Source organism: Microbacterium sp. MYb54 (genome assembly GCF_002979515.1).
Taxonomy (GTDB): Bacteria; Actinomycetota; Actinomycetes; order Actinomycetales; family Microbacteriaceae; genus Microbacterium.
Map to the genome: position 1 here is coordinate 112,212 of NZ_PCPA01000002.1, position 55,926 is coordinate 168,137.

Here is a 55,926-nt window from a genome sequence, read left to right on the forward strand (position 1 = left end):
CGGGCGGCGCGCGCGATTGCACCGTTGCTCGTCAACCCGTCGAACGGCTTCAAGCCCGATTCGCCGAACAACGCCTCGAACGCAAAGCTGTTGGCCGCCTTCTCTGCTTTCGTGTTCCGGGACTTCGCGGTCTTGAACTCGAAGTGTGTCTCGCCGCGGGGGTCGTTGAGAACATGCCCGAGCTCATGGAAGAACGTCCAGATGATGAAGCCGTCCTTCATGCGACGGCCCGACTGTTGGATCATAGGGACACGAGCGTCGATCCAGCGCGTCATGCCGTAAAGCGGAAAGCTCTTCGGCGGCTCGACCATGGCGAACACGACACCGACGGAGGCCAGCATCTCCGCCAGATCCCGCAACATCGCATTGTCCGGCGTGACTGCCCGCTCCCGTAAATGAGGAATGAGGTTGCGAAGGGACGATTGGTCGAAGGTGTACCTCAGCCCCCTTTCGTATGCTTCAGAAACCTCACCGGCTCGCAACCAAGTCGAACAGGCGACGAGGTCGAAAGCGGCTTTGCTCTCCGTGAGCGCAGCGAGGGCATACTCGCCCTCGTGGGCGTTGCTGACGGACTCCTCATATGCCTCCCATGTGCCGCAGGAGTGAAAGGACAAGAAGTCGGACACGAGTTTGCCTGGCGCTTTCAGCGACGCAGACGTTGCCCCCAGGGACCGAAGATACGTTGCGGTCGACGCCGGAATCTTCGACGCATGGGCGGCCAGCTCGGCTTCGTCCCTAAGGCGAGCGAGGTCAGTGCGGTATTGCATCTCGATGCGAAGCCAGGTCTCCGCATCGATGCCAGTGAGGCGACCAAGTTTGAATGCGGTCTCAGCCGTGATGGGGGCACGACCGTTCACTATCTCGTTGATCTGCTTTCGGCTAGCGCTGATGCGATCCGCTGCCTGTTGCTGGGTAGTACCCGTCTCCTCGAGCCATTCGGCTAGGTACTCACCAGGGGCGACGGCGTAGTTCGTGCGTGTGGACATCGGGCTCCCCTTTCGGTCAGTGGTAGTCGGCTATTTCGATGACGGTGACGACGACGGCATCTTTCGCTTCGCCGTCGCTTTCCGGGCTCACGATGAGTCGGTAGTTGGCACTCAGCTTTCCTGCCCAGGTCCCGACGCGATCCGCCGTGAGCGGATGCCAGTCGCCAAGCGGGTCCTCTGCCGGAAGATCTCCGAGGGTGGCTGCTCGCTCCAGCGCTTTGATCCGAAGCCGCAGCCGCGGGGCGATGTCAGCACGACGCCTCTTCATCTCCCGCTCGTCCGTACACAGCTTCTTCAGCTTCTGGTCCTCATATCGAACCTCCATGATGTCACCGACTTCGTTACACTGTAGCGCACGGATGTGCTCCGATATTCCCGTCCTGGGGACTATCTAAGCGGATCCAGAGGTACGGCTTGACCGCGACGGGCACCTGCCCGACACGAACCTGGGCACAGCCCGTTGAGTGATTGGGGAATCACATGAAGTTCGTAATGACAAACACGACCACCCGGAAGCCGACGTGGAAGCTCGTCGGCGCGAACGGCGAGATGGTGGCTTGGGCTGGAGAGTCGTTCTACGACCAGTCCGGTTCGCTCCGCGCAGCACGCGCCTTTAAGGTCGGCGCACTGACCGCCCGCTACGAGGTCTATGCGGATGCTTCCGGCCAGTACCGTTGGCGGGCCTGGCGCGGCAGCGATAAGGTCGCCGCCTCAGGCGAGGCCTTTGCTTCGAAGTCGAATGCAGAGCGTGCCGCGGAGAACGTCCGGCTCAACGCTGGTTCGGCGACGGGGGTCTAGCCTCCCGGATTGACCTCCGAGCCGTTGGTGCCAGACCTGCGCGGATCGATGCCGTCACGCCGAGTGATGTGACCGGGATCCGAACTGGGTCGTTTAGGCGCGGGATGCCGCGCTGGCTCTCGTCTCCGCATCGCCGACCACCCGGTCGATGTAGCGTCGGTCGTGCTGGCGCGGCTTGGGCGGTGGACTGTCGAGGCTGCGGTCCGCATGCCCTCTTCGTGAAGCATGTGCAAGAGGGGTCGTTCATCCGGCGAGGATAGCGAGTAGCAGAAGCGGAACCTCGTCAGAACAAGGTCAGCCTGCGGCGGCATGATCGACATGTTGACTTCCCGTTTGACCGAGAAGGACACTCAACCGGGCGCTGACCGCGTGGCGCCAGATGGAGCCGGATCGGGAGACCGAGCGCTGAGTGTGTTGGAAGTATATGTGGCTTCCTCGAAAGGAACGCCCGCAGCATCCCGCGTTGCGGAGGCGGCCCTGTACGAGCGCGAGCTGATTACCGCGCTCGCCTCAGTCAACGAGGTTGGCATTCAGATATTCCGGAATGCCACGTCGGACTTCGGCGCTGACGCGATAGTGGAGGTCGACGGGCGTCGACTTCTCCTGGTCATCAAGATTGCGGGTAGTCGAGTCAACACCCGCGGGCTTTTCACTCAATCAGTCGTCCGACTGCGCCGCGCGCTTGAGAACGACGACCCAATCATCGTCGTATCCCCCTCCCCTGCCGGCCTTTCGGAGGAGGCTGAGCAGACGTACCGGGCCAGAGCTGTTCAATGGCGCGACTCCGCCGATACTCCTGCACTCGTCGTAGCGCTTCGAGAGTCCGCGACGATGTGGCACTGACCCGCATCGTCCGCCCACAAGACGTTCTCAGTGCCCGACCCGTCAGATCGGCATGCCGCTTAGCCGTCGGTCCGCTTCGCACGCCACATTGTAATAGTGGGTTCCCTCGCCACGGATGTAGTCAGTGAGGGTAGCGACAATCTTCTCGGCGTCCGCACCGTCAACAAGCTGAGAGAAGGCGCGCAGTCGAACCTTCGGCTTCGGACTGCGTAGGAGCTTCTTCAGGGCTCGGACGGAGATCATCCGTTCCCTGGCTTGTAGTTCCACTAACGCCGCCACCGCAGTTGCCTCATCATTTGAATCCACAAGTCCGCGCAGACGTTTCAGCGTTGCCACCCGCATCAGGTTCGGCAACACCTCGCTGGTATTGCGAATCCACCACGACTCTGCAAGCAATCCCTCGATATCGCTGTCTTGGGGGATGGAGGCGAGCAGACGTTGCGCATCCCTCTGCGACAACGACTTCTCATCGTGAGCGATGCGTCGCGTCTCTCGGGCAAGGATCTCGTCACGCGCGGCGCCTTCGAGTCCCAACAAGTACTCAAGAGCGTGGACTTCGATGCGCTCTTTGACGAATTTGATGGTGCGCGGCGCCCACCCAGCACTTCTCAAGCCCGCAAAGAAGGCCACGAAGCTCTGGTTCTCGCCTCGGACGACCGAGTGCGCGAAGCTGCGATTCACGGGGTTGCCCGCGTTCCGCACGAATCGCCACCTCACCGCGTTTTCATCGAACTGAGGAGCCCGGTCAATAGCGGCCTGAAGAGCAGATGCTGATGCCTCGTCGTTGCGCGCGATTACCGCGAGAAGCTCGCCCGCTCGGCGACGGCCATCCGCGTCGTTCGGGCTCTGTTCCAGCTCTCGGAGAAGGTCGACGGTGTCAGCAGCCAACTGGGGACCGCTGGCTGTCGACTCCACTTCTCGAAGTGTGCGTGTCCACGTCGTGTCATCACTCGATGCGACCAGCTTCCGGAGAGCCTTGGCCGGAAGCTGGTCGCGAGAGACGATCTCCCGGATCACGGCCGCTCTGATCTCTAGCCCAAGGTAACCCTGGCTGATAAGACCAACGAGAGCTTCATCGGGCAGTGTCGACTCGGGCGACACCTCGCCGAATGCTTCACGAACCTGCGGATCCACGAGAAGGGTCTTGTCGACCTCCAGAAGCGGGCTCGCGTCGCGCTGCGAAGAGAGAAGTCCAACCAAAGCACGCCCAACGCTTCCGAGACCCTCACCCTGCGTTGCGAGATACCGCGCACGGTTGAGATCTCCCCGACGGTGAACCGTGATCCAGTAGCGCACCATCTCAGCCTTCGCCGATGAACCTGCCACCGCCTCCCACACCTCGCGAAGCTTTCCATCATCAGGCGCTTGGGCGGCGGCCGTTGGCCAAACCTCTCTGGGCCGCAACTTCAAGGCGTTCAGTAGCCTTAACGTTCCGAGGCGGAGTCGCTGATCATCGCTGGATAGATAGTCCTTCCCCTCCGTCGCCAGTAGTTTCGAGATCCAATCAGGATCGACGACCGACGCGAACGGAATGACTCGATCCGCCGACTCCGTCGAAGTGCCGTGATCTTGGATATAGCGACGAAACCAAGCACGAAGCTCGACCCCAATCAGGTCCAGATCGTCCCGCCGACTGAAGATCCGGTTCGCCAGATGGACTGGTACATCATCTGCATCCCGCGAGACAGACATCGCGAACAGCTCCAGCCGGTCGAAATCGAGCCCAACTTCGACTTCCCGCCCGGCCAGAACGTCAGCAAACGCTCCGACGATGCCGGCAAGCTCCGCTGACATCGGCTCACCCGCGGCGGGTTCTGGTGCCGCAGGAGCCACAGCAGTGTCTGATGTGGCACCTTCCCCTGCAGACGGCTCAGGTTCTCGGTTGAGGCGCGCGAGCTCTTCAGCAAGAAGCCTAGTTACGAGTGTCTCCAGCTCTGCCGGGGTCGAGAAGCGATTGTAGAAAGCGGTGTGCTCCCGCTCGATACTTCTCTGAAACTCGAGCACCTTGCTCAGCTGCGCACCTGGGTCTTCGATGCTCTCGCCATCTACGTCCTTAAAGAACAGCGCGATGCGTGGACGCTTCGTTTCCTTCCACCGACTGAGCGCGCGTGAGAATTCCTCGTGAAACCCGGAGTCATGTCCGTTACCGGTCGGGCTACCCCATCTTCGATGAAGGATGCCTACGAAGATGTCGGCGTCGTCCGCATGCACATTGATCTGGGACTGCGGATTCCCGGCGTCTCCGACCAACTGCTCGTAGCGGCGAGCGGAGACCATCACCTTGTGAATCTGGCCGAGACCCGTGTTAAGGCTGTTGACCGCCGCTTCAACGACGTTTCGTTCCGCATCGACTCCGCCGGGGGACGCGACAAACAGCGTCACAACCTTCATATCGTGTGGCATTGCGACTCCGCTCGACCGTGGCGATCACCTGTGCTCGGATCCGGCGTGACATTGTCGAGCACCTTGCCATTCTTGCGCGACGAGAGGCACGTGATGGGTATTCCTCAGTCCACGAGCAGTGCGGGCTCCTCGAGAACGGAGGCGACATCGGCGATGAAGCGGCTCATGCCGTCGCCGTCGATCACACGGTGGTCGAAGGACCCTGCCACCGTGGTCACCCAGCGAGGACGCACCTCGCCGTCGACGACCCACGGCTTCTGGCTGATGGTGCCCATCGCGACGATTCCGGCCTCGCCGGGGTTGATGATCGGGGTGCCGGCATCCATCCCGAACACACCGATGTTCGTGATCGTGATCGTGCCGCCCTGCTGATCGGCCGGCGGGGTCTTGCCCTCGCGCGCCGTGAGCGTCAGACGGTTCAGCGCCCGGGCCAGATCCTTCATGCCGAGGTCCTGGGCGTCCTTGATGTTCGGCACCAGCAGACCGCGCGGGGTGGCGGCGGCGATACCGAGGTTCACGTAGTGGCGCACGGCGATCTCGGCACCGGCTTCCGTCTCGATCCAGGCAGCGTTCACCATCGGGGTGCGGCGCGCAGCCCAGATCACGGCGCGGGCCATGATCAACAGCGGCGAGACCCGGATGTCGGCGTAGTCGGGCGAGGCCTTGAGGCGCTTCACGAGCTCCATCGTGCGGCTGGCGTCGATCTCCTTCCACACCGTCACGTGCGGGGCCGAGTACGCGCTCTGCACCATCGCCGAAGACGTGGCCTTGCGCACGCCCTTCACCGGGATCGACTCGGTGCGGTCGTCGCCGGCGGCAGAGGGCCGAGTCGCGGTGAGCCCTCGTGCGAGTCCTGCCGGAGCGGGCTGCGGCGCGGGCACCGTCTCCTCCCGCACGGTTCCCCACTCGGGCGTCTCGATGTTGCGGAAGACACTCGCCTGCGAGGCGTGCTTCATGACGTCGTCCCTCGTGACCTCGCCGTCGGCGCCGGTCGCTGCGACCGCCGTGAGGTCGACGCCGAGGTCGCGCGCGAGCTTGCGGATCGGGGGCTTCGCGATCACGCCGACCGAAGAACGGACCGGACGCTCGGCCGGGCGCTTGCGACGCGAGGTCGCACCGCCACCCGTGCCGTAGCCGACCAGCACCGAGCCGCCGCCCTCTTCCGCGGCGGGAGCAGCGGGAGCCGGAGCCGCCGGAGCACCCGCGGCGGGCTCCGTCACGAAAGTGATGATGGGCGTGCCGACCTCGACCGTCGCGCCCTCCTCGACGAGCAGCTCGCCCACCACACCGGCGTGCGGCGATGGCAGCTCGACGAGCGACTTGGCCGTCTCGATCTCGCAGACCACATCGTTGATCGCGACGGTGTCGCCGGGGGCGACCTTCCACGCGACGATCTCCGCCTCGGTCAACCCTTCTCCGACGTCGGGGAGGGTGAAGTTCTGCGTGCTCATGACGAGTCCTTTCGGCCGAGCGGGGATGTCAGTATGCCAGGGAGCGATCGACGGCCTCGAGGATGCGGTCCGCATCCGGGAGATAGGTGCCCTCGAGTTTCGCCGGCGGGAACGGGGTGTCGTAGCCCGAGACGCGCAGCACCGGAGCCTCGAGCGCGTAGAACGCACGCTCCATGACGGTCGCCGCGATCTCACCGCCGATGCTCCCGAAGCCCTGGGCCTCCTGCGCGTAGACCATGCGCCCGGTCTTGCGCACCGAGTCGAGGATGGGCTCGTAGTCGACCGGCGACAGCGAGCGAACGTCGACGACCTCACAGCTCGTGCCCTCGGCCTCGGCGAGCGCGGCGGCCTGCAGGAGCGTGGTGACCATCGCGCCGTGTCCGACGAGCGTCACGTCGCTGCCGGAGCGCACGACCCGTGAGGAGTGCAGCGGAACGGCGGACGCGTCGAGCTCGACCTCGCCCTTCTGCCAGTAGCGGCTCTTCGGCTCCATGAAGATCACGGGGTCGTTCGACGCGATCGCCTCCTGGATCATCCAGTACGCGTCGTTCGGTGTCGACGGCGAGACCACGCGCAGGCCGGGAGTGTGCGCGAAGTACGCCTCCGGACTCTCCTGGTGGTGCTCGACCGCGCCGATGTGTCCGCCATACGGGATGCGGATGACGATCGGCATGCTGATCGCGCCCTCGTGCCGGTTGGTGAGCTTCGCCAGCTGCGTGGTGATCTGGTCGAACGCCGGGAACACGAATCCGTCGAACTGCACCTCGATGACCGGGCGGAACCCGACCATCGCCATCCCGATCGCCGTGCCGACGATCCCGGACTCGGCGAGCGGTGTGTCGAGCACCCGGCGGTCGCCGAAGTCGCGCTGCAGGTGCTCGGTGACGCGGAAGACACCGCCGAGCTTGCCGATGTCCTCGCCCATGAGGAGGACCTTGGGGTCGTTCTCCATGGCCTTGCGCATGCCCGCGTTCAGCGCCTTGCTCAGCGGCATCGTCTCGAGAGTCACTGGGCTCCTCCTTCGAACGACGCTTCGTACTTCGCGCGCCAGGCTTTCTGCTCGTCGATCAGCGGATGCGGCTCGCTGTACACGTGGTCGAAGATCTTGTCGGCGCTGGGGGAGGTGAGCACGACGCTGCGAGCGCGCAGGTCCTCGGCGGCATCCGCAGCCTCGGCCTCCACGTCGGCGAAGAGCTCAGCCGAGGCTCCGCGCCCTTCGAGGAACGCCCGCATCCGGACGATCGGGTCGCGTCCGGCCCAGAGCTGTTCCTCGTCGCTGCCGCGGTACTTGGTTGGGTCATCGCTCGTGGTGTGCGCGCCGAGGCGGTAGGTGACGGCCTCGATCGCCTGCGGGCCCTTGCCGCTGCGGGCGTCGTCGAGAGCTGTGCGGGAGACCGCGTAGCTGGCCAGGACGTCGTTGCCGTCGACACGGACGCTCGGGATGCCGTAGCCGGCGCTGCGCTGCACGAGCGGCACCCGCGACTGCGTCGACACCGGCACCGAGATCGCCCACTGGTTGTTCTGGAGGAAGAAGACGGTCGGCGCCTGGTAGCTCGCGGCAAAGACCATCGCCTCGTGCACGTCGCCCTGGCTCGAAGCACCGTCGCCGTAGTAGGTGATGACGGCTTCGTCACGGTCGACGTCACCGGTCCCGGTGCGGCCGTCGAAGACGAGGCCCATCCCGTAGCCGGCAGCGTGCAGCACCTGGGATCCGAGCACGAGCGTGTACAGCCGAGTATTGCCGTTCTTGGGGTCCGTGGGGTCCCACCCGCCGTGCGAGACTCCGCGCATCAGCTTGATGATGTCGACCGGATCGACGCCGCGGATGCGGGTCACCGCGTGCTCGCGGTACGAGGGGAAGATCGTGTCCTGCGCACGGGCGGCACGACCGGAGCCGACCTGCGCCGCCTCCTGCCCACGGCTCGGGGGCCACAGCGCGAGCTGACCCTGCCGCTGCAGGTTCGTCGCCTGGGTGTCGATGGCCCGGATGACGACCATGTCCCGGTAGAACTGCTCGAGCTCGGCATCGCCGATCGCTTCGATCAGGGGAAGGTATCGCTCAGCGGCGGCGGACGGAGCGTACCGTCCGGTCTCGTCCAGAACGCTCACAAGGGGTGTCTCGGAGGTGGTCACGCTCTCACGCTACCCGCGCCCGCATGCCCGGTCACGCATACCTAGGACGCCCTCGTAACTGCCCGGAAGCCGGAGAATCACGCGCGCCCCAGCGAAGAACGGCGACTCAGCGGAGCGCGGCCGCGACCTCGAGCACGCGTTGGATCGAGGCTTCCTCCCCGACGGAGATGCGGATCCCATCGCCGGAGAAGGGCCTGACGACCAGGTCGGCAGCGACGAACGCGGCAGCCACTTCGTCGGTGCGCTCCCGCGCGGGCAGCCACACGAAGTTCGACTGGGAATCCGGAACGTCCCACCCCTGGGCGCGGAGGCCCTCCACGAGGCGGGTGCGTCGCTCGACGATCACGGCGACGCGTTCGAGGAGCTCAGGCTCCGCGTCGAGGCTCGCGATCGCGGCGTTCTCGGCGGCAGACGTGACCGAGAGCGGGATGCCGGTGGTGCGCGCGGCATCCAGCACCTTCTCGTGCCCGATCGCGTAGCCGACCCGCAGCCCCGCGAGGCCGTAGGCCTTCGAGAAGGTGCGCAGCACGACGACGTTCGGATGCCGCTCGAACACCCGCTCGGCGAGACCGTCGACCGCGTCGGGGGCCGTCACGAACTCGGTGTACGCCTCGTCGAGGATGATGAGGATGTCGGAGGGCACCCGCGCGGCGAACGCGGCGAACTCCGCCGACGTGATGACCGGACCGGTCGGGTTGTTCGGGGTGCACAGGATGATCGCGCGGGTGCGGTCGGTGACGGCGTCGGCCATCGCGTCGAGGTCGTGACGGGAGTCGGCCGTGAGCGGCACCTGCACCCCGGTTGCGCCTGCGACGAGCGGGAGGCTCGGGTACGCCTCGAAGGAGCGCCAGGCGTAGATGACCTCATCGCCCACGGAAGCGGTCGCCAGGATCAGTTGGTGCAGGATCGAGACGCTGCCTGAGGCCACGTGCACCTGGTCGGGGTCGACCCCGTAGCGGACCCCCAGCCGCTCGCGCAGGCGGGTGGCCGTCGCATCCGGGTAGCGGTTGATCGGCGTCGTGCGCTGCAGCGCCTCGAGCACCGAGGGCAACGGATCGAACGGGTTCTCGTTGCTGGAGAGCTTGAACGCATCGGGGCCTGCCTGCTTGCCCTGGCGATACGGCGCGAGGGCGGCGATGGCTGGTCGGATGCGGGGCAGGATCGGCTCGGTCACGAGGTCGAGTCTACGAGGGAGCACCGGGCGGCGACGGGCTCGGACGCAGCCTATCGAGGCGCGATGGGCGGTGGTACCATTCTGGTATGGCAATGACGGTGCGACTCCCGGAAGAACTCGATGCGCAGCTCGAGGCGATCGCGCGCGCCCGGCACACTTCGAAGCACGCGGTGATCATCGAGGCGGCGACGCGGTTCGCGAACAGCGAGTCGAAAACAGACCGCGTGCTCTCGATCGCCGACGAGGTGACCGAACGCTACGCCGAGACGCTCAAGCGACTCGAAGACGCCTGAGCGATGGCGACGGAATACATCGAGCCGGAGCAGGCCCTCGCCCTGATAGCGAAACTCGGGCTGCACGTCCGTGACGAGGGGTTGCTCTTCTCCGCGCTCGCTCGCCCCTCAGCGGGGATGTTCGGAGTCGATGCCTACCCGTCCTTCGCGGAGAAGGCCGCGGCGCTGATCAGTTCGGTCGCACAGAACCACGCGCTGTTCGACGGGAACAAGCGGATCTCCCTGTACCTCACGTTCATCTTCATCCGACTCAACGGATACGAGGTGACGTTCACGAACGACGAGGCATTCGACTTCGTTCTCGACGTCGCGCAGAGCCGTTTGGATCTGAACCAGATCGCACAGGTCATCACCGCACACATCGTGGAAGACACCGCAGGCTGACACCCGCGGGCGTCCGTGGGACACTGGTCGGACCATGCGCTTCATCATCCGAGTCGTCGTCAACGCGTTCGCCCTGTGGGTCGTGACACTGATCCCTGCCCTGCAGGTGGTCGTCACCGCCTTCCCTCCCGGCGAGACCTTGCAGCTGGTATTGACGCTGCTCGCAGTGGCCGCGATCTTCGCAATCGTGAACACGATCATCGGCACGGTCGTCAAGATCGTCGCGTTCCCGCTCTACATCATCACGTTCGGGCTGATCGGCTTCCTGATCAACGGCTTCCTGCTGTGGCTGACGGCCTGGATCACGAGCGGCTTCGGCTGGGGCCTGACGGTCGGCGACTTCTGGTGGGGCGTGGTCGCCGCGCTCATCATCTCGGTGATCAACGGCATCTTCGGCTTCATCCTGCGCCCGCAGAACAAGAACTCCCGCCGCGACTGAGCCGGGTCACCCCGTCCGCTCGGCATGGAACTCCGTGCGCTCGACCTCCACGGCCTCTCCGAGCTCGTCCCAGTACTCGTCGACGGCCTCGGCGCGAGGATCGTCTGACGCATCGACCATCTCCGCCGTCTCGATGTAGGTCTCGAGGGCGTGGGTCTGCAGCGTGAGGTCTTGCAACCCGTCGCGCGGATCGCCGACCCTCGACGCGGTGAAGCTGTCGGGCGATCCGGTTCCGTCGATCGACCCGCCAGCGGCGAGCGTCGACACGATGTCGTCGGTGTGCCGGAGCTGGATCAGCGTCTGGTCGTCGCCGAGAGTCGGCTCCGTGGGGCTTCCCGCCGTCATCAGGGTCGACACCGCGAACTCGCTCTCCATCGCGAGGCGGGCGGCGATCATCCCGCCCTGGGAGTGGGCGACCACATCGACCTGGTCGCCCGGCTCCGCACCAGCGGCCGCGAGCGCATCGAGGGTGGCCTGATAGGACGCGGATGTCTGCCCCTGGTAGAGCTCGATGTTCGCCTTCATGTCCCACGGCTCCGACTCGCCTGCCTGCCATGGCAGTGAGTTCTGGGTCCCCTCGACATAGGCCACGTAGCGGGTCGCGCCACCGACCATCGTGTACTTCTCGACCGCGACCTGCGCATTCGCCCCCGGCATCCTCCTGAATGCGGCGGCGAGGCCCGTCGGCGCGCTCGGAGTCGATGTCGCCACCGGCGTCACGCTCACGGCCTCGGCCACTCCTTTCAGAACCGTGCCGGAGCGGACCTTTCCGAGCCCGGAAGCGATGCCCACCAGCGCACCGCCCAAGAACAGCGGCGGGAGCGCCCCCGCCGCGTCGTACTGATCTCCCAGCCCCTCGAACCGACGCTTCTCCCACCCCGCCACCAGCCAGTCCGCCATGGTCCCGATCCGCTCGTCGTCGGCGACCAGCCCGTCCACGCGCGCTTGGACGGCGTTCGCTGCCGCGGCGTCGGTGAGGGCGAGCGCCTCGGCCTGCGCCCGCAGCTCGACGACCTCGAACGCATCCGCCATCAACAGCGCGCCCGTGCAGGCATTCTCGACTTCTGCGCACAGCGCACCGACTCGCTCACCGCTCCGCTGCAACGCACTCACATCTACTCGGGGTGGCGGCTCCGGAGAGGAGGCGATGAGAGCCTGCGCACGGATGACCGCTTCACGCGCTTCGTCATACTGCGAGGCCACCGCGCGCATCCGATAGCCGACACCGCGAAGCTGCTCGGTGTCGACGGCGATCGCTCCACCGTGGTCGATCTCCAATCCCCCGGCGTCCGCCGGCACTCCGCTGCCGGAGATCGCGTTCATCCCTCCGCCCCCTCTCCCAGCTCCCACTCGCGAACCTTGAGGTTTCCGATCTCGACTGCGGTTTCGTCACGCAGGCGCGCAAGCAGTTCGTTCAGCGCGCGAAACCCCTCGGACTGCCAATCCGTACTGTCGACGAGCGCGACCAGGGTCGATCCCGCCTCTTCCAGCGTCGAGATGGCGGCACCGATCTCGACGCGCGCCAGGGAAATCCCCCAGAGCTGTGAGGAACCGCCGGCCTGGTCCTGCGCGAACGAGTACATGGCCCCAGCATCCGGGATCGCGGGCATCTCTCCCGGCACGAATCCCGCGACCGGTGGAGAGACGGACGCCCGTTCACGGTGTGCAGAGGATCGCGCGGGCCGGGCCGCGCTGTGCAGGATGCCCGAGGCCGGGCAGAATGTATCTGTGACATCCCCGGATCCCTTCCGCGTGATCTTCGTCTGTACGGGGAACATCTGCCGCTCTCCCATGGCCGAGGTCGTCTTCCGCGACCTCGCGGAACGCCAGGGACTCGGCTCGCGCATCGTCTCGCGCAGCGCCGGAACCGGAGACTGGCATCTCGGCGAACGCGCCGACCACCGCACGATCGATTCGCTGGCCCGCCACGGCTTCGACGGCTCCCAGCACCGCGCCAAGCAGTTCACCGCAGCGGCCTTCGCCGACAACGATCTCGTCGTCGCCCTCGACCGCACGCACGAGCGCATCCTGCGGGAATGGGCGCACGACGAAGACGAAGAAGGCAAGGTCACGCTCCTGCTCGCATTCGACCCGAACGCGACGACCCACGACGTGCCCGATCCCTACTACGCGGGCGCGGAGATGTTCGATTCCGTGCTCGGTATGATTGAGGCGGCGACTCGGGGCCTGTTCCGCCAGCTCGAACCCGCTCTTCGTCTCCCCCGCACGCCCCGCATCTGAGGGGCCCGATCAGGAGGAACTCCCCTGACTTTCCAGCCCTCGCTCCCGCCGCAGCCCCTGAGCCCCCTCGACGGTCGCTACCGCGGCGCTGTCACCGGCCTCGCCGACTTCCTGTCCGAGGCGGGCCTGAACCGGGCACGCGTCGAGGTCGAGGTCGAGTGGCTGATCGCACTCACCGACCGCTCGCTGTTCGAGACCTCCCCGCTGTCAGATGCCGACAAGGAGCGCCTGCGCGCGCTCTACCGCGACTTCGGGCAGGCCGAGATCGACTGGCTCGCCGAGAAGGAAGCCGTCACCCAGCACGACGTGAAGGCGATCGAGTACCTCGTGCGCGACCGGCTCTCGACCCTGGGCCTCGACTCGATCGCCGAGCTCACGCACTTCGCCGCGACGAGCGAAGACATCAACTCCGCCTCCTATGCCCTCACCGTCAAGCGTGCTGTCGAAGAGGTCTGGCTTCCCGGTCTCGACACCGTGATCGCGAAGCTGCGCGAGCTCGCCGTCGAGCACGCCGATGCCGCGATGCTCTCCCGCACGCACGGTCAGCCCGCCACCCCGTCGACCATGGGCAAGGAGATCGCCGTGTTCGCGTGGCGTCTCGAGCGCGTGCGCAGCCAGATCGCGGCATCCGACTACCTGGCGAAGTTCTCCGGCGCGACCGGCACCTGGTCTGCGCACCTGGCCGCAGATCCCGACGCCGACTGGCCGACGATCGCCCGCGAGTACATCGAGGGCCTGGGCCTCGGCTTCAACATCCTCACCACCCAGATCGAGTCGCACGACTGGCAGGTCGAGCTCTACGACCGCGTGCGTCACGCCGGCGGCATCCTGCACAACCTCGCCACCGACATCTGGACCTACATCTCGCTGGGCTACTTCGCGCAGATCCCGGTCGCCGGGGCAACCGGCTCGTCGACGATGCCGCACAAGATCAACCCGATCCGTTTCGAGAACGCTGAGGCGAACCTCGAGATCTCGGGCGCCCTGCTCGCATCGCTCGGCCAGACGCTCGTCACCAGCCGCCTGCAGCGCGACCTCACCGACTCCACCACGCAGCGCAACATCGGCGTGGCGTTCGGGCACTCGCTGCTCGCGCTCGACAACCTGCGTCGGGGCCTGAACGCCATCTCGCTCTCGCGCGACGTGCTGCTCGCCGACCTCGACGTGAACTGGGAGGTGCTCGCCGAGGCCATCCAGACCGTCATCCGCGCCGAGGTCGTCGCCGGACGCTCCACGATCACCGACCCGTACGCACTCCTCAAGGAGTTGACGCGCGGTCACCGGGTGGGCGCCGCAGACCTCGCCGAGTTCGTGCAGGGTCTCGAGATCGGCGACGCCGCCAAGCAGCGCCTGCTGGCATTGACTCCCGCGACCTACACCGGCATCGCCGCGCGCCTGGCTCGCTGAGCTCGCGCCCCTACCGCGCCCCTGCCGCGCGCGCCGAGTGCACGGCTTGCTGCCGAGTGCACGGGATACTCATGCGTGGATCCCGTGCACTCGGCTCGTTCCCGTGCACTCGACGCCACCGCGCGGGCGAACTAGGGAGCGGACTCGCCGGAGTGCTCCTCGACCTTGTCCTTCGGCATGAACGCGGCGGCGATCAGGGTGAGAACCGCGGTCACGGCCACCGCGACGAACACCCAGACCGACGCGTGGATGATCGTGCCGGGATCGTCCGGACCGACGCCCTGCGCGATGACGGCGTTGGAGATCGCGCCGAACACGGCAACACCCACGGCGCTTCCGGCTGAGCGCGCGAACGCATTCATTCCGGTCACCGCCCCGCGTTCGCCCCACCCGACCGAGGCCTGCGCAGCGATCAACGTCGGCGCCGCGCTCCACCCGAGCCCGAACCCGAGCACGAACGCGATGCCGGCGATCACGAACGGATTGGGCCACGACGCCACGGAGGCCAGGGTGATCGCGGCGACCGTGGTGATGCTCATGCCGATCAGCGTGGTGCGGCGGAAGCCGATCCGCAGGTACAGGCGCCCCGCGTTCGCGGCGGCGAGCGGCCAACCGAGGGTCAACGCGGCGACAGCGAGACCGGAGAGCAGCGGCGCGATGCCGGTGGATCCCTCGAGATAGGCGGGTGCGAAGCTGGTGACACCGAGCATCAGCGCGCCGATGCCGAGCGACACGATCGTGGTCGTCAGGATCAGCGGTCGAGCCGCGAGACGCAAATCGACGATGGGCTCGGCCACCCGGCGCTCGACGAACCCGAAGGCCACCAGTGCGATCACTCCCACCCCGAAACACAGCGCGCTCTGCGCGGAGAGCCACGCCCAGGCGTTCCCGCCCTCCAACATGCCGAGGATGAGCGCGGTCAACCCGATCGTGAGCAGCACCGCTCCCCCGTAGTCGATGCTGTGCTTCCGGGTCTGCTTCTGCTCCTTGTAGTTGCGCAGCAGCATCCATCCGGCGATCAGACAGAGCGGGATGTTGATCCAGAAGATCCACCGCCAGGCGTCGAGCTGGGCGAAGATGCCGCCGAGTGCCGGGCCGACGACCGACGAGATCGCCCAGACGCTCGCGACGTAGCCCTGCACCTTGGCGCGTTCGGCGACCGTGTAGATGTCACCGACGATGGTCATCGACATCGGCGCGACGGCACCGGCGCCGATGCCCTGGATGATACGGAACACGATCAGCGCCGGCATGCTCCACGCGAACCCGCAGAGGATCGATCCGAGGAGGAACAGAGCGATACCGAGGAGGATGATCGGCTTGCGGCCGACGGTGTCGGCGAACCGGGAGTAGATGGGGACGCTCACGGCCTGCGCCAGGAGGTACACCGAGAACAGCCAAGGGAACTGCTGGTAACTGCCGAGATCGCGGACGATGCTGGGCACCGCCGTCGCCAGGATCGTCGCGTCGATCGCGATGAGGCCGGTGGCGAGCATGAGCGCCCCGAGGATGGGCCCTCGCTCCGACCGGAGTCCGATGGAGGCGCGGTCAACGGAGGCAGTCACTACAGGGACAAGCCGATCCACCGCAGCGGTATTCCGGATCCGTGGATGTCGGCACCGCCCACGACGGTGCCGACGTCGGTCGACGCCGGCACCGTCATCGACACCGTCGGGCTCAGTGCGCCGGGCCGAGGTCGCGCATCGGCTTGCCGTTCTTCGGGTTCCCGGGCTTCACCTTGCGGCGCTCTCCGTTCACGACCACGATCACGTTGCTCATGTTCGGCGCCCGGTCGGCGACGACGTCGTAGGAGACGACTCTCCCATCCCGCCACTCGCAGTCGACGCGGTAACCGCCGCGAGCACGCAGGCCCTCGAACGATCCGGCGACGGCCCAATCGGCGGGAACGGCGGGCAGCAGACGGATGACATCGCCATGACTCTGCACGAGCATCTCGGCGATCGCACCGACGATGCCGTAGTTGCCGTCGAGCTGGAACGGCGGATGATTCGCCCAGAGGTTCTGCAGGATGTTGTACGTGAGCAGGCCACGCACCATGATCCCGGCTCGTTCGGCATCGCCCAGGCGTGCGAAGAGTCCTGCGCGCCACGGCCAGGTCCACGAGCGGCGGCTGTCGCCCGAGACCGTGGCCGCGGTGAACGGCACCCCTTCCTTCTCACCGCACCGCGCCTTCAGCGAGACCAGTGCCGCCGCGGAGAGTTCTGGGGTGTCCGGGGTGATCTGGCGTCCCGGATACACGGCGAACAGGTGCGAGGTGTGCCGGTGGATGTCGTTCGGGTCGTCACGGTCGGTCTGCCATTCCTGAAGCTGGCCCCAACTGCCGATCTTGTTCGGCGCGAGCCGCTCCTGCATGTCGGCGACTGTCTTCTGATACTTCTTGTCGGCACCGAGGGCCTTCGCGCACTCGAGGTAGTTCTGGAAGAGGTCCCAGATGATCTGCTGATCGTGCATGACGCCGTCTTCACGAGGGCCGTGCTCGGGAGACCACCCCATCGGCGCGACCAGCGTGCCGTCCGGGAGCTCCTTCAGCTGGTCCTCCCAGAACTGGCAGATCTCCTTGATCAGTGGATAGGCGAGGTCGCGCAGGTACTTCTTGTCCTGCGTGAAGGCCCAGTGCTCGTAGAGATGCTGGGCGTACCAGGCGCTGGCGATCGTGTTCCATTCCCACGCGTTGCCCCCGAAGATGCTCTGCGAGGTGCGCGCGGTCCACCCCCGCACGTCGGCGCCGAAGGCGTTGCGCGTGGCGACCCTGCTGGGCACGGCCACCTCGCGGATGAAGGTCGCGAGGGCCTCGTGCGACTCCGGGAGGTCGGCGGTCTCCGCCCCCCAGTAGTTCATCTGCACGTTGATGTTCGTGTGGTAGTCGCTGGCCCAGGCCGGCTGGTTGCTGTTGTTCCAGAGCCCCTGCAGGTTGGCGGGCAGACCACCGGGCTTCGAGGAGCTGAGGAGCAGATAGCGGCCATAGCCGTAGAGCGTCTGCTCGAGGATCGGGTCGGCCTCGCCCTTCCCGTAGCGGAGCAGCCGGCGGTCGGTCGGCATCGCCATCACGGCGTCGTCGGTCTGACCCCACTCGACCTTCGCGCGCTGCATGAGGTCAGTGACCTGCGCGGTGTGCGCGGCGCGGAGCTTCTTCCAGGAGCGGGAGGATGCGGCGTTCAGCGCCTTCTCGATGGCGGGCTGTGGAGCGCTGCCTCGCCAGCCGTGCGCGGCGCTCAGCCGATAGTCGGTGCGGGCGTCGAGCAGCAGCGTGATCGCCGAGGCGCCCGAGACGCGCAGCCCGCCCTCTGCGGCGACCACCTGTCCGTCGGTATCCGCGATGCGCATGACAGCCGCGTGCGTGAGGTTGTTGGCCATCGTGCCGGAGAAGCTGAGCCGCCGGCCGCCCGCATCTGCTGTGGTCGCGACGCCGTCCTGCTTCGAGGCCATGGTGATGAGCGCAGTCAGCGCGCCCGGGCGATCGGAAGTGAACCGCACGGCGATCACGTCGGCATCGCGACTCGCGAACGCCTCGCGCAGCACCGTGCCCTGCGCGGTCGCGAAGTGAGTGCTGTGGGTGCCGTCGGCGATGTCGAGCGCCCGCCGATAGTCGACGACCGCCTTGGCTCCTGCCGTACTGAAGCCGTTCCCGGTGAACGCGACGCCTCCGAGCCGGATCGCGCCGGGCGCGGAGAACGCGATGCGGTACATCGCGTAGGCGGTGGAGTTCGTGAACGAGAACACGCGGCCGATGCCACGTTCGGGGAAAGTCTCGCCGACGCGGGTGTCGAGCGTCTTCCAGACAAGCCCATCATCCGAGCCGGAGACGACCCAGTCGCGAGGATCCTGCTCCGGCGCATCCGGAGCGCTGGTGAGCACGTAGCCGCCGAGGGCGAGCTTCGCACCGAGTTCGACCTGCCACACCGCGCCGGCACCCGTCGTCGGCACCGCCCACACAGTGGTGGGATCGGCATCGATGCTGCCGACGAGGGAGTCGGCATGTCCGCTCGGTGAAGAGACGTACACCGCGCTCCCCTGCGCCAGGTCGACACCGCCGAGTGCGATCTCACCCACCTGGAAGTGACTGACGCCCGCCTTCGGGGAGAACACGAACCGATAGTGGGCGTACGCCGTGGTGTTGGCGAAGGTGAAGCTCTTCGTCTGGAGTCGCTGCGGGAACGGCGCCTCAGCACGCGAGTCGAGTGCGACCCAGGTCGCGCCATCGGTGGATCCCTCCACCCGCCAGTCCTGCGGATCACGAGCGGGGACGTCGTTCGCGCTCGTGAGCGTGTAGGAGGCGACGGCGATCGACTCCGCGAGGTCGGCCTGCCAGATCACCTCGGCCGGTGGCGCGATCAGGCACCATTTCGTCGCGGGATTCCCGTCGTACGTCTTCTCGACGCTCTCGCCACCCGACACCTCATACGGTCCGCCGGGAGATGTGACCTTGGTGCGGGCACCGAAAGCGACGGTGACCTCGCCGAAGTCGCGGAAGGAGCCGAACCCGGTGACGCTGGTGTCGTAGGCGCCGTCGGGTTGTCCCGCAAGCGCGTTGTCGTAGTCGTTGACGCCACCCCAGAGGCTCTGCTCACTGAACTGGATCACCTCGGCATCCGGGTTCCCGAACAACTTCGCGCCGAGTCGCGCGTTGCCGATGGGGAGCGCCTGCGTCTCCCAGTTCGTCGCGGGAGTGCCGTACCAGAGCGCGTGTGGCGACAGCTGCGGTCGAGGGATCGGTCCTGCCGCTGTCGCGGGCACCGGCGCGTTCGCCGAGAACGAGCTCGCAGCAGCCGGCCGAGCCGCCAGGAACTGAGGGACGAGCGGGGCGAGGAGGACGAGACCGCCCACCTGCAGCGCCTGTCGACGGGAAATGGGGTCGATCATCACAGCAAACCTCCGGAGCATCGTTGATCATCTGGTGCCGTGCGCCCCCGCCGGTCATGAAGGCGGGCGCGTCAGGAGCCAGTGTGCGACACGAGACATCGGATGTCTAGAGACGATCGGCCAGAGGGTTCGCCGAAAGTATCCTCACTCGCAGCAACCGTGGGTCGCTTTAGTCGGATGTTCGGATGATCACGCTGCGGAGAGCGAGTGCTCCACCGCCCGGCAGATCAGGATGATGCGGGGCGACCGGGCGCCTCGGCGTCGGGGTTTTCGTCTTCCGGCTCCGGGTCGTACAACACCGGACGATCGATCGTCTTGGTGACGTCGGCCGGATCGACGGCGAGGATCAGCATCGCGAGGATCAGCAGCGTGACGATGAACGCCCCACCGCCGACGACGAGGCCGAGGGCGAACGGGGTCAGCCCTTCATATGAGCCGTTCGCGATCAGGGTGTTCACGCGCAGAGTGAAGGCACCGGTGGAGACCAGGGTGACGACCATGGCGAAGACGCCGCACCCGAGCGCGATGAGGAGCAGGTGCAGGGGCCGCAGGATGTCCCGACGGGTGGGCTTCTCGTCGCTCATCGCTCTCCTCCGTGCTCCACAGGGGAAGCGCTGTCGTTCGGTTCGGAGGCCGCGGCGACGGCATCCACTCGCTTCGGCGTGAGGCCGGCGATGCCGAGGAACACGGCGAGGATCGCCGCGTAGCCGCCGAACATGCCGACACCGAGGATGATGCCGGAAAGGATGAACGTGCCGGCCTTGTCGATCGTGTACTCCTGCAGGAATCCGGCCGGGATCAGCAGGAGGACGATGCCGAGCAGAACTCCCAGCGCCCCCACCGTGATCGCGTCGCGCGACAGTGCGTCGCCGGATCGACGGGCTCGGATGCCGGCGAGCAGCTCGATGCCACCGCTGATGATCGCCCATCCGGACACGACGACGAAGAACAGGTCGTCGGAGCGCCAGACCGGGATGCCGCTGACCATGCCGGCGACGACGCCCACGGCCGCGAGCAGCACGTACGACCAGCGCGAGCCCGCAGGCAGCACCAGCCAGGCAGCGAGCACCTGCACGAGAGCGGTGGTGAAGACGAAGCCGCTGAAGACGGCCAGACCGACGGGGGCGGAGTGATCAGACGAGAACGTGATCATCAACGCGGCGACCGCGGCGAACAGCGCGCGCAGCAATTGCACGTGGCGCATGGTGAATGCGCGAGCAGGGGCAGACATGACGGTCCAGAGTCCTCCGGGGTGTTCCTCCCAGTCTACGCGGGGCTGCGGAGCCGATGCGCCGGGAGCCGTGCGGAGGGAAGTTTCGTGAAGCCCGGCGGATCTCCCCAGATCGATTGCCGGGCTTCACGACATACGCAGCAAGGGGGGCATCACTGCGTCAGGCCGGTGATCGCAGGGTCGGGCACCCTGCCTGCGAAGACGGCCAAGTGACCCCACATGCCCACCCGGTCCCCTGAGGTGCACGCGTGCGGTCGTATGCTCACTCTAGAGCGCTGATCTTCACATACCGGAGGGGGTCTGTGACGAGTTTCGAAGATGACGCGCGCAGAGCACGACCCGATGCGTTCGCGAGTGCCCTGCGCGACGCGATAAATGCGAGGCCTGTGACGCTGTCCGGGCTGCAGCGCCAGCTCAAAGCCAGAGGCAACAACGTCTCGATGGCCACGCTGAGCTATTGGCGCTCCGGCGCACGACGGCCGGAAGGCGCGCAGTCGCTGGCCGCGCTGGCCGACATCGAGCAGCTCCTCGGCCTCGACGAAGCGGCATTGACCCGACTTCTCCGCTCCACGAACCGCACCGGCCCTCTCGGACCGAACCAGTTCCCGATCGACGAGGAGGAGCTCGAGCTGGCGGTCATCGAGGCCTTCCGCGCCCTCGGTGCGGATTATCCGGACACCTCTCGCGAACTCACGACCCATTCGGTGACCGATGTCGGCGCGGATGGCAACGTCGCCTACAGCATCACCCGCAGCATCGTTCAGTCCACGGTCGGCACGATCACGGCGATCCCGTTCCTGGAGATCACTCCTGGCGTCCGCACTCCACCCCCCGCCCTGAGGGCGGTATCCGGGGGAAGGATCGCTGCGCGATACTCCCATCCGGACGGCGAGGTGCACGGCGTGCTCTTCGAACTCGACCTTCCGCTGACCGCCCCTGAGACCGCGATGGTCGAGTGGTCCGTCGAGTATCCGCCCGACTATCCGGAGACCCGCGACACGGGCCACGCGTTGGCGCAGAAGGCGCGAGAGCTGCTGGTCTGGACGCGCTTCCATCCGGATGCGATGCCGGACTGGTGCGAAGAGCATGTCGAGACCCCGAACGGCGTGACCGTGACCCCGGTGGCACTCACCCGCGGAACGTCGGTGCACCTGGTGCGCAGGGCGTTCGGCCCTGGCGCCCTCGGACTGCACTGGGGCTACGGCCCCCGAGAGGATCAGCCGGGCTGATCGCCGCTCGCGACCGGACGGCCAGGAGTGTTCGACCACTGGCTCCACGAACCGGGGAAGACCTTCGCCTCGATGCCGACCTCGTGCAGGATCAGGGCGGTGTGCGCGGCCGTCACGCCGGAACCGCAGTACGCCGCAACCGCGGTGCCCGGCGTCACACCGGCCGCGGCGAAGTTCGCCAGCACGGTCTCACGGTCGAGGATGCGCCCTTCTGGGTCGAGGTGCAGCATGGTCGGGACGTTGCGCGCACCGGGGATGTGGCCGGCCACCGGATCGAGCGGCTCGGTCTCGCCGCGGTAGCGCTCCGGCGCCCGGACATCGAGCAGCACACCGGATGCCGGGAACGCGGCGGCCTCGTCGATCGACAGCGCGTCGGCGCCGACCTCCTCCAGCACGACGTCGCCGGGCTCCGGAGTCACATCATCGGTCGCGACCTCGAAACCCTCGGCCTTCCAGCCGCGGATGCCGCCGGCGAGCACGCGCACGTCGACACCGGCCTGGCGCAGCAGCCACCAGGCGCGCGCCGCCGCCGTGCCCTTGGCATCGTCGTACGCGACGACGGTGTCGCCTGCGCGCACACCCCACCGACGCGCCGCGACTTGGAGCGTGGCGGTCGACGGCAGCGGGTGCCGTCCTTCCGAAGCTTCGCCGTGGGTGGAGAGCTCGGTGTCGAGCGAGGCGAACACCGCTCCGGGGATGTGTCCGCTCAGGTAGTCGGCGTGTCCGGCCTCCGGACGGTCAAGCCGCCACCGCACGTCGATCACGCGCACCGGCGCGCCCTGGGTCAGAAGGTCGTTCAGCTCGACGGCACTCACGAAGTCGCTCATGCTGCGAGGCTACCGAGTCGAGAGCTGCTCTCGGCGCGCGTTCGTCTTCCCGCGTCACGAATCGGCGACCGCCTCAGACCGTTAGGCTCGATCCGGCAACGTCGAGAAAGGGCCAACGATGCCCTCTCGACTTCGCTGGATGCGCTTGCGCCCGCAGGAGGCCGCGCTCATCGCGATCACCGCGGTGTGGGGCGGCACGTTCCTGCTCGTGCACTGGGCGATGGAGCACGCAGGTCCCTGGTTCTTCGTCGGCATCCGGTTCCTGATCGCCGGACTCATCAGCGTCGTGATCTTCCGGCGCGTGCTGCGCGGGATCCGCTGGCGCGACATCGGCGCGGGCGTCGCGATCGGCGTGATGATCTACCTCGGCTACGGCCTGCAGACACTGGGCCTGCAGACCATCGACAGCAGCACCTCTGCCTTCATCACCGCGATGTACGTGCCGCTGGTGCCGCTCGCGCAGTGGGCCGTGTTCCGCAAGCGCCCACCGGCCATGGCCTTCGTCGGAGCGGGCCTGGCCTTCGTCGGACTGCTCTTCATCGCCGGGCCCGACGCCTTCGCTCTGACGCTCGGCGCTGGCGAGATCGCGACCATGATCAGCACCCTGCCGATCGCCGCCGAGATCATCCTCATCAGCCTGTTCGCGGGGAAGATCGACCTCGGCCGCATCACGGTCATCCAGCTGCTGACCGCCGGCGTGCTGGGACTGCTCACGATGCCGGCGGTAGGCGAGAGCGTGCCGGAGTTCTCGTGGATCTGGGTCGGCTGCGCGGTCGGGCTGGGAGCTGCGAGCTGCCTGATCCAGCTGACGATGAACTGGGCGCAGAAGTCGGTCTCGCCCACCCGCGCGACCATCATCTACGCCGGAGAGCCGGTGTGGGCAGGCGTCATCGGGCGCATCGCCGGTGAGCGCCTGCCCGCGACCGCGCTCATCGGCGGCGCACTCGTCGTGCTCGGGATCCTCGCGAGCGAGCTGAAGCTCGTGCGGCGAAGGCGCCGGGAGGAGAACCACGCCGTGGGCGGAGAATCTCCGGTGAGCTCTCCGCCCGACGCGTAGATCTCCGCCCGAGGCGACGTCAGACCGTGAGCAGTACCTTCGTGGCGCGGCGCTCATCCATGGCCCGGTAGCCCTCAGCGGCGTCCTCGAGTGGAAGGGTGAGGTCGAACACCTTGCCGGGGTCGATCTTCCGGTCCCAGATGAGCTGGATCAGTTCGGGGAGGAAGCGCCGCACCGGAGCCGGGCCGCCGTGCAGGTGCACGCCGGAGTAGAACAGCTCTTCGCCGGGAAGCGCGACGTCGTGCGAGACGCCGACGTAGCCGACATGGCCGCCGGGGCGGGTGGAGCGGATCGCCTGCATCATCGACTCCTGCGTACCGACCGCCTCGATCACCGAGTGCGCGCCGAGTCCGTTCGTGAGCTCCTTGATGCGCGCGACGCCTGCATCACCACGCTCGGAGACGATGTCGGTCGCACCGAACTCACGGGCCAGAGCCTGGCGGTCGGCGTGCCGGCTCATCGCGATGATGCGCTCGGCGCCGAGTTCTCTTGCGGCGAGGATCCCGAGGAGTCCCACGGCTCCGTCACCGACAACCGCTACCGTCTTGCCGGGGCCCGCCTCGGCGGCGACAGCGGCGAACCAGCCCGTGCCCAGGACATCGGATGCCGCGAGCAGGGAAGGGATCAGGTCGGCGTCGGGCAGACCGGGAGTGGCGACCAGGGTGCCGTCGGCGTGCGGGATGAGGGAGTACTCGGCCTGGGTGCCGTATCGGCCCATCGGGACGACGTGCACGCAGCGGGACTGGTAGCCCGCCTGGCAGATCTCGCAGGTGTTGTCGGACGCCATGAACGAGCCGACGACGAAGTCGCCGACCTTCAGCGTCTGCACCTCGGAGCCGATCTCCTCGACGACCCCGACGTATTCGTGACCCATCGGGGCGTGGTCGACCTCATTGGCGCCGCGGTAGGGCCACAGATCGGAGCCGCAGATGCAGGTCGCCGCAATGCGGATCACGGCATCGGTCGGTCGCGTGATGGTGGGCTTCTCGCGCTCCTCGACCCTGACGTCGCCGGGGGCGTACATGACTACTCCGCGCATTCGTGATGCTCCTTCTTGTCGTAGGCATCCAGTCAACGCCGCTTCCGGGCGAAGTGGGAGGGCCTGAGGGAACCCCTCGAAATCGGCGCATCCGGGAATACTCGGACGGAGCGCGCGTTGCACCCGGCATGATTGAAACTTCAACCGTCGCTCCGGTCACCACGGAACGCACCCGCGTCCGCGTGCCGCTGCGCTTCGGCGACGGCTTCTCCACCACCGCCGATGTGGTCACGTTCGACGGTCTCGTCGACGGCCGCGAGCACCTGCTGCTCGGCCTCGGAGACTGGCGTGCTGCCGTCGAACGCGCCGGCGACGGCGGGGCCGCTCCTCTTGTGCGCCCGCACAGCGAGTGCCTCACCGGTGACGTGTTCGGGTCGGAACGCTGCGACTGCGGCCCGCAGCTGCGCGAGGCGGTGGAACGCATCGCGGACGAAGGCGGCTTCCTGCTCTACCTTCGCCAGGAGGGGCGGGGCATCGGCCTCTACGCCAAGCTCGACGCCTACGCTCTGCAGGACGCGGGGCTCGACACGTACGAGGCGAACGTCGCCCTCGGTCACGGCGAAGACGAGCGCGACTACACCGTCGCCGCCCAGATGCTGAACGCGCTCGGCGTCGACGGCATCCGCCTGCTGAGCAACAACCCCGACAAGGCCGTGCAGCTCGAAGCGCTCGGCATCCGCGTCACCGAGCGCGTGCCCACCGAGGTGCACCTGTCGGAGGCCAACTCCCGCTACCTGCAGGCCAAGCGGGACCACACGGCGCACACGCTCGACCTGTCCGCAGCGTGACACTCCAGGAGGACACCATGACGGCGGAGCAGCAGCATCCGCGTCGACTCGACGACACCGAGATGCAGACCTGGCTCCCCGTCATCCGCTTCGTCCAGCTGCTGCCCCAGGTGCTCGACCGCACGCTCAAAGAAGAGGTCGGGCTCAACCACGCGCGCTACGCGATCCTCATCACGCTGGCGGGTCAGGGCGAGGGCGCCGTCACCATGACGGAGCTCGCCCGCATCGCGGGCCTCAGCCGATCGAGGTTGAGCCATGCACTCGACTCGCTCGAGCAGCGCGGCTGGGTCGAGCGCACCTCCTGCAGCACCGACAAACGCACCCTCTCCGCCGCACTGACACCGGCGGGGCGGGAGATGCTGCGCACGGCCGCCCCCGTGCACGTCGAGCAGGTGCGGGAGCTCGTGCTCGATCCGCTCACGACCGAAGAGCGCGCGCAGCTCGGTGCGATCCTCGGCAAGCTGCTGCCCGGCGTGACCGCGGCGCTGTAGGCCCCGTCCGATCAGGCCTCGGGAACGGGGCGCCCGAACGCCTCGAGCGTGATGTCTTCCGGTGCGGGGCCGCGACGCACGTCCGTGTCGAGCGCGTCGATCGATGCGAGCTCAGCTGTCGTGAGCTCGAAGTCGAACACGTCGAAGTTCTCCGCGATGCGTGCAGGACGCACCGACTTCGGAAGGGCGGAGCGTCCCTGCTGCAGATGCCAGCGCAGCATCACCTGAGCTGGCGACTTGCCGTGCGCGGTGCCGATCGCCAGAAGCGTCGCGTCGTCGAAGGCCGAAGCGCCGTTCGGCCGGTACGCCGTGATCCCGCCGATCGGCGACCACGCCTGCGTGCGGGTTCCGGCTGCGGCGTCGGCCGCCTGCACCGCGCGCTGCTGGAAGTAGGGGTGCACCTCGATCTGGTTGACCGCCGGAACGATGCTCGTCTTCTCGCCGAGCAGCGCGAGATGCTCGACCATGAAGTTGCTGACGCCGATCGCGCGGACCCTGCCGTCGGCCAGCAGCGTCTCGAGCGCCTGGTAGGCGCCGAGAGTCAGGTCGAATCGCTCTGGGAGCGCCTGGTGGAGGATCAGCAGATCGAGCGTGTCGACGCCGAGCTTTCCGGTCGACTTCTCGAAGGCATGCAGGGTCTCGTCATATCCGTAGTCGCTGATCCACACCTTCGTCTCGATGAAGACCTCGTCGCGCGGGATTCCGGAGCGACGGATCGCCTCACCCACCTCGCGCTCGTTGCCGTAGGCGGCTGCCGTGTCGATCAGGCGATAGCCCGTCTCCAGTGCGCTGACGACGGCGTCGACCGTCTCTTCGGGAGCTGCCTGGTAGACGCCGAAGCCGAGGGCCGGCATCGTGACGCCGTTGTTGAGTGTGAGTTGCGTGGTCATGTCTCCAGTGTGCGCTCGCCCTATCCTGCGAGGGAGGGCCTGGCGTCACCTCCCTTCTCGCCCTCGGACGGCGTAGCGTCGGAGGATGGACACCCGCAGCGAAGTGCGCGAATTCCTCTCCACGAGGCGCGCACGCCTCACCCCCGATCAGGCAGGACTGCCCGCGTTCGGCGGCAACCGTCGTGTACCGGGTCTCCGCCGCGAAGAGGTCTCGCTGCTCGCGGGCGTCAGCGTCGACTACTACACCCGGCTCGAGCGCGGCGATCTTTCCGGCGCCTCGGAGAGCGTCCTCGATGCACTCGCACGCGCGCTCCAGCTGGACGAGGCAGAGACAGCGCACCTGTTCGACCTCGCCCGCACCGCGAACTCCTCCCCCCTGGCGCGCAAACCACGCCGGAAGGCAGAGGTGCTGCGGCCCAGCATCCTGCGCCTGCTCGATGCGATGACCGAGGCGCCGGCTGCCGTGCGGAACAACTACTTCGACTACCTCGCGGCGAACGCGCTCGGCCGGGCGCTCTATGCACCCCTGCTCGCGGAGCCCCACCCGAACAGCGCGCGCTTCGCCTTCCTGAACCCGGCCGCGCAGGACTTCTACCCCGAGTGGGAGCGCAACACCCAGGAGCTCGTGGCGGCGATGCGCGGAGAGGCAGGGCGCAATCCCTACGACCGGAAGCTGAGCGACCTGGTCGGTGAGCTGTCGACCCGCAGCGAACGCTTCCGCACGCTGTGGGCGGCCCACAACGTGCGCTACCACCGCTCCGGCATCAAGCGCATCAACCACCCGGTGGTGGGCGAGATGGAACTCACCTACGAGGCGTTCGAACTGCCCGCCGATCCCGGCCTGCAGCTGTCGACGTACACCGCAGAGCCGGGCTCGGCATCGGCCGACAAGCTGAAGATGCTCGCCAGCTGGGCGGCGACGGATGCGGCCGGGCCCGTTTCGGCCGAGGCCGCGCCCGCGCCCGCGCCCGAACGCACCGACGTCTGACACCGCGCACGGCACACCCGCGCTCTCGGCCCAACCGATATGTTGCACCGCCTACGGTTGGTGCGCGGAACCCGCGGGGATAGCATGTCTCTCCCGCGGAGCCCACCGACGTTCTCCGCCTGAGGACGGGAAGAGCACCGTGGACGATGAGCTCCTGCGCCCACAGAGCGACGATGCCGACAGCCGATCGCACAGCGCCGTCTCCTCGTTCGCGTCGACACTGCGCCGCGCCGTGCAGCGTCGTGGCCAGTCGCTCCGCACGATCCGGCGCCGCCTGCACGACCGCGGCTACCAGATCAGTGTCGCCACGCTCTCGATGTGGCAGTCCGGCACCCGGCGCCCGGAGAAGGACACCTCGTTCGACGCGATCCACGAGCTGGAGCAGCTGCTGCTGTTGGACGAGGGCGCGCTCACCGACACCCTGGGGCCGCCCCGCCGTGTCCAGCAGAATCTGCACCGACCGTACGCCGATCTCGCCGAACTGGCCCCTTCCGCCTTCACCGCCGAGCCGACTCCCGAGCTGCTGGAGCGATCCGGCGCGATCCTCCTCGACGTCGATAGGGAGAGCCGAATCGTCCGTACCGTGAACCGCACCATCTGGCAGGCGCATCGAGACGGCGCGGAGCGTGCCGTCATCTTCTACGGCCTGAGCAGGCCCGGCGATGAGCCTCCCGAAATGCGCGGCACCATAGGCTGCGAGCTGGTCGACACGAGGATCGATCTCGACCAGCGGCTGGTGCGAGCCGCTCTCCGATTGAGCACCCCGCTTCGCAAGGGCGAGCTGGCACTCACCGAAAGGGAATCCACCGCGCCCGACGACTCGGCCCCCGATCGCGAGTTCACCGTCGTCGCTCCGCGGCGCCAGGCGGAGATCATCCTGCATGCCACCTTCGACGCCGACCGCCTCCCCCGTCGGTGCCGAGTGTTCGTCGAATCTGATGATGTGTCGCGTTCGCACGCGGTGTCCCTCAACGGCGCCGGCGTCACCCACGCGGAGTTCAACTTCGGTCCCGGAAGGGTCACTCTGATGTGGGAGTGGTGAAACCATTGGAATGGTGGTCGGACGACCCGCCTCACGGCGTTCGAGGATAGGCGTTCGAGGATAGGGGAGCGAAACGGTCCACCACCGTCTCGCTCCCCGCGCTTCCCCCTCAACCGGTTCCTACAGGGAGAGAACCGGTGACAGCCCCACCCGCGCATCGCTGCGCGGACTGCCACCGGGACGCTCGTCCGCCACCGGCGCGCAGAAACGTATCAGTGCGCCGTTCACGGAGAGCCCCTGCTCGCGTGAACGATCCACGCCCCCGGCCTCCGCATCCGGTTCTGCTCTGAGCAGAACGTCTCGAATCCCCCGGTTGCGGCGGCTTATCGTGAGGCATGGCCGACCTCCTCTCGTTCCCGCGCTCCCCTCGCTCCGACCGTCCGCGGCCGAGTGATCCCGAACCCCTCTGGCGTCATCTGCTGGGCGACCAGCTGCGCCGCCGCCGCCACGACCGCGAGGAGACGCTCACCGAGACGGCCGAGAAGGCCGGCGTCTCCCCGCAGTACCTCTCCGAGGTCGAGCGAGGGTTGAAGGAGCCGTCGAGCGAGATGATCGCCGCGATCGCGGGCGCCCTCGACACGAGCCTCATCGAGCTGACCAGCGCGGTCGCGGATGAGCTCCGTTCGGTATCGGCGTCCGCTGCGGTGTCGATGTCCGCCGGACCCGGCATGTTCGCTCTCGCCGCCTGATCTCAGACGCGCGGACCCAGCACGGAGTCGATCAGCCCGTAGTCGAGCGCTGCGGATGCGGTGAACACCCGGTCACGGTCGGTATCCGCGCGCAGTTCGACCACCGAGCGGCCGCTGTGCCTGGCGAGGATCTCCTCCATGTCCGACCGCACGCGCACCACCTCGTCGGCGGCGAGGATCAGGTCGGGGATCGCTCCCCGCGACTGGCCGGCCGGCTGATGCAGCACGATGCGTGCGTGCGCGAGCGCAGCTCTCTCCCCCGTCGCCCCGGCAGCGACGAGCAGGGCCGCTGGACCGATGGCCTGGCCGACGCACGTCGTCGCGATGCGCGGACGGATGTGCTGCATCGTGTCGTAGATCGCCAGCGCCGCGCCTGGGTCGCCGCCCTCGCTGTTGATGTAGAACTGGATGCCCGACTCCGGGCTGTCCGCATCGAGGTGCAGGAGCTGGGCGATGAGGGCGTTCGCGACCCCCGCGTCGATGCCGGTGCCGAGGTAGATGACCCGCTCGGCGAGCAGGTGCGAGTAGACGTCCATGACGCGTTCGCCTCGCGGATGCTGCGCGATGACGTTCGGGATCGTGTAGCTGCTCATGCGTCCACCCCCAGTCCGACGCGCGCACGTCGTCGCGGCATCACCTCGGCGAAAGAGGCCACGATCCCGTCGATGAAGCCGTACTCCTGCGCCTGAGTCGCGGTGTACCAGCGGTCGTGCAACGAGTCCTCGAAGATGCGCTCGATGGGCTGGCCGGTGTCGGCGGAGATGAGCCCGAGCACGGTGTCTCGCATGTGCCGGAGGTCGTCGGCCTGCGTCTCGATCTCCCCTGCCGAACCCCCGATCCCCGCTGACCCCTGATGCATGAGGATGCGCGCGTGCGGAAGGGCTCGCCGCTTGCCCGGAGTGCCGGCGGAAAGCAGGAACTGCCCCGCGCTGCAGGCGAGGCCGAGCGCCAGCGTCGCGACGTCGTTGGGGATGAGGTGCATGATGTCGCGGATCGCGAGCATCGACGGCACGGAGCCGCCGGGCGAGTGGATCCAGAGCGCGATGTCGCCGACCGGGTCTTCTGCCGACAGCGCGAGCAGCTGTGTCATCAGGAGGGTGCCGTTGTCGTCATCGAGCGCGCCGTCGAGCACGAGCACCCGCTCGTGGAACAGCGCGCGTCGGGCTTCTGGGCCGAACTGCGGGATGGGGTTGTCTTCGCTCATGCCCCCAGCATCGGCCGCGGCGCTTCGCACCGGGCCGGATTCTGCCGTGGGCGGCTCTGCCCTGAGCGGATGCCGTGGGAAGGCATCCGCTCAGGACCCCGGGGGAGAGCGGGGTGAGTGGGGTCAGGCGGGGTAGATGGGATCAGGAGGGGTGGATGGGGTCAGGCGGCGAGGGCCAGGGAGCGGCGGTGGGAGATGCGGTGACCGACCCAGAAGCCGATCGCGATCAGTCCGGCGAGCGCGATGCCGAGGATCCACGGTGTCATCGACGGCGCAGCCCCCGCAGTGGCGGTGGCGAGAGTGCCCGAGCCTTCCGCGATCAGGCCGTTGCCCTCGGCGAGGTCGGCGGCTCCGGCTTCGAGCTTGTCCCCGCCCGCCGCGAGATCACCCGAACCGTCCGCGACCGTGGATGCCCCGGCCGAGAGCTTGCCGATGCCGGTGTTGAGGTCGCCGGCGCCGGACTGCAGCGCGCCGACTCCGGTGGCGAGCGTGCTCGCTCCGTCGTTCAGTCGGGTTGCGCCCGCGCTGAGATTCGCCGTGCCGGAGTACAGCGCAGAGGCTCCGGTGGAGAGGGTCTGCAGGCCCGAGGCCAGCCTGGCTGCACCGGCCGAGAGCTGCGAGGTGCCGGAATGCAGCGCCTGGGCGCCGGCGACGAGGGCGGGCGCACCCTGGGGAGCGACGAGAGCCGCGGTGCCGGGCCACTTCTTCGACGGGTCGCCGCTGATGAGGGCGTTGACTCCACCCGTGACCTTCGCGGAACCGTCGGCTGCCGCGACGAGCCCCTGTGCGAGGAGGGGGGCCTTGGCCACCACCGGCGCCATGGCATCCACCTGCTGGTCGACGCCGGTGGCGAGGGTGACGAGTGCCTGCAGCTGCGCGTTCGTCGAGTCGGCCGCGAGCATTCCGGTGAGGGCGTCGCGGAGCTGCTGGGAGTACCCGGGAGCGGTGGCGGCGAGGCCTTCCAGCTTGGTCTGCGCATCCGCGTGCGCGAGAGCGACCACATTCGCATCGACTCCCGCGCCCAACGTGTCGCTGAGCGTGGTCGCGCCGAGGAGCACGCCGTTCGCATATGCGTGGGCGCCGTTGACCCCTGCGGCGAGCGTAGACATTCCGGAGGAGAGGCTCTGCGCCCCGGCATCCGCCGTCGCCAACTTCGCGGCGAGTTCCTGTGCACCGGCAAGCGCCGACTGCGCGCCTCCGCTGACCTTGCCCGCACCGACCACCGCTGTGGAGGCACCGGTTGCGAGGCTGCTCGCGCCCTCGGCGAGGGTCGTCGCGCCGGTCGCGGCCGTCGTGGCACCGTCGCTCAGCTTCTGGGAACCCTCCTGCGCGCTGGCCGCACCCGTGGAGAGGTCGTCTGTGCCCTCGGCGAGTCGCGCGGCACCGGCCGAGAGGTCTGCGGCGCCGGCGGCGAGGTCCGCGGAGCCGTCCTTCGCCGAAGTGGTGCCGTCGGCGAGTTCAGATGCGCCCGCGGCGATCTTGCTCGTCGTCACGAAGAACAGGATGACCATGGCTGCCAACAGCAGGCTGAGCACGATAACGGCGATGCGCATGCCGATGCCGTGCGAATGGGGCGTGGTACTCGTCATTGAGGACTCCCGAGGTAGGTGGCGTCGTTGCCACCGGCGACTGTATGGGCAGGCCACCCCGCGACTCCGGGATTTGCCGTTCGATACCAAGTCTCAGCGCTGTTGAGACTCAGTTTCTTGTGGCTAGTGCACAAAAGGACATCCGCCGCCCCTGTGCTTTCCACGAAAACGAGCCGTAACATCGTGGACTCACGGCCCGCCTAGCCTCGTGCTCATGGCGAAACAGCAGGCACAGGCATGGCAGTGGTCGGAAGACGGGCTCAACTTCCGTACCCGCAAGTGGGTGCGGCCCGAAGATCTCAACGCGAACGGCTCCCTGTTCGGCGGCAGCCTGCTGAAATGGATCGACGAAGAGGCAGCGATCTACGCGATCGTGCAGCTGGGCAACTACCGCGCCGTCACCAAGCACATCTCGGAGATCAACTTCGAGGCATCCGCGGTGCAGGGCGACCTGATCGAGATCGGCCTACAGGCCACGCACTTCGGCACGACGTCACTGACCATGCGCGCGGCGGCCAGGAACATGATCACGCGCAAGCGCATCCTCACCATCGAGAAGATCGTGTTCGTGAGCCTCGACGAAGACGGGGCGCCGACCCCGCACGGCTACGACCGGATCACCTACGACCGCGACCGGATGCCGACCGAGCGCATCGCGACCGGGACCATTCGACTCCCCTCGCTCTGACTCGCCTCGACAGCGCCGCGTTGATCGTGTTCGGCTTCGAGAGGTTCGATCAGGTTCGTGAGGGTGCGGTGTACCCCGAGTGGCCGACAGATATTGCCCGTCAGGTCGTCGATACTGGTTGAGCGCTGTGGCTGCCTCGGGGCTGTCCATATCAAATTCGGGACCGTGGAGGAGGGTGGTACATGTCAGCCATAACGGTTTGGATTGTGTATTTGGAGGACGAGCCTGGTTTCATCGGCGTATTCGACATCGAAGACGATGCATATGAGTTCCAGGAGACCTATGCGGCTGAGACTGGCCGTTCGGTATTGCTGACCCCAGTAGTCGTCCCTTACCGGCAAACAGTCGCGCGGTCGCCCGCAACATGATCACGCGCAAGTGCAGCCTCGACGAAGACGTCAAGCCGACCCCGCACGGCTACGACCGGATCACCTACGACCGCGACCGGATGCCGACCGAGCGCATCGCGACCGGGACGATCCGACTCCCCTCGCTCTGACTCGCCTCGACAGCGCCGAGCCACCTCCTCAGGCGCGAACCGCCCCCCGGTGTGTCGCGCTCGAAGAGGTGACCCGGTCGGGGAGGGGCGCTTCGACCTCGAAGGCCGGAACGCCGGCGAACGCCTGGGCGAGGTCGGCGATCAGATCGTCGACATCCTCCAGGCCGATCGACAGCCGCAGCACGTCGGCGGCGGGCCGGGCCTCGGGCGGCACCGGGCGATGAGTGAGCGCCGCCGGATGCTGGATCAGCGAGTCCACCCCGCCGAGCGAGACGGCGTGCGTGAACAGGGTCGTCGCGGTCGTGACTGCGGATGCGGCGGCGAACCCGCCCCGCATCCGCATCGCGATCATCGCGCCGGTGCCGCGCATCTGGCGCTCCAGGATGCCCCGAGGGTCTCCATCGAGCCCCGGGTAGAAGACCTCGGCGACCTCGGGACGGTCGATCAGCCACTGCACGACCCGCCGCGCGCTCTCCTGCTGGTGCCGCACCCGCACCGGCAGGGTCGTGAGTCCGCGATGCAACAGGTACGCCCCGAGCGGATGCAGCAGCCCCCCGGTCACCGCCCGCACGCGGCGCAGCGCCTCCGCGGTCTCTTCGCTGCAGGCGACGACACCGGCGATCACATCGCCGTGGCCGCCGAGGTACTTCGTGGCGCTGTGCAGTGACATCGCCGCGCCCAGATCGATCGGGTTCTGCAGCACCGGAGTCGCGAAGGTGTTGTCGACCACGACCGGGACCGACCCGGACTGGCGCACCACTTCAGCGATGTCGGCGATGTCGAGTGTCGGGTTCGCCGGGGTCTCCACAACGACGAGCCCGGTGTCCGGCCGCATGGCCGCCGCCACTTCGTCGGGGTGGCAGTAGGTGGTCTCGACGCCGAGCAGCCCGGAACCGAGCAGATGGTCGGTGCCGCCGTAGAGCGGACGCACCGCGACGACATGCCTCAGACCGGTCGCGCCGGTGTGCGCCAGGATCACGGCGGTCATCGCGGCCATGCCCGAAGCGAAGGCGACTGAAGCCTCGGCGTGCTCGAGCTCGGCGAGGGCCTCCTCGAAGCGGGCAACCGTGGGGTTCCACAGCCGCGCGTAGACCATGCTGCCGTCGGCAGGCGGACGCCCGCCCGTCGCCATCGCCTCGTAGGAGTCTCCGCCACGCTCGATGTCGGGAAGCGGGTTCGTCGTCGACAGGTCGATCGGCAGCGCGTGCACTCCGAGACCCTCCAGATCGGAGCGGCCGCTGTGAACGGCGACGGTATCAGGATGCAACGGTGCAGTCATGTCTCCAGGCTGCCGGAATCACAGAAATGCTGCAGGAAGTCGACAGAAGCCACCACATAATCACGCGCCGACGCTATTCTGTGCAATATCCGGTACGAGAAGGGGCGCCCCGTTGGCGAAAGCGCAACTCGACGAGATCGACCTCGAACTGCTCGCGGTCCTCAGCCGTGACGCCGAGACGACGAACAAGGCGCTGGCGCATCGGCTCGGCCTCGCCGAATCGACGTGCGCACACCGAGTGCGTGCACTGCGCGAGCGCGGGGTGATCCGCGACACCCGCATCCGCATCGACGGGGCAGCACTCGGCTTCCCCCTGCAAGCGATCATCAAAGTGCGCCTCGCGAACCACACCGGCGAGAAGGTGACGGCACTGTTCGACGCGCTCGCCGACATCCCGCGGGTGCTTCAGGTATTCCACGTCGCCGGCGTCGACGACTTCCTCGTGCATGTCGCCGTGCAGGACGCGACGGCGCTCCGCGACATCGTGCTCGAGCACATCACTGTCCACCCGGTCGTGCGCGGTACCGAGACGCAACTCGTCTTCGAACTGCGCGACGGACCGGGAGTGCTCCCTCAGTAGGCCACGACGGGCTCGATCTCGTCGGGTCAGAGCGCGGCGGCCACCGCGTCGACGAGCTCTTCGGAGACCGCATCCTGAGCATCCCCTCGTTCCGGTCGCAGTTGCTGCCGCTCCAGCGGGCCCGCGGGCGGCAGGAAGTGCGACCGGAGCGGCGGAGGGCGACACGAAGTGCGACCGGAGCGGCGGAGGGCGACAGGAAGTGCGACCGGAGCGGCGGAGGGGCAGGCGCGTGCGCGAGGATGGAAGGCACGTCAGCAACGGAGCACGTCAGCAACGGAGCACGTCAGCCAGGAGCAAGGGAGCACCATGAGCCGCAGCGCCACCGCCGCCACGCACACCATCCGCGAGATGCGGGACTTCCTCTTCGCCAACGCGACGGACTACGCGGCGGCCCGTGCGGGATTCGCCTGGCCCGACGTCGACGAGTTCAACTTCGCGCTGGAGTGGTTCGACGTCATCGCTGGCGAGCGTCCTGACCGGCCGGCTGTGCAGATCGTCGAGGCCAACCTGAGCGTGCGCTCCTGGACCTACGGCGAGCTGTCGACGCGATCCGACCAGGTGGCCGCGTGGCTCAGCGGGCTCGGCATCGCCCGAGGCGATCACGTGATCGTGATGTTGAACAACACGATCGAGCTGTGGGAGGTGATGCTGGCGATCACGAAGATCGGCGCCGTGTCGATCCCCACCTCGACGCTGCTCTCCGCCTCAGACCTCGCCTACCGTGTCGACCACGGGCGCGCCGGCGCGGTCATCACACTCGGCACCCTCGCCGACCGCCTCGACGACATCGACTCCGCCGTCCTGCGCATCGGCGTGGGCGACAGCGTCCCCTCCGACTGGGCGCGCTTCGACGATGCGACCACCGCACCGACGACCTTCGAGCCCGATGCTCCGACGCCCTCGTCCGACACCGCGCTGCTCTACTTCACCTCGGGCACGACGAACCGACCGAAGCTCGTGCAGCACACGCACGCGTCTTACCCGATCGGACACCTGTCGACCATGTGGTGGCTCGGCGTGCGACCGGACGACGTGCACCTCAACATCTCATCCCCCGGCTGGGCCAAGCACGCGTGGTCGAGCTTCTACTCGCCGTTCCTCGCTGAGGCGACCGTGTTCGTGTACAACTACGCCCGCTTCGATGCGAACACTCTCATGCAGGTCATGGACTCCCATCACGTCTCGACCTTCTGCGCGCCGCCGACCGTGTGGCGGATGCTGATCCAGGCCGATCTCGCTCGTCTCACCCACCCTCCTCGCGAGCTGGTCGGTGCGGGTGAGCCACTGAACCCCGAGGTCATCGACCGGGTGCGCGACGCGTGGGGAGGCACGATCCGCGACGGCTTCGGGCAGACCGAGATGACGGCCTGCATCGGCAACTCCCCCGGCCAGACCGTGAAGGTCGGCTCGATGGGACGCCCGCTGCCCGGGTATCCGGTCGTGCTGCTCGACCCCGTCACCGGAGAGGTCCTCGAGGGTGAGGGGGAGATCGCGCTCGACCTGTCCCACCCGCCGCTCGGGCTCATGGCCGGGTACTACGACGACCCCGAGAAGACGGCCGAGTCACGGATGGGTGGGTATCACCACACGGGCGACATCGCGGTGCGCGACGACGACGGCTACCTCACCTACGTCGGTCGCTCCGACGACGTGTTCAAGGCCTCCGACTACAAGATCTCGCCCTTCGAGCTCGAGTCGGTGCTGCTCGAACACGACCTCGTGGTCGAGGCGGCCGTGATCCCGAGTCCCGATCCGACACGGCTCGCCGTTCCGAAGGCCTACGTCTGCCTGACCCCGGATGCCACGGCAGCCGAGGGCGACGCCGCGCGCGCGATCTTCGCCTACGCGCACGAGAGGCTGTCGTCGCATCTGTGGGTGCGGATCATCGAGTTCGTACCTGAGCTGCCGAAGACGATCTCCGGGAAGATCCGCCGTGTCGAGCTGCGGGCGCGCGAGGTCGCTCGAGTGGAGTCCGGTGACGAGACAGGGCAGCACCGCGACCGCGACTACCGCTGAGCTCTCAGCCGCGGTCGATCAGCGAACGATCGCGATCGACCCGGTCACCGCGCTCTTCGCGGTCACCGGCTTCGTCACGTTCACGCCGGCGGTCTTGGCTGCGGTCTTAGCTGCGGGAACCGCCTTCGGCAGCGCCTCCTCGACGGTGCTGCCAGAACGTCCGACTCCGGCCGCGTTCACGAGAGCACGCACGACTCCACCGATCAGCAGCATCGACGCGAGTGCTGCGCCCGCCAGGATCAGCGGCATCCACACCTGTGCGAACGACGCCGTGAAACTCAGCAGCGCGGCGACGATCCACCCTCCGACCGCGCCCCCGACAAGCCCTCCGGCTCCTCGGACGATCGCGACCGCCGCGACGATCGCGAAGACGGCGGCGAGCGCCGCGCCCACGTAACCGATCGGCACCATCAACGCAGCCAGATCGCTGGCCACTCTCATTGTCGTCATGACGACCCCCCGTCAGTGGTTACTCCACTAATTCGACATTAGAAGTGTCTCCCGAAAAGGGCATCCGCCTCAAGTCCTACCTGCATCATCCTGCAGACGGATATCCGCCCCGATCGGACGAGTCGGCGCGGGGTTTCAGCGGCGGCGCGGCCAGCGCAGGCGGCGGGCACGCACGACCCGGACCGGCTGGGTGACGACAGCGTCCACGACCATCGAGCCGTCGGTGGGACCGACGATCGCAATGGCCGAGGTCTCGGTCGTCTCAGCCGGGTCGATGGGCAGCCGCCCGAGTGCCCTGTGCGCACGGATGTAGGCCGGCACGAGCAGCACGATCGCGCCGAGCCAGGCGAGCGGATTGCTCAATGCGACGCCCTCGAACCCGATCCACGCCCCCAGCACGATGGCCGCCCCGACGCGCATGACCAGCTCGATCACACCGGTCACTGTGGGCACGAGCGTGTGACCGAGCCCCTGCAGTGCGCCGCGCAGCACGAACAGCATGCCGAGCGCCCAGTAACCGCAGCCGTTGACGATGAGCATCAGGTGGGCCTGTTCGACGACGATGTCAGAGCCCTCGCCGATGAACAGGCGCACCATCGGGGCGCCGAAGGCGATCAGCAGACCGCCGAGGACCACGCCGGCCACGACCGCCATCCAGGTCGCCTCGACCACACCGCGACGGATGCGGTCGGGGCGACGACCGCCGTGGTTCTGCGCCGCGTACATCGAGACCGCGAGTCCGAGCGAGGAGAGCAGGGCGACCGCGAGGCTGTCGACGCGGGAGCCCGTCGTGTAGGCGGCGACCGCGTCGGCTCCCAGGGTGTTCAACGCCACCTGCACCGTGAGCGTGCCGATCGCGATGATCGACGCCTGGAAGCCCATGGGCAGTCCGAGGCGGAGGTGCTCGGCGATGTCGCCCCGCGTGATGCGCCAGTCGGCGCGGCGCAGGTGCAGCATCGGCAGGCGTCGCCGCACGAACTCGAGGCACAGCGCGACCGAGACGGCCTGCGCGACGACGGTCGCGAGTGCGGCACCACCGACACCCCATTCGAGGGGTCCGACCATCAGCACGACGAGCCCGACGTTCAGTGCGCACGAGACGGTGAGGAACACCAGCGGCGTCTTCGAGTCGCCGATCGCACGGATGATCGCGGAGAGGTAGTTGAAGAACATCGTGGCGCTGGCACCGAGGAAGCTGATCTGCGTGAAGATCGTGGCCTCTGCCATCAGCTCGGGTGGCGTCTGGAGCAGGGCGAGGATCGGGCCGGCGAGGAGGGGGCGCCGATGGTCAGGATCACGCTCGCGATGCCGCTGAGCAGCACTCCCGTCGCGACCGATCGGCGCACGGCGGCGTCGTCTCGCGCGCCGAACGCCTGCGCGATCGGGATGGCGAAGCCGCTCGTCAGTCCCCAGGCGAACCCGAGCAGCAGGAACAGCAGGCTACCGGTCGCGCCGACGGCCGCGAGCGAGGTGACGCCGAGGTGCCGTCCGACGACGATGGCATCGGCGAACTGGTACAGCTGCTGCACCACGTTGCCGAGGAGGAGGGGGATGGAGAAGGCAAGGATGACGCGCCACGGGCGGCCCGTGGTGAGGGAGGTGGCCATGAAGGAGCGGCTCGCAGAACTGAGGGGGTGATCGGGGGTGGAGCAAGCCTATCGAATCGATTCGGTGAAGCGGAATACCGAATCGGCGCTCCGCCGCGACCTCACTCCCGCTGCGTGATCGTCCCGGGCTTCACGACGTCGAGCGCGTCGGCTTCCTCCGCCTCCCGGAGCACCTCCTGCACGACCGGCGAATCCTCGCCAATCTCGCGTTCCAGCTCGTGCGCGAGGGAATCCAGCTCAGCCCCGCCGGCCATCATGCTGGTGAGCTGTGCGAGCGAAATCTCCGACTTCTCGAAGTTGCCGATGCTCGTGCCGCGGTTGAGCAGGAGGAACCGGTCACCTACCGGGTAGGCGTGATGCGGGTTGTGCGTGATGAACACGACACCCAGCCCGCGATCGCGAGCTCTGGCGATGTACTTCAACACCACGCCGGACTGCTTCACCCCGAGCGCCGCCGTGGGCTCGTCGAGGATGAGCACTCTCGCGCCGAAGTACACGGCACGAGCGATTGCGACGCACTGACGCTCACCACCGGAGAGCGTGCCGATCGGCTGGTCGACATCTCGCAGATCGATCCCCATGTTCGCAAGCTCCGTGTAGGTGATCTGCTTCATCCGCTTGACGTCGAGCCGGCGCAGCGGCCCCCACCCCTTCGCCAGCTCGGATCCGAGGAAGAAGTTCCGCCATACCGGCATCAGAGGCACCACGGCGAGATCCTGGTACACGGTCGCGATACCGACGTCCAGAGCCGCTCTCGGAGACGAGAACGACACCGGCTGCCCGTCGACGAGCAGTTCGCCCGTGGACGGCGCGTGAGCCCCCGCCAGCATCTTGATGAAAGTCGACTTACCCGCGCCGTTGTCGCCGAGGACGCACGTCACCTGCCCGGCGTTCACCGTCGTGCTCACCCCGGCGAGCGCGTTCACCGGTCCGTAGCTCTTGCCGATGTCTCGCACCTCGACGACGGGCACGCCCGTGATGACCCCGCTCATTTCACTCCTCCTGCTCTGAGCCGCACCCAATGGTTCAGGAACACGGCCAGCAGCAGCATCGCCCCGAGGAACGTGCGCAACCAGTTCGTGTCCCACTGGGCGAAGGTGATCCCCTGGAAGACCATGCCGTAGATGAGGGCGCCCAGCGCCGCCCCGATCGCCGACCCGAAGCCTCCCGTCATCAAGCAGCCGCCCACCACCGCGCAGATGATGTAGATGAATTCCTGGCCGACACCCGTGTTCGCCTGCACCGTGGAGGTGCGAAACAGCGAGATCATCCCGACCAGCCAGGCCGCGCCTGCGGTCACCATGAAGAGGCCGATCTTGGTTTTGAGGACGGGGACCCCGACCTGGCGCGACGCGGTCGCCGCGCCGCCGACCGCGAAGATCCAGTTACCTGGGCGGGTGCGCAGCAGCACCCAGGTGGCGACGGCCGTGACAATGAACCACCAGAGCACCGAGATGTAGAACGTGCCTCCGCCGATCGAGATCGATGAGCCGAACAGGGGCTGGATGCTGTCGTAGAACGGCACCTTCGTCATTCCTTGGATGGCCACCTGACCGGTGATGAGCTTGGTGACCGCGAGATCGACACCCGCGAGCACGAAGAAGGTGCCGAGGGTGATGATGAAGCTCGGCAGCCCGGTCTTCATGACGAGGATGCCGTTGAGAGCGCCGATGGACAGCGCGAGCACGAGCGAGACCAGGACGGCGAGCCAGATGTTGAGCCCGTACTGCGTGGTGAGGACACCGACGACGAGAGCGGTGAAACCCGTCAGCACTCCTGCCGAGAGATCGAACTCACCGCCGATCATCAACAGGGCGACCGCCACGGCCATGATGCCGAATGTCGACGCGGATTCCAGCCACACGCCCGCACCGGCGGCCGTCATGAAGCTCTGCGTGTACGCGGAGAAGAAGATCATCACCGCGAGTGCGGCGACGAGTGCGCCCATCTCCGGACGCACGAGCAGATTGCGCAGGGGTCGTCGCTCGAGACGGGGTCTGTTCCCCACCGCGACGATGTCGGTCGTTGTCATCACTCAGTCCTTTCGCCGAGAGGGGACGGGTCGCCCCGTCCCCTGCCGGATGCCTAGCGCGTGCCCTTCTTGGCGAACTCGGCGACCTGTGCCGCGTTGTCCTTCGTGACGAACGCCGGCCCGGAGTACACCGGCTGTCCACCGCCGATGTCGTTGCCGTTGGTGCTCTTGAGGTAGAGCGCCGTCACCCCGAGGAAACCCTGCACGTACGGCTGCTGGTCGACCGCGAACGAGATCTTGCCGTCGGCCACTGCGGCCACGACATCCTCCGAGAGGTCGAAGGTCGCGACCTTCGCCGCGCTGCCGGACTCCTCGACGGCACCGACCGCATCGATCGCGTACTGCCCGCCGAGCGTGAGCACGGCGTCGATGGAAGGATCAGCCTGGAGCTTCGACTTGATGGTGGCCTTGACCTCAGCGTCGTTCGTGCCGTCGACCTGCAGATTCGCCATCGAACCGCTGAAGGCACCGGCGGCCGCTGCGCAACGCTCCTCGAGCCCGATGTTGCCGGCCTCCTGGATGACGCAGAGCGCGTTGGTCGCGCCCTCTTCACCCAGACGCTCACCCACGGCGGCACCGGCGATGGACTCGCTCTGACCGATGTGCGTGATCGCGCCGAACTCGGCGAACTTCTCGATACCCGAGTTGATGGTCACCACGGGGATACCGGCCTCGACGGCGCGTTCGACGCTCGCCTTCACGCCGTCCGGGTTGGCCATCGAGACGACGATGCCGTCGACGCCCTGGGCGATCGCGTTGTCGATCAGCTGCGACTGCTTGGCGGGGTCCGGGTCGGAGTTGTAGGTGACGTCCGCGCCGTAGTCGGCACCGGCCTTCTCCGCGCCGGACTTGACGCGGTCCCAGAACGCGTCGCCCGGTGCGGCGTGCGTGACGACCGCGTAGCTCAGGTCGGACGACTTCGTGTCGCCACCCCCCTGGGTGTCGGTCGTCGGTTCCTGCCCGGTCCCGGAGCATGCCGACAGCAGCAGCGCGGCTGCGGCGGCGATCCCCAGAACGCCGATGAGGGGCTTCTTCATTTCGGTTTCCCTTCGATGCGGATGCTGTCGACGTCGACACGTCCCACATTCATGACGTCGGTGTCAGGGCGAGTCTGACACCGCGGAAATCAAATGTCAATACATTCTGTCAACATCTCCTCTTCATGTAACCTGGATCAAACGGAAGGAGTCGCTCGTGGTGGCGAAGAAGCGCATCGGAGTCGGTCTGGTCTCGGTCGGATGGATGGGGCGTCTGCACTCGCGCGCCTATCTCGAGGCGCACCGCCACTACCCCGACCTCCCCGTGATCGCCGAGCTGACGGTCGCCGCCGACCCCGATGCCGTGGGCCGCGATCATGCCTCGAGCGTGCTCGGCTATCGCGAGACCACGACGGACTACCAGGAGCTGATCGCGCATCCCGACGTCGACGTCGTCTCGATCTGCTCGCCGAACTTCCTCCACCATGAGATCGCTCTGGCCGCCATCTCCGCCGGTAAGCCGTTCTGGATCGAGAAGCCCATGGGCCGGGGCGCGCGCGAGTCGAGGGAGATCGCGCAGGGTGCCGCGGAGGCCGGGCTCGTCACCTCCGTGGGCTTCAACTACCGGCATGCGCCCGCGATCGCGTATGCCAGGCGCCTGGTGCGCGATGGCGCGCTCGGCACGATCACGAACGTCAGAGTCGCGCTGCTGGCCGACTACTCCGCCGACCCCGAGGGTGCGCTCACCTGGCGATTCAACCGGGAACGCGCCGGCACCGGCGTGCTCGGCGACCTGCTCTCGCACGGTGCCGATCTGGCGCAGTACGTCGTCGGCAGGATCAGCGAGGTCAGCGGACTCACCGAGACCTTCATCCGCACCAGGCCCCTGCCTGCCGGCGGCGCGACGAGCCACTTCAGCAGGGGGACCAGTGGAGGCCCCACCGGCGAGGTGGAGAACGAGGACTACGCCGCGATCCTCGCGCGGTTCGATTCGGGCGCCGTCGCGGTGCTGGAGTCCAGCCGGGTGGCGATCGGCCCCCGTGCCGAGTACCGAATCGAGGTGTACGGCACGAAGGGCTCGCTGCGGTGGGACTTCCAGCGGCTGAACGAACTCCAGCTCGCCGACGACGCCTCGGGGTATCGGACCGTGATGGCCGGACCCGACTTCGGCGACTTCGCACGTTTCCAGCCGGGCGCCGGCACGTCGATGGGCTTCGACGACCTGAAGACCATCGAGGCATCGTTGTTCCTGCGGTCGGTGGCCGAGGGGGCGCAGCTCGCGCCGTCGGCATCCGATGCCTGGTCGGCCGCCGAGATCGTGGACGCCGCGCTGCGCAGCGCAGCATCCGGGTCATGGGAGTCGGTGCCGACGGTGACAGGCTCGACGACCTACGATGCCTGAGCGGGATCAGACTCCGAAGGCGGTCCGGAACGCGTCCAGCGCGGCATCCGTGTCGCCCCGAGCCCAGCCCTCGAGGCCGACCACTTCGTCGTAGCCGAGCTCTCTCAACTCCGCCGCGATCGCCTCGAAACGGATCTCTCCCGTGCCGGGCTCGCAGCGCCCCGGCACGTCGGCGACCTGGATCTCCCCGACCCACGGCAGCGCCTCCCGCACCAGCTCGATGAGATTCCCCTCGCCGATCTGCGCGTGATAGAGGTCGAGATTGAGGCGCAGAGCCGGCGCGTCGACGGCGCGCACGAGCCGCAGCGTGTCGGCCGCACGGGCGAACGGGGTGCCCGGATGGTCGACGGCCGTGTTGAGGTTCTCCAGCGTGAACACTCGGCCCGCCCGCGCGCCGAGTTCGGCCAGCCGCCCGAGCGTCTCGGTCGCGGTCGCCCACTCGCCCTCGGCGACCTCGCCACGAGGGCGCACCGGCAGTCCGTCCGGAGCGAGGCCCGTGCCGTGCAGGTTCAGTCGCGGCACATCGATCAGCTCCGCCATCCGCAACGACTCCTCCGCCGTGGCGATGAGCTCGGCGATGCCGTCCGGGGTCGTGAGGTCACCCCGAAGGTAGCCGGTCATCGAGGAGAACACCGCACCGGTCGCGGCGAGCGCCGGCAGATCCTTGGTGCTCCAGTCCCAGATCTCCACCTCGAATCCCCGCTCGTGCAATCGTCGGACGCGCTCCACGAAATCGAGTCCGGTGTGGAGCATCTCCGCCGAGGCGGCCAGACGGTAGCGGGCCGGCGGCAGGATGCCGCTCATCGCAGATCCACCGGCACCACGACGCGCTCGGTTGCGGAGCGCTGCGCGGCATCCGCGAGGATCAGGGCAGCCCGACCGTCTTCGAAGGTCGGGCTCGTGGAGGCCTCCCCGCGGACGAGACGGATGAACTCGTGCAGCTCTGCGGCGTACGCGGCCGCATAGCGTTCCAGGAAGAACGGCTCGTACGGCGGCTTCGCCTCGACGGCCGCAGCGTTCGAGAGACTCACGAGGCTGGTCGGTGCGTTCGCGACCTGCAGCATTCCTGCAGCTCCGAACGCCTCGATGCGCTGGTCGTAGCCGACCGCGCTGTGCCGCGAGTTCACGATCGTCACGAGAGCGCCGGATGCCGCACGAAGCGTCGTCACAGCAGTGTCGAAATCCCCGTGCTGAGCAGCACCGGCGTCGAACGTCGTCGAGCCGAAAGCTGACACCTCGACGACGTCGGGCAGGAAGAACCGCGCCATGTCGAAGTCGTGGATCGTCATGTCGCGGAAGATCCCCCCGGACACCGCGACATACTCGGCCGGCGGCGCAGACGGGTCGCGGCTGATGATGGTCAACTGTTCGAGGGCACCGATCTCGCCCGCCGCGACGCGCGCCCTGACCGCGGCGAACGCGGGATCGAAGCGGCGGTTGAAGCCGAGCGCGACCGGCACGCCGGACGAGGCGACCCGCGATCGCAGGGCGTCGACCCTGACGATGTCGAGGTCGATCGGCTTCTCGCACAGCACCGGGATGCCGGCGTCGATGGCCTGCGCGATGAGGTCGACGTGCGTCGGTGTCGGCGAGGCGATCAGGACGGCGTCCACGTCGCCGGCGGTGAACACGTCGTCGGGGGTGTCGGTCGCGATGCCACCGTAGGTCGCCGCGACGCGAAGGGCACCGTCGACGAACGGGTCGGCGATGCGGGTGAGCTGCGCGTCAGGGTCGGCCGCGATGCTCGCGGCGTGCACCTGGCCGATGCGTCCGGTGCCGATCAAACCGAAGCGGAGGGGAGCGTGTGACATCGTGCCGTCTTTCGTGGAGAGGATGAGTGCGGAGAGGGATTCGGGAAGGAGACCGTCACGCCCAAGGGCGCAACGCCTCGCGGTTGCGGACCTGGTCGGCCCCACGCGCGGCGCGGAACGCGGAGAGCGAGACGTCCGGCCCGTTGAGCACGTCCTGCTCGACGACGATCCATCCGTCGAAGCTTCGGGCATCGACGGCGTTCATCACGGCGCCGAGATCGATGTCGCCCTGCCCGAAGGCGACGAACGCCCCGGAGGACCAGACCTCGCGCATCCCACCCCCAGCGGCGAGCACTCGGGTGAGAGCGGCGAGGTCGACGTCTTTGAGGTGCAGGTGATTGATGCGGTCTCCCCAGCGCTGCACGGCGTCGAGCGGATCGCCCCCGGCGATGAACAGATGCCCGGTGTCGAGCGTGAGATCGACATCGACGTTCGCGAGGAACCGGTCGATCTCGTCCGGAGACTCCACGAAGGTGCCGGCATGGTGGTGGAAGGTCGGCTCGAAACCGGCGGCGCGCACGATGGCCGCCGCGCGTTCCGTGTTCGCCAGCAGGCGCCCCCAGGCGGCGTCGGCGAGCGGATCGATATCGGCTCCACGGCCCGGCGCCCCCTGACGCGCGGCCGATCCGCCGTCGGCGAGCGTCGGCAGCGGCAACCGGTCGGGCCCCTCCTCCGCGGCGTCGGAGAATGCCCGCAGCGCATCGTGCAGCTGCGGCAACGCAGCCTCGAACGCCTCGTCATCCGAGAACGGCAACTGCACCCAGCCACCCGCGAGCTCCAGCCCGTGGCTCCGCAGCCGCGCCCGCAGCTGCGCTCCCTGGCCGAAGAACCCCGAGGGTCCGAGGTCGACTCCCCGGTAGTCGGATTCGGCGAGGGTCGCGAGCAGATCATCGGGCGCGATCGTCTCCGCGCCCTCCGGCGTCAGCTCGAACACACCGAAGCTCACGGGAGCGCCGGCCACCGTCGCCCTCACTTCTCGCTCCCCGCGTCGGCGTCCAGCGGCCGTTCGCCGCCCAGCAGCGGTCGCTGCGCCGTCCGGCGCTGCTCGTACTCACGCCGTGCCCGACGGGTCGATGGCAGCGAGGACTCCTCGGGCACCGGCACATCCCACCACCCCTCGCCATCGGGGGCGTAGCGCAGCGGATCGCTCTCGATGTGGATCACGGTCGAGCGCGGCGAGGCCTTGGCTGCGGCGAGCGCGGCTGAAAGGTCGTCGATCGCCGATGCTGTCGCCGCGATCTCCACGACGTCGAGCCCGTAGCTGCGCGCGTTCATCGCGAGATCGACGGGCAGCAGCCGCTCGCCCTGCTCCGAGGCGTCCTGCATCCGGTATCTGGTGCCGAATCGCTCGGAACCGACCGTCTCCGACAGGTGTCCGATCGACGCGTAGCCATGGTTCTGCACGATCACGATGATGAGCTTGATGCCTTCGGCGACGACCGTCGCGAGCTCCGAGCTCAGCATCAGGTACGAGCCGTCCCCGACCATCACGACCACGTCGCGATCGGAACCGTCTGCAAGGGCTCCCCGCTTGGCCCCGAGCCCACCGGCGATCTCGTATCCCATGCACGAGAAGGCGTATTCGACGTGGTACCCGAGCGGGTCCCGCACCCGCCACAGCTTGTGCAGGTCCCCCGGCAGCGAGCCTGCCGCCTGCACGATCACGTCTTCGGGGTCGGTGGCCGCCTGCACGGCGCCGACGATCTCCGACTGGCCGGGCCAGGCGAGACCCGAGGGCAGGAAAGCGGCATCGACCGCGGTGTCCCATTCCTGCTTCTCCGCAGCGATGCGCGTGGAGTACTCGGGCGCCACGAGCCAGTCGGGCAGCGCGGCCGCGAGTGCGACGAGCGTCTCGCGCGCATCGGCGATCACCGGCAGCGACGTGCCGTGCTTGTACGCGTCGAACGCCGCGACGTTGACGTTGACGAACTCGACTCCCGGATGCTGGAACACCGTGCGCGAACCGGTCGTGAAGTCGCTGTAACGCGTGCCGATGCCGATCACCAGGTCGGCCTCCGCTGCGAGCCTGTTCGCCGAGGTCGATCCGGTCGCGCCCACGCCGCCGACGTACTGAGGATGGTCCCAATCGAGACTGCCCCCTCCCGCCTGGGTGGTACCGACGGGGATCCCGGTCGTCTCGACGAAGGACCGCAGCTGCCCTTCAGCACCCGAGTAGATCACTCCGCCTCCGGCGACGATGAACGGACGCTTCGCGGCGCGGATCGCCCGCACGGCCCGCGCCAGCGCACCGTGCTCCGGCAGGGGCCGGCGAAGATGCCACTCGCGCTCGGCGAGGAACGACAGCGGCACGTCGACGCTCTCGGCCTGCACGTCTTCCGGCAGCGCGATGGTGACGGCGCCCGTCTCCGCCGGGTCCACAAGCACGCGGACCGCGTTCAACGCGATCGAGAACAGCTGCTCCGGACGCTGCACCCGGTCGAAGAAGCGCGAGAGCGGACGGAACGCATCGTTCACCGACAGTCCGATGTCCCACGGCTGCTCGAGCTGCTGCAGCACGGGGTCGGCGACACGCGTGGCGAAGGTGTCGCTCGGGAGCAGCAGAGCCGGCAGCCGGTTCGTCGTCGCGAGCGCTGCTCCGGTGAGCATGTTGGTCGCGCCCGGCCCCACGGAGGCCGCCGAGGCGAAGGTCGCCCTGCGACGGTGCATCCGCGCATACCCCACGGACTGGTGGACCATCGCCTGCTCGTTGCGCGCCTGGTGATAGGGCATCGCGCCGGGCCGCTCTACGTCGAACTGTCGCAGCGCCTGACCGATGCCTGCGACGTTGCCGTGCCCGAAGATCCCGAACATCCCGGGGATCGTCCGCTCACGGATGTCCCCGTCCACCGTCCACTGGTTCGCGAGGAACTCGACCAGCGCCTGGCTGACCGACATCCTTCTGGTCGCCGTCATCGCCGGCCTCCTCCGTCTGGCTCGTCATCGTGCAGAGTTGCGCCCGCCGAGAAGGGCAGACGATGGTCGATGGGGAGCGCCTTCCAGGAGTCGCGCACCCAGGCATGGGCCGGATCGTCGGAGATCAGCCACTGCCGCTCCGCATCCGGTCCTGCCATCACGTTCAGGTAGTACAGGTCGTAGCCGGGGGCTGCGACGGCAGGCCCGTGGTAGCCGTACGGCACCATTGCGATATCTCCGGAGCGCACCATCGCATCGATCTCGATCTCCCCTGCCGGAGAGGAGTAGGTGCTGAACAGCCCGAACGCGCCATCCGTTCCCTGCTCGGTCCCCTGCTCCGATCGATCGGAGCGCATCGACTCGAAGTAGTAGATCTCCTCGAGACGGGTCTCGTGGCCCGGCACGTTCTCGTCGTGCTTGTGGGGAGGGTACGACGACCAGTTGCCGGCGGGAGTGATCACTTCGCATACGATCAGTCGCGCGGCGTCGAGCGCCTGTGGTGTGCCGAAGTTGTGCACCTGTCGGCTGGAGGATCCTGCGCCGCGGAGCTCGACCGGGGTCTCGCTCGCCGCGATCCGACGCGTGGGTCGACGCTCGGTCGTGGGCGACGACGCGACGGCGAAGCGACCGGATCCCCGCACCGTGGCCGCAGCTGCCGAGGAGAGGTAGAGCACGTCGGTCGGTCCGTCGAACACCGAGCGTCGCCCCTCGAGCTCGATCGTCGACGTCTCTCCCCCCTCGATGACCTCGACCGTGAACCGGCCGGCGAGTGGGACGATGATGCGCTCCCGACCGGCGGCGGCCAGCAGGAAAGACGCCCCCTCGGCGAGACTGCCGACCTGCAGGCCGGTGTGCTCCCAGCCGGGCAGCCCCTCGTCGACGACGCTCTCCCAGCCGTCGACGGCGAGCGTGCCGCGACGGTGGAACCACCGTGCCGTCATGTCCGCACCACCGTCCGCAGTTCTCTCCACATTCATGCGCACCTCAGCGGTTCTGCGGGAAACCGAGGTTGATCCCCTCGTGCGTCGCCGGGTCGAGCCAGCGGCTGGTGACCGCCTTCTCCCGCGTGAAGAACTCGAACCCGTGCACACCGTATGCCTTCGCATCGCCGAACAGCGAGGCCTTCCATCCACCGAAGGAGTGATAGGCGACCGGGACCGGGATCGGGACGTTGATGCCGATCATTCCGACCTGCACCTCGGTCTGGAACCGCCTGGCCGCACCGCCGTCGTTCGTGAAGATCGCCGTGCCGTTGCCGAACTCCCCGGAGTTGATCAGGTCGAGCCCCTCCTGGAAGGTCTCCACACGGACGATCGAGAGCACCGGACCGAAGATCTCCTCCCGGTAGGCCCTCGAAGTGAGCGGGATCTCGTCGATCAGCGTGGGCCCGAAGAAGAAGCCGTCCTCGTGTCCGTCGACGACGAATCCGCGACCGTCGACGACGATGCGGGCACCGTCCGCTGCGGCGATGTCGACATAGCCGGAGACCTTCTCGCGATGGGCGCCACTGATCAGGGGACCGAGGTCGGGCTCGCCGTCCGCGCCCCCTGCCCCGTTGCCGACACGCAGTCGGGAGATCCGATCGGTGATCTTCTCGATGAGCCTGTCCGCCACCGGCTCGACGGCGATCAGCACCGAGATCGCCATGCACCTCTCCCCCGCGGCGCCGTAGCCGGCGTTGATCGCCTGGTCGGCGACGAGGTCGAGGTCGGCGTCGGGAAGGACGAGCATGTGGTTCTTCGCACCACCGAGGGCCTGCACCCGCTTGCCATGACGCGATGCGGTCTCGTAGATGTACTGCGCGATCGGAGTCGATCCCACGAACGAGATCGACTGCACCACCGGGCTCGTGAGCAGACCGTCGACGGCGAGCTTGTCTCCCTGCAGCACGGTGAACACCCCGTCAGGCAGCCCGGCCTCGCGCCACAGCTCGGCCATCCAGAGCGCCGCGGACGGATCCTTCTCACTCGGCTTGAGCACCACCGCGTTCCCGGCGGCGATCGCGATGGGGAAGAACCACATCGGCACCATGACGGGGAAGTTGAACGGGCTCACGATGCCGACGACGCCCAGCGGCTGCTTGATCGAGTAGACGTCGATGCCGGTCGATACGTTCTCGGAGTACGCGCCCTTGATCAGATGCGGGAACCCCGTTGCGAGCTCGACGACCTCCTGACCGCGGAGGATCTCGCCCATCGCGTCGGAGAGCACCTTGCCGTGCTCACGCGTGACGATCTCGGCGAGCTCGCCCTTCTTCGCGTTGAGCAGCTCACGGAAGGCGAACAGCACCGCCTGGCGCTTGGCGATCGACGTGCTTCCCCACGCGCGCTGTGCGCGTTCGGCGGAGGCGATCGCCTCCGCGATCTCGCGCTCATCGGCCAGGGCGACCCGGCCGATCACGGCGCCGGTCGCCGGGTTGAAGACGTCGGCCGCGCGGCCGCTCGTCGAAGGCCTCGGCGCGCCGTCGATCCAGTGGCCGATCTGCGGCACGTCGGCGGCTGTCCCCGACCTCTGGGGGTCGGGGGTCTGGGGGTTGGTCGTCTCGATGGTCATGTGGACTCCTCAGATCAGCGTGGGGTGGACGAGCCGCGCCGCGATGTCCACGGCGGCCGCGACATCGCCGTCCGGCGGGTAGAGCAGGGTGCGGCCGGCGGTCAGCCCCCGCACGCCGTCGAGAGAGAGCGCGTCATCCCATGCGGCGAAGGTCTCGTCGGGTCCGTCCGGCGAATCACCGCCGAGGAGGACGGTCGGCATGGTCGTCGCCGCCATCACTCGTTCCATCTCCGGGACGACCGGCAGCTTCATCCAGGTGTAGGCGCTGCTCCCGCCGAGTCCGGCGGCGATCGCGATCGAGCGGATGACGGCATCCGAGGTGAGGTCGTTCACGACGTGCCCGTCCTTCCACTCGCTCAGGAACGGCTCGAGCATGATGGGCAGTCGCGCGGCGGCCGCCTGCGTCACGGCGCGCGCCGTCGCCTCGAGCGTCGCCGAGGTGCCTTCGTCGTCGAAGTTGATGCGCATCAGGGTCTTCGCGAAGTCGAGCCGGGACTCGACGATGCTCGGCACGTCGTAGGCGGTGAAGCGATCGTCCATCTCGAATGTCGCGGAGCGCAGGCCACCCCGATTCATCGAGCCGACGACGACCTTGCCCTCGAGCAGCCCGAGGGCCGCGAGGTCGTCGATGATGTCGGGCGTTCCGAGCACGCCGTCCACGCCAGGGCGGGAGAGCGCGGTCGCCAGGCGGTCGAGCAAGTCGTACCGGTCGGCCATCGCGGTCGCATCCGCTCCGACCGCCAGGGCTCCTCGGGCGGGATGATCGGCGGCGACGATGAACATCCGATCATCGGGGCTCAGCACCTCCCGCCGGGTGCGCGTGCGCAGCGCATCGGCGATCTCGTAGGGCCGTCGGGAGCGCACCTCTCGCAGTCGCGCGAAGTCGGACGCGTTCAGCATGCCGCCCATGTCAGTTCCCCCTTGCCACTGCGGTGTCGACCTCCGCCGTCGTCGGCATGGCCGTCGAGCACTCCAGCCTGGAAGCGACGATCGCCCCTGCGGCATTCGCGAAGCGGACGACCCGCTCGAGCCCCCACCCGCTCAGCAGTCCGTGGCACAACGCACCGCCGAATGCGTCGCCCGCACCGAGACCGTTCACGACGTCGATGCTCAGGGGCGCCACCTCGACCGATTCGTCGCGCGTCTTAGCGAGAACCCCTCGCGGCCCCTGCTTCACGATGGCGAGTTCGATGCCTCGCTCCAGCAGGGCGTCGGCGGCTCGATGCGGCTCGGTCTCCCCCACCGCGATCTCGCACTCCTCGCGGTTGCCCACCGCCACGGTCACTCCCCCGAGAGCCGCGTCGACCTGCGCCGACGCCTCTGCGGGATCGCTCCAGAACATCGGCCGGTAGTCGAGGTCGAGGACCGTATGCCGCGCACGTCCTCTGGCCTCGATCGCAGCAAGGTGCGCCGAGCGACTCGGCTCCTGGCTGAGTCCGGTCACCGTCAGCCACAGGAGATCGGCGGCACGCAGGGACTCCACGTCGATCTGGGTGGCGTCGATGTTCAGGTCGGGCGCCTTCGGATCGCGGTAGAAGTACAACGGGAAGTCGTCGGGCGGGAAGATCTCGCAGAACGTCAACGGCGTCTTCAGCCGAGGATCCACGGCGACGCCCGAACGGTCGACACCGAGACGGTCGAGCTCGCGATGCAGGTAGCGGCCGAAGGGGTCGTCGCCGACGCGGGAGACGAGAGCGACCCGGCGACCGTGTCGAGCGGCAGCGACGCTCACATTCGCAGCGCTGCCGCCGAGATACTTGCCGAAGCTCGTGACGTCTTCGAGACCCACCCCGCTCTGCAACGGGTAGAGATCGACTCCGAGGCGTCCGAAGGCGATGATCTCGGGTGCGTCCTGCGTAGCGGTCATGCGCGCGAACACCTCTCTGTACAGCAGCATCGGCCTCGATGCTCGAATGTCCTAACAATAACACATGGGCCGATTCCCGCAAGCGATCCAGAGGATCACAGATGCGGACGTAAGATTGTCGGAACATGGCCCGGCGAACGCAGGGGCCGGAGAGGGAACGATGGCCGGCGAAGAGCCCCATTGGCCGGCCGAGCTTTTCGCGGACCTCGACCGCACCGGTCCCGTGCCGCTGTACTACCAGGTGTCGAGCCGCCTGGAAGCGGCGATCCACTCCGGAGCGATCCCCGCGGGCGCCCGTCTCGAGAACGAGATCGCGATCGCTCAGCGACTCGGCCTCTCGCGTCCGACCATTCGCCGCGCGATCCAAGAGGTCGTCGACAAGGGCCTGCTCGTTCGCCGCCGAGGGATAGGCACTCAGGTCGTCCAGGGCCAGGTCACCCGCCAGGTCGAGCTGACCAGCCTCTATGAGGATCTGCAGGGCTCACATCACGAGCCCGGCACCCGGGTTCTCACGCACGAGGTAGTGCCGGCACCCGAGTCGGTCGCGATCAGTCTCGGCATCCCCGTCGGCGAAGAGGTCGTCTACATCCGCCGCCAGCGCAGCACCGACGGAACACCGGTGGCAGTGCTCGAGAACTATCTCCCCCATAACTTCCGCGACATCACCACCGAGGATCTCGGCACCCGCGGGCTTTACCAGATCCTCCGCGCGAGGGGCGTGACGATCCGCATCGCGAAGCAGAAGATCGGCGCGCGACGCGCCGCGGGCGATGAGAGCGGGCTGCTCGACATCGACGAGGGCGGCCCCGTCCTCACCATGGAACGCATCGCCTTCGATGACTCCGGTCACGCCATCGAATACGGGAACCACTGCTACCGCCCCGACATGTACAGCTTCGAGACCACGCTCGTCGCGAAGTGACGACGAGCACGCTGAACCACCGGGGATGACATCGGTCACCGCGCCCGCGTGGATTACTCTGCATCAGCGTGCCCGCCAGCGGGCGACACCGTCGACGAAGACCGGAGGAAGAAAGTGACGAAGCAGTACACGGGGGGAACCGGACGCGAGGGCGATGCCACCGCGGACGGAGAGGAACAGCACCTGCGGCGAGCGCTGAGCAACCGCCACATCCAGCTGCTCGCGATCGGCGGGGCCATCGGCACCGGGCTGTTCATGGGAAGCGGAAAGACGATCTCGGTCGCGGGGCCGTCGGTGATCTTCGTCTACATGATCATCGGCTTCATGCTCTTCTTCGTCATGCGGGCGATGGGCGAGTTGCTGCTGTCGAACCTGAAGTACAAGTCGTTCAGCGACTTCGCCAGCGACCTGCTCGGCCCGTGGGCCGGATTCTTCACCGGATGGACCTACTGGTTCTGCTGGGTGGTCACCGGGGTCGCCGACGTGATCGCGATCGCCGGATACACGGATGCGCTCATCCCCGGCATCCCGCTGTGGATCCCCGGCGTGCTGGTGATCGTCATCCTGCTCGCCCTGAACCTTCCCACCGTCGCCGCGTTCGGCGAGATGGAGTTCTGGTTCGCACTGATCAAGATCGTCGCGATCGTGGCGCTCATCGTCACCGGCCTCGTGATGATCTTCACCGGCTTCCAGCACGACGCCGGAACCGCGAGCTTCTCGAACCTGTGGGACAAGGGCGGCATGTTCCCGCACGGGTTCATGGGCTTCGTCGCCGGGTTCCAGATCGCGGTGTTCGCGTTCGTCGGCATCGAGCTCGTCGGCACTGCTGCGGCCGAGACCAAGGACCCGAAGCGCAACCTCCCCAAGGCCATCAACGCGATCCCGATCCGCGTGCTGCTGTTCTACGTGGGTGCGCTCATCGTGCTGATGGCCGTCACCCCGTGGACCGAGTACGTCGCAGGCGAGAGCCCGTTCATCGCGATGTTCGCCCTCGCAGGTCTCGGCATCGCCGCGACCGTGGTGAACCTCGTCGTGCTGACCTCGGCCATGTCGAGCGCCAACTCCGGCATCTACTCGACCTCGCGCATGGTGTTCGGCCTGGCGCAGGACGGCGATGCCCCTCGCGTGTTCGGCCGACTCTCCCGCCGCCGTGTGCCGCAGAACGCACTGTTCCTGTCGTGCATCCTGCTGCTGTCCGGCGTCGTGCTGCTGTATGCCGGCAAAGACATCGGCACCGCCTTCGACATGGTCACGACGGTCTCGGCCCTGTGCTTCATGTTCGTGTGGACGATCTTCCTCTGCAGCTACCTCGTGTACCGACGCACCCGCAAGGACAAGGTCGCCGCATCCACCTTCCGGATGCCCGGCGGCGTCTTCATGGTCTACGTGGTGCTGGCGTTCTTCGTGTTCGTGCTGTGGGCGCTCACCACCCAGCCCGACACGCTGACCGCGCTGCTCGTGACACCCATCTGGTTCGTGGTGCTGTTCGTGGCCTGGCTGTTCGTGCGACGCTCGCCGAACCACCTTGCCCGGCATGCGGCCCACATCGCCCACCTGCGCGATGACTCGGTCGAAGCGGACTGAGCCTGAACCCACGCAAGAGCGCCGCCTCCCGGAGGGGTGGGCGGCGCTCTTCCGGCGTTGCGACGGTCAGGCCGTGACGGCGGATGCCGAAGCCGTGGGAGCTGCGGGCTTCACGGCGAACAGGCGCTTGCGCAGCGCGAGGAACAGCAGAACCATGCCGGCGCTGAGAAGGATGTGCCCCACGCCGGCGATGCCGGCGATCATGCTCGACGACTCCTGGCCGAGCACCGTGAGGGAGCCGTGCCAGAG

53 protein-coding genes and 2 pseudogenes (2 of these 55 running past the window's edge) are annotated in these 55,926 nt (G+C 67.7%); 21 read left to right on the plus strand and 34 right to left on the minus strand.

The features are described 5' to 3' along the window. Window positions 1-986: the 5' portion of a HigA family addiction module antitoxin gene (locus CQ040_RS03380; RefSeq protein WP_105526026.1), read on the minus strand. It extends 112 nt beyond the left edge of the window; the window shows 986 of its 1,098 coding nt (coding positions 1-986); the start codon lies at window positions 984-986; the stop codon falls past the left edge of the window. Window positions 987-1,002: 16 nt separating this feature from the next. After that, window positions 1,003-1,254, minus strand: coding sequence for a hypothetical protein (locus CQ040_RS03385; RefSeq protein ID WP_374954122.1), 252 nt, complete (start codon window positions 1,252-1,254; stop codon window positions 1,003-1,005). A gap of 224 nt (window positions 1,255-1,478) precedes the next feature. On the opposite strand from CQ040_RS03385, the gene CQ040_RS03390 reads away from it, so the two are divergent. After that, window positions 1,479-1,784, plus strand: a complete 306-nt coding sequence (locus tag CQ040_RS03390) for a DUF1508 domain-containing protein (protein ID WP_219844670.1) — start codon at window positions 1,479-1,481, stop codon at window positions 1,782-1,784. 309 nt (window positions 1,785-2,093) lie between these two features. Beyond that, window positions 2,094-2,627, plus strand: a complete 534-nt coding sequence (locus CQ040_RS03395; RefSeq protein ID WP_105526029.1) for a hypothetical protein — start codon at window positions 2,094-2,096, stop codon at window positions 2,625-2,627. A 42-nt stretch (window positions 2,628-2,669) separates the two neighbouring features. Here CQ040_RS03395 and CQ040_RS03400 read toward each other — a convergent pair whose 3' ends face one another. The 5 genes from CQ040_RS03400 to CQ040_RS03420 all read right to left on the minus strand — a co-directional run bounded on the left by CQ040_RS03400 (window position 2,670) and on the right by CQ040_RS03420 (window position 9,788). After that, window positions 2,670-5,030 (minus strand): hypothetical protein, encoded by a 2,361-nt coding sequence (locus CQ040_RS03400; RefSeq protein ID WP_105526030.1) that lies wholly within the window; start codon window positions 5,028-5,030, stop codon window positions 2,670-2,672. Window positions 5,031-5,134: 104 nt separating this feature from the next. Next, on the minus strand, window positions 5,135-6,481 hold the full coding sequence (locus CQ040_RS03405) for a dihydrolipoamide acetyltransferase family protein (protein ID WP_105526031.1): 1,347 nt from the start codon (window positions 6,479-6,481) through the stop codon (window positions 5,135-5,137). A gap of 28 nt (window positions 6,482-6,509) precedes the next feature. Then, window positions 6,510-7,475, minus strand: a complete 966-nt coding sequence (locus tag CQ040_RS03410) for an alpha-ketoacid dehydrogenase subunit beta (protein ID WP_036273701.1) — start codon at window positions 7,473-7,475, stop codon at window positions 6,510-6,512. A gap of 11 nt (window positions 7,476-7,486) precedes the next feature. Beyond that, a complete protein-coding gene (locus tag CQ040_RS03415; RefSeq protein ID WP_105526032.1) occupies window positions 7,487-8,614 on the minus strand; it encodes a thiamine pyrophosphate-dependent dehydrogenase E1 component subunit alpha in 1,128 nt (375 codons plus the stop codon). Between the two features lie 106 nt (window positions 8,615-8,720). Continuing rightward, window positions 8,721-9,788 carry a histidinol-phosphate transaminase gene (locus CQ040_RS03420; protein WP_105526172.1) on the minus strand — a complete coding sequence of 356 codons (1,068 nt, stop codon included), beginning with the start codon at window positions 9,786-9,788 and terminating at the stop codon, window positions 8,721-8,723. 86 nt (window positions 9,789-9,874) lie between these two features. Here CQ040_RS03420 and CQ040_RS03425 point away from each other — a divergent pair, with 86 nt between their 5' ends. The 3 genes from CQ040_RS03425 to CQ040_RS03435 are packed head-to-tail and all read left to right on the plus strand — an operon-like array spanning window position 9,875 to window position 10,904. Then, window positions 9,875-10,081: a ribbon-helix-helix protein, CopG family gene (locus tag CQ040_RS03425; protein ID WP_017829758.1), complete on the plus strand. Its 207-nt coding sequence runs from the start codon at window positions 9,875-9,877 to the stop codon at window positions 10,079-10,081. Between the two features lie 3 nt (window positions 10,082-10,084). Beyond that, window positions 10,085-10,465 carry a type II toxin-antitoxin system death-on-curing family toxin gene (locus tag CQ040_RS03430; RefSeq protein WP_105526034.1) on the plus strand — a complete coding sequence of 127 codons (381 nt, stop codon included), beginning with the start codon at window positions 10,085-10,087 and terminating at the stop codon, window positions 10,463-10,465. A 34-nt stretch (window positions 10,466-10,499) separates the two neighbouring features. Beyond that, the gene (locus tag CQ040_RS03435; RefSeq protein WP_105526035.1) at window positions 10,500-10,904 is read left to right on the plus strand and encodes a phage holin family protein; all 405 of its coding nucleotides are present in this window, start codon (window positions 10,500-10,502) and stop codon (window positions 10,902-10,904) included. A gap of 6 nt (window positions 10,905-10,910) precedes the next feature. Here CQ040_RS03435 and CQ040_RS03440 read toward each other — a convergent pair whose 3' ends face one another. Both CQ040_RS03440 and CQ040_RS03445 read right to left on the minus strand, forming a co-directional pair. Continuing rightward, window positions 10,911-12,227 (minus strand): alpha/beta hydrolase, encoded by a 1,317-nt coding sequence (locus CQ040_RS03440; RefSeq protein WP_105526036.1) that lies wholly within the window; start codon window positions 12,225-12,227, stop codon window positions 10,911-10,913. Further along, a complete protein-coding gene (locus CQ040_RS03445) occupies window positions 12,224-12,487 on the minus strand; it encodes a hypothetical protein (protein WP_105526037.1) in 264 nt (87 codons plus the stop codon). Before CQ040_RS03445 ends, CQ040_RS03440 begins: the two co-directional genes overlap by 4 nt. Window positions 12,488-12,632: 145 nt before the next feature. On the opposite strand from CQ040_RS03445, the gene CQ040_RS03450 reads away from it, so the two are divergent. After that, a complete protein-coding gene (locus CQ040_RS03450) occupies window positions 12,633-13,145 on the plus strand; it encodes a low molecular weight protein-tyrosine-phosphatase (protein ID WP_028501028.1) in 513 nt (170 codons plus the stop codon). 24 nt (window positions 13,146-13,169) lie between these two features. Further along, window positions 13,170-14,552 carry an adenylosuccinate lyase gene (purB, locus tag CQ040_RS03455; RefSeq protein ID WP_105526038.1) on the plus strand — a complete coding sequence of 461 codons (1,383 nt, stop codon included), beginning with the start codon at window positions 13,170-13,172 and terminating at the stop codon, window positions 14,550-14,552. 131 nt (window positions 14,553-14,683) lie between these two features. On the opposite strand, the gene CQ040_RS03460 is transcribed toward purB, so the two are convergent. The 4 genes from CQ040_RS03460 to CQ040_RS03475 form a co-directional block, all read right to left on the minus strand. Continuing rightward, window positions 14,684-16,117 (minus strand): MFS transporter, encoded by a 1,434-nt coding sequence (locus CQ040_RS03460; protein WP_028501030.1) that lies wholly within the window; start codon window positions 16,115-16,117, stop codon window positions 14,684-14,686. 112 nt (window positions 16,118-16,229) lie between these two features. Next, complete coding sequence (locus CQ040_RS03465; protein ID WP_105526039.1) at window positions 16,230-19,433, minus strand: glycoside hydrolase N-terminal domain-containing protein; 3,204 nt, start codon at window positions 19,431-19,433, stop codon at window positions 16,230-16,232. A gap of 227 nt (window positions 19,434-19,660) precedes the next feature. Beyond that, on the minus strand, window positions 19,661-20,017 hold the full coding sequence (locus tag CQ040_RS03470) for a hypothetical protein (protein WP_028501031.1): 357 nt from the start codon (window positions 20,015-20,017) through the stop codon (window positions 19,661-19,663). Beyond that, window positions 20,014-20,664 carry an acyl-CoA synthetase gene (locus CQ040_RS03475; RefSeq protein ID WP_105526040.1) on the minus strand — a complete coding sequence of 217 codons (651 nt, stop codon included), beginning with the start codon at window positions 20,662-20,664 and terminating at the stop codon, window positions 20,014-20,016. Before CQ040_RS03475 ends, CQ040_RS03470 begins: the two co-directional genes overlap by 4 nt. Before the next feature lie 302 nt (window positions 20,665-20,966). Between CQ040_RS03475 and CQ040_RS03480 the strand changes: the two genes are divergently transcribed. Then, entirely contained in the window at window positions 20,967-21,893 is a 927-nt protein-coding gene (locus CQ040_RS03480) for a hypothetical protein (RefSeq protein WP_105526041.1), read from the plus strand. Here the strand turns inward: CQ040_RS03480 and CQ040_RS03485 are convergent. Further along, window positions 21,881-22,720, minus strand: a complete 840-nt coding sequence (locus CQ040_RS03485; RefSeq protein ID WP_105526042.1) for a sulfurtransferase — start codon at window positions 22,718-22,720, stop codon at window positions 21,881-21,883. The two genes, CQ040_RS03480 and CQ040_RS03485, sit on opposite strands and share 13 nt — an antisense overlap. Before the next feature lie 139 nt (window positions 22,721-22,859). On the opposite strand from CQ040_RS03485, the gene CQ040_RS03490 reads away from it, so the two are divergent. Continuing rightward, entirely contained in the window at window positions 22,860-23,777 is a 918-nt protein-coding gene (locus CQ040_RS03490; RefSeq protein ID WP_105526043.1) for a DMT family transporter, read from the plus strand. 19 nt (window positions 23,778-23,796) lie between these two features. On the opposite strand, the gene CQ040_RS03495 is transcribed toward CQ040_RS03490, so the two are convergent. After that, window positions 23,797-24,816, minus strand: a complete 1,020-nt coding sequence (locus tag CQ040_RS03495) for a zinc-dependent alcohol dehydrogenase family protein (protein ID WP_105526044.1) — start codon at window positions 24,814-24,816, stop codon at window positions 23,797-23,799. Window positions 24,817-24,944: 128 nt separating this feature from the next. Between CQ040_RS03495 and ribA the strand changes: the two genes are divergently transcribed. Together ribA and CQ040_RS03505 are read left to right on the plus strand one after the other, a co-directional pair. Next, window positions 24,945-25,604 (plus strand): GTP cyclohydrolase II, encoded by a 660-nt coding sequence (ribA, locus tag CQ040_RS03500; protein WP_105526045.1) that lies wholly within the window; start codon window positions 24,945-24,947, stop codon window positions 25,602-25,604. A 17-nt stretch (window positions 25,605-25,621) separates the two neighbouring features. Next, window positions 25,622-26,095, plus strand: coding sequence for a MarR family winged helix-turn-helix transcriptional regulator (locus CQ040_RS03505; RefSeq protein WP_105526046.1), 474 nt, complete (start codon window positions 25,622-25,624; stop codon window positions 26,093-26,095). A gap of 11 nt (window positions 26,096-26,106) precedes the next feature. Here the strand turns inward: CQ040_RS03505 and CQ040_RS03510 are convergent, their stop codons facing one another. Then, a complete protein-coding gene (locus tag CQ040_RS03510; protein ID WP_105526047.1) occupies window positions 26,107-26,985 on the minus strand; it encodes an aldo/keto reductase in 879 nt (292 codons plus the stop codon). 85 nt (window positions 26,986-27,070) lie between these two features. Between CQ040_RS03510 and CQ040_RS03515 the strand changes: the two genes are divergently transcribed. From CQ040_RS03515 to CQ040_RS03525, 3 genes are all read left to right on the plus strand, one after another. Beyond that, the gene (locus tag CQ040_RS03515) at window positions 27,071-27,973 is read left to right on the plus strand and encodes a helix-turn-helix transcriptional regulator (RefSeq protein WP_105526048.1); all 903 of its coding nucleotides are present in this window, start codon (window positions 27,071-27,073) and stop codon (window positions 27,971-27,973) included. Window positions 27,974-28,112: 139 nt separating this feature from the next. Next, window positions 28,113-29,015, plus strand: a complete 903-nt coding sequence (locus tag CQ040_RS03520) for a hypothetical protein (RefSeq protein ID WP_105526049.1) — start codon at window positions 28,113-28,115, stop codon at window positions 29,013-29,015. A 335-nt stretch (window positions 29,016-29,350) separates the two neighbouring features. Next, the gene (locus CQ040_RS03525) at window positions 29,351-29,704 is read left to right on the plus strand and encodes a helix-turn-helix domain-containing protein (protein WP_105526050.1); all 354 of its coding nucleotides are present in this window, start codon (window positions 29,351-29,353) and stop codon (window positions 29,702-29,704) included. 2 nt (window positions 29,705-29,706) lie between these two features. On the opposite strand, the gene CQ040_RS03530 is transcribed toward CQ040_RS03525, so the two are convergent. The 3 genes from CQ040_RS03530 to CQ040_RS03540 form a co-directional block, all read right to left on the minus strand. After that, entirely contained in the window at window positions 29,707-30,297 is a 591-nt protein-coding gene (locus CQ040_RS03530; RefSeq protein WP_028501040.1) for a ClpP family protease, read from the minus strand. Further along, window positions 30,294-30,908: a ClpP family protease gene (locus CQ040_RS03535; RefSeq protein ID WP_105526051.1), complete on the minus strand. Its 615-nt coding sequence runs from the start codon at window positions 30,906-30,908 to the stop codon at window positions 30,294-30,296. Before CQ040_RS03535 ends, CQ040_RS03530 begins: the two co-directional genes overlap by 4 nt. A 161-nt stretch (window positions 30,909-31,069) precedes the next feature. Then, a complete protein-coding gene (locus CQ040_RS03540) occupies window positions 31,070-32,497 on the minus strand; it encodes a hypothetical protein (RefSeq protein ID WP_105526052.1) in 1,428 nt (475 codons plus the stop codon). 214 nt (window positions 32,498-32,711) lie between these two features. On the opposite strand from CQ040_RS03540, the gene CQ040_RS03545 reads away from it, so the two are divergent. After that, the gene (locus tag CQ040_RS03545; RefSeq protein ID WP_105526053.1) at window positions 32,712-33,185 is read left to right on the plus strand and encodes an acyl-CoA thioesterase; all 474 of its coding nucleotides are present in this window, start codon (window positions 32,712-32,714) and stop codon (window positions 33,183-33,185) included. A 346-nt stretch (window positions 33,186-33,531) separates the two neighbouring features. Next, window positions 33,532-33,684, plus strand: a pseudogene (locus CQ040_RS03555) (acyl-CoA thioesterase); the annotation flags it as partial. 28 nt (window positions 33,685-33,712) lie between these two features. Here CQ040_RS03555 and CQ040_RS03560 read toward each other — a convergent pair. After that, entirely contained in the window at window positions 33,713-34,963 is a 1,251-nt protein-coding gene (locus CQ040_RS03560) for a PLP-dependent aspartate aminotransferase family protein (RefSeq protein ID WP_105526055.1), read from the minus strand. 112 nt (window positions 34,964-35,075) lie between these two features. On the opposite strand from CQ040_RS03560, the gene CQ040_RS03565 reads away from it, so the two are divergent. Together CQ040_RS03565 and CQ040_RS03570 are read left to right on the plus strand one after the other, a co-directional pair. Continuing rightward, a complete protein-coding gene (locus CQ040_RS03565; protein ID WP_036273520.1) occupies window positions 35,076-35,543 on the plus strand; it encodes an Lrp/AsnC family transcriptional regulator in 468 nt (155 codons plus the stop codon). A gap of 306 nt (window positions 35,544-35,849) precedes the next feature. Next, window positions 35,850-37,559 carry an AMP-binding protein gene (locus CQ040_RS03570; RefSeq protein WP_105526056.1) on the plus strand — a complete coding sequence of 570 codons (1,710 nt, stop codon included), beginning with the start codon at window positions 35,850-35,852 and terminating at the stop codon, window positions 37,557-37,559. An 18-nt stretch (window positions 37,560-37,577) separates the two neighbouring features. Here CQ040_RS03570 and CQ040_RS03575 read toward each other — a convergent pair whose 3' ends face one another. From CQ040_RS03575 to CQ040_RS03595, 5 genes and pseudogenes are all read right to left on the minus strand, one after another. Continuing rightward, a complete protein-coding gene (locus tag CQ040_RS03575; RefSeq protein WP_146113855.1) occupies window positions 37,578-38,009 on the minus strand; it encodes a hypothetical protein in 432 nt (143 codons plus the stop codon). Between the two features lie 135 nt (window positions 38,010-38,144). Continuing rightward, window positions 38,145-39,616 (minus strand): annotated as a pseudogene (locus CQ040_RS03580) (MATE family efflux transporter). A 101-nt stretch (window positions 39,617-39,717) separates the two neighbouring features. Continuing rightward, window positions 39,718-40,608, minus strand: a complete 891-nt coding sequence (locus tag CQ040_RS03585) for an ATP-binding cassette domain-containing protein (RefSeq protein ID WP_105526059.1) — start codon at window positions 40,606-40,608, stop codon at window positions 39,718-39,720. Then, entirely contained in the window at window positions 40,605-41,648 is a 1,044-nt protein-coding gene (locus CQ040_RS03590) for an ABC transporter permease (RefSeq protein WP_105526060.1), read from the minus strand. Before CQ040_RS03590 ends, CQ040_RS03585 begins: the two co-directional genes overlap by 4 nt. A 53-nt stretch (window positions 41,649-41,701) precedes the next feature. After that, entirely contained in the window at window positions 41,702-42,685 is a 984-nt protein-coding gene (locus CQ040_RS03595; RefSeq protein WP_105526061.1) for a sugar ABC transporter substrate-binding protein, read from the minus strand. A 157-nt stretch (window positions 42,686-42,842) separates the two neighbouring features. Here CQ040_RS03595 and CQ040_RS03600 point away from each other — a divergent pair, with 157 nt between their 5' ends. Then, window positions 42,843-44,027 carry a Gfo/Idh/MocA family protein gene (locus CQ040_RS03600; RefSeq protein ID WP_105526062.1) on the plus strand — a complete coding sequence of 395 codons (1,185 nt, stop codon included), beginning with the start codon at window positions 42,843-42,845 and terminating at the stop codon, window positions 44,025-44,027. 6 nt (window positions 44,028-44,033) lie between these two features. On the opposite strand, the gene CQ040_RS03605 is transcribed toward CQ040_RS03600, so the two are convergent. The 8 genes from CQ040_RS03605 to iolC are packed head-to-tail and all read right to left on the minus strand — an operon-like array spanning window position 44,034 to window position 53,171. Then, window positions 44,034-44,831 (minus strand): TIM barrel protein, encoded by a 798-nt coding sequence (locus tag CQ040_RS03605; RefSeq protein WP_105526063.1) that lies wholly within the window; start codon window positions 44,829-44,831, stop codon window positions 44,034-44,036. Continuing rightward, window positions 44,828-45,838, minus strand: a complete 1,011-nt coding sequence (gene iolG / locus CQ040_RS03610; protein ID WP_105526064.1) for an inositol 2-dehydrogenase — start codon at window positions 45,836-45,838, stop codon at window positions 44,828-44,830. Before iolG ends, CQ040_RS03605 begins: the two co-directional genes overlap by 4 nt. A gap of 55 nt (window positions 45,839-45,893) precedes the next feature. Continuing rightward, window positions 45,894-46,811 carry a sugar phosphate isomerase/epimerase gene (locus tag CQ040_RS03615; protein ID WP_105526065.1) on the minus strand — a complete coding sequence of 306 codons (918 nt, stop codon included), beginning with the start codon at window positions 46,809-46,811 and terminating at the stop codon, window positions 45,894-45,896. Continuing rightward, complete coding sequence (gene iolD / locus CQ040_RS03620; protein ID WP_105526066.1) at window positions 46,808-48,751, minus strand: 3D-(3,5/4)-trihydroxycyclohexane-1,2-dione acylhydrolase (decyclizing); 1,944 nt, start codon at window positions 48,749-48,751, stop codon at window positions 46,808-46,810. Before iolD ends, CQ040_RS03615 begins: the two co-directional genes overlap by 4 nt. After that, window positions 48,748-49,692 (minus strand): 5-deoxy-glucuronate isomerase, encoded by a 945-nt coding sequence (iolB, locus tag CQ040_RS03625; protein ID WP_105526173.1) that lies wholly within the window; start codon window positions 49,690-49,692, stop codon window positions 48,748-48,750. The genes iolD and iolB overlap by 4 nt, the downstream gene beginning before the upstream one ends. A gap of 43 nt (window positions 49,693-49,735) precedes the next feature. After that, entirely contained in the window at window positions 49,736-51,304 is a 1,569-nt protein-coding gene (locus CQ040_RS03630) for a CoA-acylating methylmalonate-semialdehyde dehydrogenase (RefSeq protein WP_105526067.1), read from the minus strand. Window positions 51,305-51,313: 9 nt separating this feature from the next. Next, window positions 51,314-52,213, minus strand: a complete 900-nt coding sequence (locus CQ040_RS03635) for a deoxyribose-phosphate aldolase (protein WP_219844671.1) — start codon at window positions 52,211-52,213, stop codon at window positions 51,314-51,316. 1 nt (window position 52,214) lies between these two features. Next, window positions 52,215-53,171: a 5-dehydro-2-deoxygluconokinase gene (gene iolC, locus CQ040_RS03640; protein ID WP_105526175.1), complete on the minus strand. Its 957-nt coding sequence runs from the start codon at window positions 53,169-53,171 to the stop codon at window positions 52,215-52,217. A gap of 160 nt (window positions 53,172-53,331) precedes the next feature. Between iolC and CQ040_RS03645 the strand changes: the two genes are divergently transcribed. Further along, complete coding sequence (locus tag CQ040_RS03645) at window positions 53,332-54,093, plus strand: GntR family transcriptional regulator (protein WP_105526068.1); 762 nt, start codon at window positions 53,332-53,334, stop codon at window positions 54,091-54,093. A 114-nt stretch (window positions 54,094-54,207) separates the two neighbouring features. Further along, window positions 54,208-55,677 (plus strand): D-serine/D-alanine/glycine transporter, encoded by a 1,470-nt coding sequence (gene cycA / locus CQ040_RS03650; RefSeq protein WP_105526069.1) that lies wholly within the window; start codon window positions 54,208-54,210, stop codon window positions 55,675-55,677. 66 nt (window positions 55,678-55,743) lie between these two features. Here the strand turns inward: cycA and CQ040_RS03655 are convergent, their stop codons facing one another. Next, on the minus strand, window positions 55,744-55,926 hold the 3' portion of the coding sequence (locus CQ040_RS03655; RefSeq protein ID WP_105526070.1) for a DUF2871 domain-containing protein. 270 nt of this gene lie beyond the right edge of the window; the window shows 183 of its 453 coding nt (coding positions 271-453); its start codon lies off the right edge, out of view — the gene reads right to left on this strand; the stop codon is at window positions 55,744-55,746.

What these genes read in the sequence shown, in the direction of transcription:
- CQ040_RS03475 (WP_105526040.1), bottom strand. Translation starts at nt 20,664, where the DNA reads ATGTCTGCCCCTGCTCGCGCATTCACCATGCGCCACGTGCAATTGCTG.
- CQ040_RS03485 (WP_105526042.1), bottom strand. Translation starts at nt 22,720, where the DNA reads ATGAGCGACTTCGTGAGTGCCGTCGAGCTGAACGACCTTCTGACCCAG.
- CQ040_RS03585 (WP_105526059.1), bottom strand. Translation starts at nt 40,608, where the DNA reads ATGAGCGGGGTCATCACGGGCGTGCCCGTCGTCGAGGTGCGAGACATC.
- CQ040_RS03430 (WP_105526034.1), top strand. Translation starts at nt 10,085, where the DNA reads ATGGCGACGGAATACATCGAGCCGGAGCAGGCCCTCGCCCTGATAGCG.
- CQ040_RS03440 (WP_105526036.1), bottom strand. Translation starts at nt 12,227, where the DNA reads ATGAACGCGATCTCCGGCAGCGGAGTGCCGGCGGACGCCGGGGGATTG.
- CQ040_RS03465 (WP_105526039.1), bottom strand. Translation starts at nt 19,433, where the DNA reads ATGATCGACCCCATTTCCCGTCGACAGGCGCTGCAGGTGGGCGGTCTC.
- CQ040_RS03445 (WP_105526037.1), bottom strand. Translation starts at nt 12,487, where the DNA reads ATGTACTCGTTCGCGCAGGACCAGGCCGGCGGTTCCTCACAGCTCTGG.
- CQ040_RS03510 (WP_105526047.1), bottom strand. Translation starts at nt 26,985, where the DNA reads ATGACCACGCAACTCACACTCAACAACGGCGTCACGATGCCGGCCCTC.
- CQ040_RS03595 (WP_105526061.1), bottom strand. Translation starts at nt 42,685, where the DNA reads ATGAAGAAGCCCCTCATCGGCGTTCTGGGGATCGCCGCCGCAGCCGCG.
- CQ040_RS03525 (WP_105526050.1), top strand. Translation starts at nt 29,351, where the DNA reads ATGGCCGACCTCCTCTCGTTCCCGCGCTCCCCTCGCTCCGACCGTCCG.
- CQ040_RS03395 (WP_105526029.1), top strand. Translation starts at nt 2,094, where the DNA reads ATGATCGACATGTTGACTTCCCGTTTGACCGAGAAGGACACTCAACCG.
- ribA (WP_105526045.1), top strand. Translation starts at nt 24,945, where the DNA reads ATGATTGAAACTTCAACCGTCGCTCCGGTCACCACGGAACGCACCCGC.
- CQ040_RS03590 (WP_105526060.1), bottom strand. Translation starts at nt 41,648, where the DNA reads ATGACAACGACCGACATCGTCGCGGTGGGGAACAGACCCCGTCTCGAG.
- CQ040_RS03490 (WP_105526043.1), top strand. Translation starts at nt 22,860, where the DNA reads ATGCGCTTGCGCCCGCAGGAGGCCGCGCTCATCGCGATCACCGCGGTG.
- CQ040_RS03505 (WP_105526046.1), top strand. Translation starts at nt 25,622, where the DNA reads ATGACGGCGGAGCAGCAGCATCCGCGTCGACTCGACGACACCGAGATG.
- iolG (WP_105526064.1), bottom strand. Translation starts at nt 45,838, where the DNA reads ATGTCACACGCTCCCCTCCGCTTCGGTTTGATCGGCACCGGACGCATC.
- CQ040_RS03425 (WP_017829758.1), top strand. Translation starts at nt 9,875, where the DNA reads ATGGCAATGACGGTGCGACTCCCGGAAGAACTCGATGCGCAGCTCGAG.
- CQ040_RS03470 (WP_028501031.1), bottom strand. Translation starts at nt 20,017, where the DNA reads ATGAGCGACGAGAAGCCCACCCGTCGGGACATCCTGCGGCCCCTGCAC.
- CQ040_RS03645 (WP_105526068.1), top strand. Translation starts at nt 53,332, where the DNA reads ATGGCCGGCGAAGAGCCCCATTGGCCGGCCGAGCTTTTCGCGGACCTC.
- CQ040_RS03635 (WP_219844671.1), bottom strand. Translation starts at nt 52,213, where the DNA reads ATGGGCGGCATGCTGAACGCGTCCGACTTCGCGCGACTGCGAGAGGTG.
- CQ040_RS03540 (WP_105526052.1), bottom strand. Translation starts at nt 32,497, where the DNA reads ATGACGAGTACCACGCCCCATTCGCACGGCATCGGCATGCGCATCGCC.
- CQ040_RS03385 (WP_374954122.1), bottom strand. Translation starts at nt 1,254, where the DNA reads ATGAAGAGGCGTCGTGCTGACATCGCCCCGCGGCTGCGGCTTCGGATC.
- CQ040_RS03575 (WP_146113855.1), bottom strand. Translation starts at nt 38,009, where the DNA reads ATGACGACAATGAGAGTGGCCAGCGATCTGGCTGCGTTGATGGTGCCG.
- CQ040_RS03495 (WP_105526044.1), bottom strand. Translation starts at nt 24,816, where the DNA reads ATGCGCGGAGTAGTCATGTACGCCCCCGGCGACGTCAGGGTCGAGGAG.
- iolD (WP_105526066.1), bottom strand. Translation starts at nt 48,751, where the DNA reads ATGACGGCGACCAGAAGGATGTCGGTCAGCCAGGCGCTGGTCGAGTTC.
- CQ040_RS03515 (WP_105526048.1), top strand. Translation starts at nt 27,071, where the DNA reads ATGGACACCCGCAGCGAAGTGCGCGAATTCCTCTCCACGAGGCGCGCA.
- CQ040_RS03570 (WP_105526056.1), top strand. Translation starts at nt 35,850, where the DNA reads ATGAGCCGCAGCGCCACCGCCGCCACGCACACCATCCGCGAGATGCGG.
- CQ040_RS03410 (WP_036273701.1), bottom strand. Translation starts at nt 7,475, where the DNA reads ATGCCGCTGAGCAAGGCGCTGAACGCGGGCATGCGCAAGGCCATGGAG.
- CQ040_RS03530 (WP_028501040.1), bottom strand. Translation starts at nt 30,297, where the DNA reads ATGAGCAGCTACACGATCCCGAACGTCATCGCGCAGCATCCGCGAGGC.
- iolB (WP_105526173.1), bottom strand. Translation starts at nt 49,692, where the DNA reads ATGACGGCACGGTGGTTCCACCGTCGCGGCACGCTCGCCGTCGACGGC.
- CQ040_RS03630 (WP_105526067.1), bottom strand. Translation starts at nt 51,304, where the DNA reads ATGACCATCGAGACGACCAACCCCCAGACCCCCGACCCCCAGAGGTCG.
- CQ040_RS03390 (WP_219844670.1), top strand. Translation starts at nt 1,479, where the DNA reads ATGACAAACACGACCACCCGGAAGCCGACGTGGAAGCTCGTCGGCGCG.
- CQ040_RS03560 (WP_105526055.1), bottom strand. Translation starts at nt 34,963, where the DNA reads ATGACTGCACCGTTGCATCCTGATACCGTCGCCGTTCACAGCGGCCGC.
- CQ040_RS03400 (WP_105526030.1), bottom strand. Translation starts at nt 5,030, where the DNA reads ATGCCACACGATATGAAGGTTGTGACGCTGTTTGTCGCGTCCCCCGGC.
- CQ040_RS03535 (WP_105526051.1), bottom strand. Translation starts at nt 30,908, where the DNA reads ATGAGCGAAGACAACCCCATCCCGCAGTTCGGCCCAGAAGCCCGACGC.
- CQ040_RS03435 (WP_105526035.1), top strand. Translation starts at nt 10,500, where the DNA reads ATGCGCTTCATCATCCGAGTCGTCGTCAACGCGTTCGCCCTGTGGGTC.
- CQ040_RS03545 (WP_105526053.1), top strand. Translation starts at nt 32,712, where the DNA reads ATGGCGAAACAGCAGGCACAGGCATGGCAGTGGTCGGAAGACGGGCTC.
- CQ040_RS03405 (WP_105526031.1), bottom strand. Translation starts at nt 6,481, where the DNA reads ATGAGCACGCAGAACTTCACCCTCCCCGACGTCGGAGAAGGGTTGACC.
- iolC (WP_105526175.1), bottom strand. Translation starts at nt 53,171, where the DNA reads ATGACCGCTACGCAGGACGCACCCGAGATCATCGCCTTCGGACGCCTC.
- CQ040_RS03605 (WP_105526063.1), bottom strand. Translation starts at nt 44,831, where the DNA reads ATGAGCGGCATCCTGCCGCCGGCCCGCTACCGTCTGGCCGCCTCGGCG.